55 protein-coding genes (2 of these 55 cut by a window edge) are annotated in these 57,671 nt (G+C 41.2%); 33 read left to right on the forward strand and 22 right to left on the reverse strand.

The genetic code is table 11. From position 1 onward, the window contains the following. Both Q8M62_RS20655 and Q8M62_RS20660 read right to left on the reverse strand, forming a co-directional pair. Positions 1-314: the beginning of an acyl-CoA dehydrogenase family protein gene (locus Q8M62_RS20655; RefSeq protein ID WP_304901867.1), read on the reverse strand. It extends 898 nt beyond the left edge of the window; only the first 314 of its 1,212 coding nucleotides appear in the window; the start codon lies at positions 312-314; its stop codon lies beyond the left edge, outside the window. Positions 315-323: 9 nt separating this feature from the next. After that, positions 324-1,091, reverse strand: coding sequence for an SDR family NAD(P)-dependent oxidoreductase (locus Q8M62_RS20660; RefSeq protein WP_304901868.1), 768 nt, complete (start codon positions 1,089-1,091; stop codon positions 324-326). Between the two features lie 109 nt (positions 1,092-1,200). Here Q8M62_RS20660 and Q8M62_RS20665 point away from each other — a divergent pair, with 109 nt between their 5' ends. After that, on the forward strand, positions 1,201-2,169 hold the full coding sequence (locus tag Q8M62_RS20665) for a zinc-dependent alcohol dehydrogenase family protein (protein ID WP_304901869.1): 969 nt from the start codon (positions 1,201-1,203) through the stop codon (positions 2,167-2,169). Between the two features lie 71 nt (positions 2,170-2,240). After that, positions 2,241-2,663 carry a hypothetical protein gene (locus Q8M62_RS20670; protein ID WP_304901870.1) on the forward strand — a complete coding sequence of 141 codons (423 nt, stop codon included), beginning with the start codon at positions 2,241-2,243 and terminating at the stop codon, positions 2,661-2,663. A 275-nt stretch (positions 2,664-2,938) separates the two neighbouring features. On the opposite strand, the gene Q8M62_RS20675 is transcribed toward Q8M62_RS20670, so the two are convergent. Further along, positions 2,939-3,634, reverse strand: a complete 696-nt coding sequence (locus tag Q8M62_RS20675; RefSeq protein WP_304901871.1) for a TetR/AcrR family transcriptional regulator — start codon at positions 3,632-3,634, stop codon at positions 2,939-2,941. A gap of 136 nt (positions 3,635-3,770) precedes the next feature. Further along, positions 3,771-5,063 carry a tyrosine--tRNA ligase gene (tyrS, locus tag Q8M62_RS20680; RefSeq protein ID WP_304901872.1) on the reverse strand — a complete coding sequence of 431 codons (1,293 nt, stop codon included), beginning with the start codon at positions 5,061-5,063 and terminating at the stop codon, positions 3,771-3,773. Positions 5,064-5,299: 236 nt separating this feature from the next. On the opposite strand from tyrS, the gene Q8M62_RS20685 reads away from it, so the two are divergent. Next, positions 5,300-8,527 carry a S41 family peptidase gene (locus Q8M62_RS20685; protein ID WP_304901873.1) on the forward strand — a complete coding sequence of 1,076 codons (3,228 nt, stop codon included), beginning with the start codon at positions 5,300-5,302 and terminating at the stop codon, positions 8,525-8,527. Positions 8,528-8,594: 67 nt separating this feature from the next. Here Q8M62_RS20685 and Q8M62_RS20690 read toward each other — a convergent pair whose 3' ends face one another. Both Q8M62_RS20690 and Q8M62_RS20695 read right to left on the reverse strand, forming a co-directional pair. After that, positions 8,595-8,924 (reverse strand): BlaI/MecI/CopY family transcriptional regulator, encoded by a 330-nt coding sequence (locus tag Q8M62_RS20690; protein WP_304901874.1) that lies wholly within the window; start codon positions 8,922-8,924, stop codon positions 8,595-8,597. 174 nt (positions 8,925-9,098) lie between these two features. Beyond that, on the reverse strand, positions 9,099-9,848 hold the full coding sequence (locus Q8M62_RS20695) for an acyl-CoA desaturase (protein ID WP_304901875.1): 750 nt from the start codon (positions 9,846-9,848) through the stop codon (positions 9,099-9,101). Between the two features lie 241 nt (positions 9,849-10,089). On the opposite strand from Q8M62_RS20695, the gene Q8M62_RS20700 reads away from it, so the two are divergent. After that, positions 10,090-10,446, forward strand: a complete 357-nt coding sequence (locus Q8M62_RS20700; protein ID WP_304901876.1) for a phage holin family protein — start codon at positions 10,090-10,092, stop codon at positions 10,444-10,446. Here Q8M62_RS20700 and Q8M62_RS20705 read toward each other — a convergent pair. Continuing rightward, the gene (locus tag Q8M62_RS20705) at positions 10,438-10,887 is read right to left on the reverse strand and encodes a helix-turn-helix domain-containing protein (RefSeq protein WP_304901877.1); all 450 of its coding nucleotides are present in this window, start codon (positions 10,885-10,887) and stop codon (positions 10,438-10,440) included. The two genes, Q8M62_RS20700 and Q8M62_RS20705, sit on opposite strands and share 9 nt — an antisense overlap. A gap of 87 nt (positions 10,888-10,974) precedes the next feature. Between Q8M62_RS20705 and Q8M62_RS20710 the strand changes: the two genes are divergently transcribed. The 5 genes from Q8M62_RS20710 (at position 10,975) to Q8M62_RS20730 (ending at position 15,945) form a co-directional block, all read left to right on the forward strand. Then, the gene (locus Q8M62_RS20710; protein ID WP_304901878.1) at positions 10,975-11,532 is read left to right on the forward strand and encodes a hypothetical protein; all 558 of its coding nucleotides are present in this window, start codon (positions 10,975-10,977) and stop codon (positions 11,530-11,532) included. 61 nt (positions 11,533-11,593) lie between these two features. Continuing rightward, entirely contained in the window at positions 11,594-12,496 is a 903-nt protein-coding gene (locus Q8M62_RS20715) for a histone deacetylase (RefSeq protein WP_304901879.1), read from the forward strand. A gap of 96 nt (positions 12,497-12,592) precedes the next feature. After that, a complete protein-coding gene (locus Q8M62_RS20720) occupies positions 12,593-13,219 on the forward strand; it encodes an OmpH family outer membrane protein (RefSeq protein ID WP_304901880.1) in 627 nt (208 codons plus the stop codon). 99 nt (positions 13,220-13,318) lie between these two features. Continuing rightward, positions 13,319-14,290: a deoxyhypusine synthase family protein gene (locus Q8M62_RS20725; protein ID WP_092731504.1), complete on the forward strand. Its 972-nt coding sequence runs from the start codon at positions 13,319-13,321 to the stop codon at positions 14,288-14,290. Positions 14,291-14,292: 2 nt separating this feature from the next. Beyond that, positions 14,293-15,945 (forward strand): OmpA family protein, encoded by a 1,653-nt coding sequence (locus tag Q8M62_RS20730; RefSeq protein ID WP_304901881.1) that lies wholly within the window; start codon positions 14,293-14,295, stop codon positions 15,943-15,945. A 62-nt stretch (positions 15,946-16,007) separates the two neighbouring features. Here the strand turns inward: Q8M62_RS20730 and Q8M62_RS20735 are convergent, their stop codons facing one another. Further along, positions 16,008-17,468, reverse strand: a complete 1,461-nt coding sequence (locus tag Q8M62_RS20735; protein WP_304901882.1) for a Gfo/Idh/MocA family protein — start codon at positions 17,466-17,468, stop codon at positions 16,008-16,010. 222 nt (positions 17,469-17,690) lie between these two features. Between Q8M62_RS20735 and Q8M62_RS20740 the strand changes: the two genes are divergently transcribed. From Q8M62_RS20740 to Q8M62_RS20750, 3 genes are all read left to right on the forward strand, one after another. Then, a complete protein-coding gene (locus Q8M62_RS20740; RefSeq protein WP_304901883.1) occupies positions 17,691-19,283 on the forward strand; it encodes a beta-N-acetylhexosaminidase in 1,593 nt (530 codons plus the stop codon). A gap of 140 nt (positions 19,284-19,423) precedes the next feature. Further along, positions 19,424-20,779 carry a sodium:alanine symporter family protein gene (locus tag Q8M62_RS20745; protein ID WP_304901884.1) on the forward strand — a complete coding sequence of 452 codons (1,356 nt, stop codon included), beginning with the start codon at positions 19,424-19,426 and terminating at the stop codon, positions 20,777-20,779. Continuing rightward, positions 20,776-21,882 (forward strand): glycerate kinase, encoded by a 1,107-nt coding sequence (locus Q8M62_RS20750; protein ID WP_304901885.1) that lies wholly within the window; start codon positions 20,776-20,778, stop codon positions 21,880-21,882. Before Q8M62_RS20745 ends, Q8M62_RS20750 begins: the two co-directional genes overlap by 4 nt. Here the strand turns inward: Q8M62_RS20750 and Q8M62_RS20755 are convergent. The 6 genes from Q8M62_RS20755 to Q8M62_RS20780 all read right to left on the reverse strand — a co-directional run bounded on the left by Q8M62_RS20755 (position 21,879) and on the right by Q8M62_RS20780 (position 24,876). Continuing rightward, a complete protein-coding gene (locus tag Q8M62_RS20755) occupies positions 21,879-22,316 on the reverse strand; it encodes a DUF6526 family protein (RefSeq protein WP_304901886.1) in 438 nt (145 codons plus the stop codon). The two genes, Q8M62_RS20750 and Q8M62_RS20755, sit on opposite strands and share 4 nt — an antisense overlap. A 385-nt stretch (positions 22,317-22,701) precedes the next feature. After that, entirely contained in the window at positions 22,702-22,905 is a 204-nt protein-coding gene (locus tag Q8M62_RS20760; protein ID WP_304901887.1) for a hypothetical protein, read from the reverse strand. 57 nt (positions 22,906-22,962) lie between these two features. After that, complete coding sequence (locus Q8M62_RS20765; protein WP_304901888.1) at positions 22,963-23,448, reverse strand: hypothetical protein; 486 nt, start codon at positions 23,446-23,448, stop codon at positions 22,963-22,965. An 84-nt stretch (positions 23,449-23,532) separates the two neighbouring features. After that, positions 23,533-23,889 carry a response regulator gene (locus Q8M62_RS20770; RefSeq protein WP_304901889.1) on the reverse strand — a complete coding sequence of 119 codons (357 nt, stop codon included), beginning with the start codon at positions 23,887-23,889 and terminating at the stop codon, positions 23,533-23,535. Between the two features lie 98 nt (positions 23,890-23,987). Beyond that, positions 23,988-24,314: a DUF962 domain-containing protein gene (locus Q8M62_RS20775; RefSeq protein WP_304901890.1), complete on the reverse strand. Its 327-nt coding sequence runs from the start codon at positions 24,312-24,314 to the stop codon at positions 23,988-23,990. Position 24,315: 1 nt separating this feature from the next. Further along, positions 24,316-24,876, reverse strand: coding sequence for a DUF4136 domain-containing protein (locus Q8M62_RS20780; protein ID WP_304901891.1), 561 nt, complete (start codon positions 24,874-24,876; stop codon positions 24,316-24,318). A 137-nt stretch (positions 24,877-25,013) separates the two neighbouring features. Between Q8M62_RS20780 and Q8M62_RS20785 the strand changes: the two genes are divergently transcribed. Then, positions 25,014-25,496: a dCMP deaminase family protein gene (locus Q8M62_RS20785; RefSeq protein ID WP_304901892.1), complete on the forward strand. Its 483-nt coding sequence runs from the start codon at positions 25,014-25,016 to the stop codon at positions 25,494-25,496. A 97-nt stretch (positions 25,497-25,593) separates the two neighbouring features. Here Q8M62_RS20785 and murB read toward each other — a convergent pair whose 3' ends face one another. Next, positions 25,594-26,607 (reverse strand): UDP-N-acetylmuramate dehydrogenase, encoded by a 1,014-nt coding sequence (murB, locus tag Q8M62_RS20790; protein ID WP_304901893.1) that lies wholly within the window; start codon positions 26,605-26,607, stop codon positions 25,594-25,596. A 77-nt stretch (positions 26,608-26,684) separates the two neighbouring features. Between murB and Q8M62_RS20795 the strand changes: the two genes are divergently transcribed. Further along, positions 26,685-27,629: a succinylglutamate desuccinylase/aspartoacylase family protein gene (locus tag Q8M62_RS20795; RefSeq protein WP_304901894.1), complete on the forward strand. Its 945-nt coding sequence runs from the start codon at positions 26,685-26,687 to the stop codon at positions 27,627-27,629. Positions 27,630-27,712: 83 nt separating this feature from the next. On the opposite strand, the gene Q8M62_RS20800 is transcribed toward Q8M62_RS20795, so the two are convergent. Genes Q8M62_RS20800 through sdaAB form a run of 3 tightly spaced genes read right to left on the reverse strand, consistent with a single transcriptional unit; the run spans position 27,713 to position 31,106 of the window. After that, the gene (locus tag Q8M62_RS20800) at positions 27,713-29,032 is read right to left on the reverse strand and encodes an efflux RND transporter periplasmic adaptor subunit (RefSeq protein ID WP_304901895.1); all 1,320 of its coding nucleotides are present in this window, start codon (positions 29,030-29,032) and stop codon (positions 27,713-27,715) included. A 3-nt stretch (positions 29,033-29,035) separates the two neighbouring features. Continuing rightward, positions 29,036-30,388, reverse strand: a complete 1,353-nt coding sequence (locus tag Q8M62_RS20805; protein ID WP_304901896.1) for a TolC family protein — start codon at positions 30,386-30,388, stop codon at positions 29,036-29,038. A 40-nt stretch (positions 30,389-30,428) separates the two neighbouring features. Continuing rightward, positions 30,429-31,106: an L-serine ammonia-lyase, iron-sulfur-dependent subunit beta gene (gene sdaAB, locus Q8M62_RS20810; protein ID WP_304901897.1), complete on the reverse strand. Its 678-nt coding sequence runs from the start codon at positions 31,104-31,106 to the stop codon at positions 30,429-30,431. A 165-nt stretch (positions 31,107-31,271) separates the two neighbouring features. On the opposite strand from sdaAB, the gene Q8M62_RS20815 reads away from it, so the two are divergent. The 6 genes from Q8M62_RS20815 to Q8M62_RS20840 all read left to right on the forward strand — a co-directional run bounded on the left by Q8M62_RS20815 (position 31,272) and on the right by Q8M62_RS20840 (position 40,594). Further along, complete coding sequence (locus Q8M62_RS20815; RefSeq protein ID WP_304901898.1) at positions 31,272-32,075, forward strand: aminotransferase class IV; 804 nt, start codon at positions 31,272-31,274, stop codon at positions 32,073-32,075. A 124-nt stretch (positions 32,076-32,199) separates the two neighbouring features. After that, on the forward strand, positions 32,200-33,843 hold the full coding sequence (locus Q8M62_RS20820; RefSeq protein WP_304901899.1) for a sodium/sugar symporter: 1,644 nt from the start codon (positions 32,200-32,202) through the stop codon (positions 33,841-33,843). A gap of 10 nt (positions 33,844-33,853) precedes the next feature. After that, positions 33,854-35,362: a xylulokinase gene (locus tag Q8M62_RS20825; protein ID WP_304901900.1), complete on the forward strand. Its 1,509-nt coding sequence runs from the start codon at positions 33,854-33,856 to the stop codon at positions 35,360-35,362. A gap of 34 nt (positions 35,363-35,396) precedes the next feature. Continuing rightward, on the forward strand, positions 35,397-36,710 hold the full coding sequence (gene xylA / locus Q8M62_RS20830; protein ID WP_092728342.1) for a xylose isomerase: 1,314 nt from the start codon (positions 35,397-35,399) through the stop codon (positions 36,708-36,710). 132 nt (positions 36,711-36,842) lie between these two features. Continuing rightward, the gene (locus Q8M62_RS20835; RefSeq protein WP_304901901.1) at positions 36,843-38,600 is read left to right on the forward strand and encodes a glycoside hydrolase family 9 protein; all 1,758 of its coding nucleotides are present in this window, start codon (positions 36,843-36,845) and stop codon (positions 38,598-38,600) included. An 89-nt stretch (positions 38,601-38,689) separates the two neighbouring features. Then, positions 38,690-40,594: a sialate O-acetylesterase gene (locus Q8M62_RS20840; protein WP_304901902.1), complete on the forward strand. Its 1,905-nt coding sequence runs from the start codon at positions 38,690-38,692 to the stop codon at positions 40,592-40,594. A gap of 548 nt (positions 40,595-41,142) precedes the next feature. On the opposite strand, the gene Q8M62_RS20845 is transcribed toward Q8M62_RS20840, so the two are convergent. Then, the gene (locus Q8M62_RS20845) at positions 41,143-42,213 is read right to left on the reverse strand and encodes a carboxylesterase (RefSeq protein ID WP_304901903.1); all 1,071 of its coding nucleotides are present in this window, start codon (positions 42,211-42,213) and stop codon (positions 41,143-41,145) included. A gap of 4 nt (positions 42,214-42,217) precedes the next feature. Continuing rightward, positions 42,218-42,823 carry a hypothetical protein gene (locus tag Q8M62_RS20850; protein ID WP_304901904.1) on the reverse strand — a complete coding sequence of 202 codons (606 nt, stop codon included), beginning with the start codon at positions 42,821-42,823 and terminating at the stop codon, positions 42,218-42,220. A 140-nt stretch (positions 42,824-42,963) separates the two neighbouring features. On the opposite strand from Q8M62_RS20850, the gene Q8M62_RS20855 reads away from it, so the two are divergent. The 8 genes from Q8M62_RS20855 to Q8M62_RS20890 all read left to right on the forward strand — a co-directional run bounded on the left by Q8M62_RS20855 (position 42,964) and on the right by Q8M62_RS20890 (position 53,061). Continuing rightward, positions 42,964-43,536, forward strand: coding sequence for a hypothetical protein (locus tag Q8M62_RS20855; protein WP_304901905.1), 573 nt, complete (start codon positions 42,964-42,966; stop codon positions 43,534-43,536). A gap of 380 nt (positions 43,537-43,916) precedes the next feature. Then, positions 43,917-44,504 carry a hypothetical protein gene (locus Q8M62_RS20860; RefSeq protein WP_304901906.1) on the forward strand — a complete coding sequence of 196 codons (588 nt, stop codon included), beginning with the start codon at positions 43,917-43,919 and terminating at the stop codon, positions 44,502-44,504. 253 nt (positions 44,505-44,757) lie between these two features. Continuing rightward, positions 44,758-45,915, forward strand: coding sequence for an acyl-CoA dehydrogenase family protein (locus Q8M62_RS20865; protein WP_304901907.1), 1,158 nt, complete (start codon positions 44,758-44,760; stop codon positions 45,913-45,915). 75 nt (positions 45,916-45,990) lie between these two features. Continuing rightward, complete coding sequence (locus tag Q8M62_RS20870) at positions 45,991-47,682, forward strand: AMP-binding protein (protein WP_305668245.1); 1,692 nt, start codon at positions 45,991-45,993, stop codon at positions 47,680-47,682. A 154-nt stretch (positions 47,683-47,836) separates the two neighbouring features. Beyond that, on the forward strand, positions 47,837-49,216 hold the full coding sequence (locus Q8M62_RS20875) for an MATE family efflux transporter (protein ID WP_304900157.1): 1,380 nt from the start codon (positions 47,837-47,839) through the stop codon (positions 49,214-49,216). Between the two features lie 288 nt (positions 49,217-49,504). Then, positions 49,505-50,254 carry an outer membrane beta-barrel protein gene (locus tag Q8M62_RS20880; RefSeq protein WP_304900158.1) on the forward strand — a complete coding sequence of 250 codons (750 nt, stop codon included), beginning with the start codon at positions 49,505-49,507 and terminating at the stop codon, positions 50,252-50,254. 1 nt (position 50,255) lies between these two features. Further along, complete coding sequence (locus Q8M62_RS20885; RefSeq protein WP_304900159.1) at positions 50,256-52,250, forward strand: hypothetical protein; 1,995 nt, start codon at positions 50,256-50,258, stop codon at positions 52,248-52,250. Between the two features lie 13 nt (positions 52,251-52,263). Beyond that, positions 52,264-53,061, forward strand: coding sequence for a DUF2490 domain-containing protein (locus Q8M62_RS20890; RefSeq protein WP_304900160.1), 798 nt, complete (start codon positions 52,264-52,266; stop codon positions 53,059-53,061). 24 nt (positions 53,062-53,085) lie between these two features. On the opposite strand, the gene Q8M62_RS20895 is transcribed toward Q8M62_RS20890, so the two are convergent. After that, on the reverse strand, positions 53,086-53,397 hold the full coding sequence (locus tag Q8M62_RS20895) for a hypothetical protein (RefSeq protein WP_304900161.1): 312 nt from the start codon (positions 53,395-53,397) through the stop codon (positions 53,086-53,088). A 256-nt stretch (positions 53,398-53,653) separates the two neighbouring features. Between Q8M62_RS20895 and Q8M62_RS20900 the strand changes: the two genes are divergently transcribed. From Q8M62_RS20900 to Q8M62_RS20910, 3 genes are all read left to right on the forward strand, one after another. After that, a complete protein-coding gene (locus tag Q8M62_RS20900) occupies positions 53,654-54,073 on the forward strand; it encodes a helix-turn-helix transcriptional regulator (protein WP_304900162.1) in 420 nt (139 codons plus the stop codon). Between the two features lie 64 nt (positions 54,074-54,137). Then, positions 54,138-55,298 carry an ImmA/IrrE family metallo-endopeptidase gene (locus tag Q8M62_RS20905; RefSeq protein WP_304900163.1) on the forward strand — a complete coding sequence of 387 codons (1,161 nt, stop codon included), beginning with the start codon at positions 54,138-54,140 and terminating at the stop codon, positions 55,296-55,298. Positions 55,299-55,330: 32 nt separating this feature from the next. Then, positions 55,331-55,873 carry a DUF4411 family protein gene (locus Q8M62_RS20910; protein ID WP_370690541.1) on the forward strand — a complete coding sequence of 181 codons (543 nt, stop codon included), beginning with the start codon at positions 55,331-55,333 and terminating at the stop codon, positions 55,871-55,873. A gap of 25 nt (positions 55,874-55,898) precedes the next feature. Here the strand turns inward: Q8M62_RS20910 and Q8M62_RS20915 are convergent, their stop codons facing one another. Further along, on the reverse strand, positions 55,899-56,954 hold the full coding sequence (locus tag Q8M62_RS20915; protein ID WP_304900165.1) for an XRE family transcriptional regulator: 1,056 nt from the start codon (positions 56,952-56,954) through the stop codon (positions 55,899-55,901). Positions 56,955-57,128: 174 nt separating this feature from the next. On the opposite strand from Q8M62_RS20915, the gene Q8M62_RS20920 reads away from it, so the two are divergent. Both Q8M62_RS20920 and Q8M62_RS20925 read left to right on the forward strand, forming a co-directional pair. Further along, positions 57,129-57,485: a helix-turn-helix domain-containing protein gene (locus Q8M62_RS20920; protein WP_304900166.1), complete on the forward strand. Its 357-nt coding sequence runs from the start codon at positions 57,129-57,131 to the stop codon at positions 57,483-57,485. Further along, positions 57,466-57,671, forward strand: partial view of an ImmA/IrrE family metallo-endopeptidase gene (locus Q8M62_RS20925; protein ID WP_304900167.1) — the 5' portion only. 529 nt of this gene lie beyond the right edge of the window; only the first 206 of its 735 coding nucleotides appear in the window; its start codon is at positions 57,466-57,468; the stop codon falls past the right edge of the window. The genes Q8M62_RS20920 and Q8M62_RS20925 overlap by 20 nt, the downstream gene beginning before the upstream one ends.

Raw genomic sequence — 57,671 nt, forward strand, 5'->3', positions numbered from 1 at the left:
TCCATGTTTCCGATATCGGGTGCATTACAATTAAACACATAATGTCCGATTGGGCTTTGTCCCAGAATTTCCGATACCTGAGCAAATTGAACTAAGTTTAAGCCAAGTCCTCCTTCTTCTTTTGGGAGGTGAGGGGCAAAAAGCCCGAGATTTTTCGCCTCTTTTCTTAGCGCCTGAAGTTGGGGTAAATAAGATCGGAAAGGACCTATGACCACACTCAAATCGATGGGGAAAAGTTCTTTTTTCACAAAAGCGCGGTAGCGCTCAAGAAGCACATTTAGCGTTTCCTGTGGGGGATTTTGGGTAGGGTTCATGGGTGGATCTTAAATAGTGAAACCTCCGTCAGCTGTGAAAACACCACCTGTGGTGTAGGATGAAGCAGATGAGGCCAGGAAAAGTGCCATTGTTCCAATTTCCTCAGAAGTTCCAGCTCTTTTGATCGCCAATTGCTTGATGATCATGTTCATAATTTTTTCATTGGACCATAGCGCTTCCGAAAATTTGGTTTGGATCAAGCCAGGACAAATTACATTTACCCTAATCTTGGCTTCACCCCATTCCTTTGCAAAGACTTTAGTCAATGAAATCAATGCCGCTTTGGAAACCGAATAAATCCCTAATCCATGCTCAGGAGAAAGGCCCCCGATTGAGCTGATATTGATGACAGAGGCGCCCGATGACTTTCTTAAATAAGGGAAGCAAAGTCTGCAAAGCTCAAATGCGGCTTTGACATTAACATTCATAATTTTGTCAAATGCTTCCAGACTAGTTTCATGGACGGGCCCAAAGACAGGGTTGACTGCCGCATTATTTACCAAGATGTCAATTGTCCCATATTTTTCGACGGTTTTTTCTACCAAAAGAGGAAGTTCTTCCATGTTTCCAACGTTACAGGCAATTCCTGTAGCTTCATATCCTTTGGTTTTTAGCTTATTAGCCATTTCGTCGAGCACATCTTGTTTGCGACTGCTGATGACGACCTTTGCGCCTGCGGCAGCAAAAATTTCGGCAATGCAAAAGCCAATTCCTTTACTCGCACCTGTGATTAATGCGACTTTTCCATTCAGAGAAAAAACAGTGGACAAATCCATACATTTTGGTTTATATTGACTCTTAAGATATGAAAATTTACCTGAGTCAAAGCTTTCTTTAGGCTTTCTCCTTAATTAATCTGATATAAATCATTATTCTAATTCTCAAATGAAAGAACTCCTATTTGAACAAACTGGCCAACCTCTAGAAGTACTTCAACTTAAGGAAAGTCCCATTCCAACTCCAAAGTCCCATGAAGTTTTGATTCGTGTAACTGCCAGAAATATCAATCCCTCGGATATCATGTTTGTCCGCGGAATGTACGGCATCACGCCAAAGCTGCCAAGCAGTGCTGGTTTTGAAGCGAGTGGTGTGGTGGAAAAGGGAGATGAAGCAGGTAAAGTGAAAACCGGTTCTCGTGTGATGTTTACGGCGATTGGTACTTGGAGAGAGTATTTGTGCTTGCCAGCCGCGATGGTTATTCCGGTACCGGATGCTATGCCTGATGAGGTAGCCTGTCAAGCTTTCGTGAATCCGATGACTGCTTTTGCCATGGTGGAAAAGTCTGGATTAAAAAAAGGAGAGTGGCTTCTGATTACTGCCGGAGCTTCAGCTTTTGGGAAGTTTGCAATTCAACTCGCAAAAGCCAAAGGAATTAAAGTTGCCGCTACTGTACGTCACGATTCTCAAAGGGAAGTGCTTGATAAGCTTGGTGTAGACCTCGTCATCAACACTGAAACTGAAAAGATCCAGAAGTTGGTTCCTGAAAAAACGGATGGAGGTGTTCATGTGATTTTTGATGCAGTAGGAGGGATGCTTGGAGCAAAGGCTTTGTCCTGTCTTCGCCCGAAAGGTAGAATGATGGTCTTTGGAGCTTTGGCACTGGATAATATGCCAATCAACAGTGGGCTACTGATATTTAAAGATTTGAAAATTGAAGGTTTTTGGCTTTCGACCTGGATGGAAGAACAAAACGATGGTGAGCGGGCTAAAGCTTTTAGATCGGTATTTGGATTTTTGATGAATGACAATTCTCAAATTGATATAGCCGGAAAATTTAAGTTGGAGGATTTCCGGGATGCCCTGAAGGCATATGCCGAGCCTGGGCGAAATGGAAAAATCCTGCTCATCAGTTAATTTTTCCGAGAATCTTCGGGTAAAAAAGAAGTATTGGTCATCTTTGCACTTTAAATCAAAAAGATTATTTCATGAATTGGGAACAGCTGGACAAGCAACTCACAGAAATTGTAAGTAAGAGAAATCAACTCAGTCAGATGGATTACGCTGACGAAAGCTATGATGACTTGGAGGAGGAATTGCATGATTTGGAGGATGACTTCAATGAAGCCTATGAGGAAGTGCTTGAGCCTCAATTGGAAAAGATTTATTCCAAGCTCAAATCAGACACAGATATTTTACTTCCATCTGCCTATTTGGCCAATGCCTACAAGGAAATGCTTCCGGATGCAAATGGAATTGTGACGTATGAGGTTGAGGGAAAAGTGGGAGTTCCGATCGAATCAGACCAATTTGATAAACTTGACGTTCGGATCGTTTTGATTCCAAATCCTGCACGTTTTGTCTTAGTCATGAATGGCAAACAGATGAAGGATCTGTGGAAAAGTAGATAATTTTCTAGTATCAAGTAGCTAGATATAAGTATCAAGATGCTTAGTATAGACTAAAAGAACAGAGACAAGTTCCAAGAAGCAAGAGCCAAGAAATTGAAAAAATCAGTGTCTTGGCTCTTGATTTTTACTTCTTTGTAAGGCGTAAGCGGTAAAAAGTGAGTTGTTTGATGCTCTAACCACTAACCACTAACGTCTTACTTTTTACTGCAATTTACCTCTTGCTTCTTGTGTTTAAAGTCGTTCTTCTTGATACTTCAATCTAATATCTTGATACATCAAAAAAGGCTTGTTTGTACGATCGCCGGTCGGCTAGCCTGGATCGTACCTCGTAGCATATCCTGCATTAATTTAGTAAAGCCCAATTGCCAGGCTTCCGCGCTGACTTTTGTTTCTTTTCTTTCGAAATTTACAGGTCCTGCCATTTTTTCAAAACCAATAATCATCCCCCAAACGGTGTAAAAAGTAATTTCAGGCTGAAGTTCGGGACGAATGCTACCATCTTTGATTCCAAGTGAGACCATCTGAATTCCGAGTTTTATAGGCTCATGGTGGATTTCCAGCAGCTTGTGGAAATGCACTGATTCTAAAATCAAGGGATCAATTTCCGATCTAAGCAAAGGTTCGTTGTACTTTTTTAACACATCCAAAAAATTCAAGACAGCAAAATAATAGACCGGATGTTCTTTCGAAAAGTTGATAATCTTACCCATCAAATCAGTGAGCATTTCCAGTCCGTTTTTTCCTTTGGACCGAAGTACCTCTCTAAATTCCTCCTTAAACTGATCAAAGGCTTTTTTGGTCAAAGCCATGAAAAGGTCTTCCTTATTTTTATAGTAAAAGTAAGTGAGGCCTTTGCTGATTCCCACGCGCTTTGAGATGTCTTCCATTCGAGTGGCCTGATATCCTTTGCTTGTGAAAAGTGCCACTGCTGAGTCTAGAATGAGTTTTTCTTTATTTTTTTCGCCTGCCATGATTAGATAATCCAGATTTAAAAGTGAGGCACAAAGATATTAAATCAGGGTCAAAAATTTGGATTTAACTCAAAGTAAGGACAAGAAAAAAGCCTCAAAATTACTTCTGAGGCCTTTAAGATTGGTGGTCAGGGACTTATTTTACCTCCAGTATATAGTAATTTTTCTTTCCTTTCTGAATCAGTAGGTATTTGTTTTGAAGCAGACTGAAAGTAAGTGGAGCATTTGGATCCCCAAGTTTTTCTTTGTTGATGCTTACTCCACCGCCTTGGATCATTTTGCGTGCTTCTCCTTTAGAAGGGAAGATTTGAGCCTGAGTCTTTTCTCCGAATAGATCCAGCACATTTTCGATTTCTCCAAATTCAGCCTTACTTAGCTGTACCTGTGGAACTCCCTCGAAAACAGCCAAAAATGTACGCTCATCCAGTGAAGCCAAATCTTCTGTGGATGACTTTCCGAATAGGATTTCAGAGGCTTTCACTGCCATTTCATAATCTTCCTCGGAATGAACCATGGTTGTGACTTGTTTGGCGATTTCCTTTTGGAGTGTCCTCAAATGGGGTGCTCGCGCATGCTCAGTTTCCAGATTTTCAATGGTCGCCTGATCCAATACCGTGAAAATACGGATGTATTTGGAAGCGTCTTCGTCAGATACATTCAACCAGAATTGGTAAAAGGCATAAGGTGAAGTTTTCTCAGGATCTAGCCAGACAGACCCACCTTCGGTTTTACCAAACTTGGTTCCGTCTGCTTTGGTGATCAGCGGTACAGTTAAGGCATAAGCGCTTCCTCCGCCCATTCTTCGGATCAGTTCAGTACCGGTTACGATATTTCCCCACTGATCCGAACCCCCAAGCTGAATGGAGCAATTGTTATGTTTCCAAAGGTGAAAGAAATCGTACCCCTGTATCAGTTGGTATGTGAATTCGGTGAAGGAAAGCCCATTTCCATCCTCCAGACGTCTTTTTACACTGTCTTTGGACATCATGTAATTGACCGTGATGTGCTTCCCAACGTCGCGGATAAACTCCAAAAATGAAAATTGGGACATCCAGTCAAAGTTGTTTACGAGCTCGGCTTTATTTCCACTTGCTCCCGAAAAGTCTAAAAACTTGGAAAGTTGGCTTTGGATGCATGCCACATTGTGATCCAAAGTTGGCTTATCCAGGAGGTTTCTTTCGGCAGATTTGAAGGATGGATCACCGATCATTCCGGTAGCTCCACCGACCAAAGCAAAAGGCTTGTGTCCTGCGCGCTGAAAATGGAGCAAAGTCATCACGCCTACCAAGTGTCCAATATGCAGGGAATCAGCTGTAGGATCGAAGCCCAGATAGGCCGAAGCCATGCCTTTTTTCAGGTGTTCTTCGATTTCCGGAGTCATGTCTTGCAACATTCCTCTCCACTTCAGCTCTTCTATAAATGAATTCATTGAAAAAGGGTCTTTAAATAAGCGTGCAAATATAGGTTCTAGGGGGGTAGTATGAAAACCAAGGAAAAGTTTCCTATGATTATAATTTGTTTTGTAAAGCCCAAGCCTGTCTGACACAAGAAGGCTCGATGTTCATCTCAAAATAAATTATGCAATCATGTTGCATTAGTATTCCATTAGTGGCTAATAGTGGCACATATTTTTTCATTACTTTCGACCAAATCTTTTCACACCCTATGAAAAAACGACTATTCACTCTATTGCTGAGCTTTGGACTGACATTAAGTTCCTTTGTTTTGGCACAAACAGCACCTAACTGGCTTCGCTATCCTGCCATTTCTCCGGATGGAAGCCAAATTGCTTTTACTTATAAGGGAGACCTTTACCTCGTGTCAAGTTTAGGAGGTAAAGCCACCCAACTTACTTTTCATGAAGCGCATGACTTCAAGCCTGTTTGGAGTTCAGATGGAAAGCAAATCGCTTTTGCATCTGATCGATACGGTAATTTTGACGTGTTTATCATGAATTCCGCCGGTGGAGAGGCTACACGTCTTACTTATCACTCTACGGATGAGCTGCCATTTGACTTCAGTTCAGATGACCAAAAGGTGATTTTCGGAGCGGCACGAATGGATATTGCGTCACACCGTCAATATCCTACTGGCTCCCAGCCTGAATTATACCAAGTTTCGAAATCAGGTGGCCGGATCGATCAGATTTGGACGATTCCTGCAGAGTATGTGCAAACGAGCAAGGACGGATCAAAAATGATTTACCATGACAAAAAAGGGGGTGAAAACGAATGGAGAAAGCATCACCAATCCGGAATTGCGCGTGACATCTGGATCTATGATGCTGCCAAGAACCAACACACCATGCTTACCAAATTTTATGGTGAAGACCGAAATCCGGTATTTTCTCCGGATGAGTCCGAGATATTCTATTTAAGTGAAGCTAATGGAAGTTTTAATGTTCACAGCATGTCTCTGGCGAATCCTTCACAAGCTAAAGCCTTGACAAGCTTCTCTGGTTTTCCTGTACGATTTCTTTCGATTTCTGACAAAGGATTAATGAGTTTCAGTTATGATGGGGAGCTTTACACCTTGAGAGCAGGAGAGCAGCCCAAAAAACTGGAAGTGTCAATCGCAACTCAATCGATCTCCAATCCTGATAATTACATTGCCATCAACGGTGGAGTACGGGAAATGGCCATCTCTCCTGACGGAAAAGAAATCGCATTTATCGCGCGTGGAGAGGTGTTTGTAACTTCTGTGGATGGGTCCTTGACCAAGAGAATTACCAATACACCGGAACAGGAGCGTTTTGTTGAGTTTGCACCGGATGGTAAATCAGTCATTTATTCCTCGGAGCGAAACGGGAAGTGGCAGATTTTTCAAAGCTCCAAAGTGAGAACAGAAGAGCCTTTCTTTTTTGCAGCTACCCTGATTAAAGAAGAGCCGTTAGTCAGTGTTGAGCAGGATGCCTATTTGCCGAAATTCTCTCCTGACGGAAAAAAGCTTGCCTATATCGAAGGTCGTCGTAGTCTGAAGATATTGGATATTGCCAGCAAAACTTCTGTGACCCTGATGGGGCCTGATTTGCTGTTTCACATGAGCGATGGGGATCAATATTTCACTTGGAGTCCGGATAGTAAGTGGCTTCTGGCCAGCTATAGACCCACTATGACCAATTCTGAAGTGGTACTTTTGGATGCTTCCGGAAAAGAAAAAATGCGATTGTTGACCCAGAGTGGCTATTCGGATAATAATGCAAAATGGATCAATGATGGGAAGCAGATGATATGGTTTTCCAATCGAGATGGGCTGAGAAGCTATGCTACCAGTGGCCGGAATGAAAATGACGTTTATACGCTATTTTTTGAGCAAGCGGCTTGGGATAAATTCCGATTGAATAAAGATGAGTTTGAGCTTTTGAAGGAAATCGAAAAAGCTAAAAAACCAGCTGAATCAGATGACAAATCGAAAAAGCCGGAGAATAAAACCGTAAAACCTATTGTTTTCAACTGGGATGGGTTTGAAGAACGAAAGGCGAGACTGACAATTCATTCCTCTAGTATGGGCGATGCCTTGCTGTCAAAGGATGGAGAGAAGCTTTTCTATCTCGCGCGTTTTGAAAAAGGAATGAATCTCTGGAGTACAAATCTGCGGACAAAGGAAACCAAGCAGGAGATCTCGCTGGATGCCAGTTCTGGTAGATTGGAATGGGATAAGGACCAGAAAAGCTTATTCCTTTTATCGGATGGAAGCATTTCGAAAATCAACCCGGAGACTATGAAGCGGGAAACCATCAAAATTGCCGGAGAGATGACTTTCGACAAAAAGGCTGAGACCGCCCATCTTTTTGAACATGTTTGGCTTCGAACCAAGGGAATATTCTACACACCCGATATGCATGGAATCGATTGGAAGGGGATCAAACCTGAATACCAAAAGTACCTTCCTCATATTGGAAACAGTTATGAATTTGCGGAGATGATATCAGAAATGATCGGTGAATTAAATGTTTCTCATGCCGGAGCGAGGTATTCGCGCAGCGTACCGATGGAAGATGCGACGAGTGCCTTGGGTATTTTCTTTGATTATTCTCATACTGGTAACGGAGTCAAAATTACAGAAGTAATCAAAGGTGGCCCTTTGGATAAAGCTGACATTGATGTAAAAGCTGGGATGATCATCGAAAGGATTGATGGTGAACTGATCGCTGCGGATCTGGATTTTGCGAAGCTCCTGAATAGAAAAGCCGACAAATTTACGCTTGTTGAAGTGCTGGATCCTGTGAATAATAGCCGAAAGCAATATACGGTGAAGCCAATATCGCTAGGTGCTGAAAATCAATTGCTCTACAAGCGATGGGTGAAAAAGAATCAGGAGGAAGTGGAAAAATTAAGTGGGGGCAAACTTGGCTATGTACATATTCCTGGAATGAGTGACGGTCCGTATCGAAATGTCTATGAAGACATGATGGGCAAATACTTTGAAAAAGAGGGGGTAGTTGTCGATACGCGATTCAATGGCGGCGGAGACTTAGTCGCTGATTTGGCGATGTTTTTTACCGGAGATCCATTTTTGACCTATGCCACAGCAGATAAAGTAGTGGGGGGTGAACCAACTGCAAGATGGACAAAACCCACATTGGCAATGTTCAATGAAGCTAATTACTCTGACGGGCATTGTTTCGCCTGTGGTTACACGGATTTGAAGATTGGAAAAACTGTAGGTATGCCTACACCAGGAACCTGTTCGTTTGCAGGATGGGAAAGTCTGCCTGACGGAACGCGATGGGGTGCAGTCCCTATTTCAGCCAAAAATAAAGCAGGGGAATGGCTGGAAAATAATGAAACCAAACCTCAGTTTGAAGTGAAAAATATGCCTGGAAAAATTGATATCGGTATTGATCAGCAACTCGAAAAAGCTGTTGAGGAACTTCTTAAGGATATTCGATAAGAGAAATCAAATAAAAAAAACCGATCATTTGATCGGTTTTTTTTATACATAGTTTACGCAAAACAGCTTATTGATACTGTTTGGTATTCAGTGATTCATCATTTTTGAAAAACTGAGAAAGCTTTGCAAATGAGCTTTCAAAATAGCCTTCCAACATTCTCTTAATAATGAATGTTCTGTATTCATCTTTGGATACAATTGGGAAATATTCGTGGCTTTTTCCGTAAGATTTGTGACTTACGAATCCTTTTCGCTCAAGAATTCTCACGATGGTGGAAACTGTGTTGTAGGCCGGCTTTTGCTCGGGCATAGGGGTTAGGATATCTTTCACGAAGCCTCGCTCAATATCCCAGAGGATTTGCATGATTTCCTCTTCTGCTCTGGTTAATGGTTTCATAAGATGTTAAGTTTTAAATCGATAGAAAATTATTCGTTTAGTTTCTTAAATCCAAAGAAAAATATAAAATATTTTTACTATTTAGTTGGTGAAAGTGCTAAAAAACTGAATTATAATGAGATAGGAATAAAAAAAAGACCTCAATTTGAGGTCTTAATATTTTTGAATGCAAATTCAGACAGCTTTCAACCGTATGATTCCAGTTGAGTGCAGCAATTTAACAATTGGATAAGTGGGGTCAAACTCATACCATTTGACAGCAAAATTTGGACGATTAGGAAGTTTGTGGTGATTGTTTTGAAAAAGCTCACCTAGCATCAAGACATCCAACAAAAGCGAGTTTTTTGATTTATCGTTGTTGTCAAAATTTGCATAACCATATTTGTGTCCACTCCAATTTACAATTGCACCATGGACCGGTCCCATTAGAAAATGAATGGGTAGAAGGAAATACATCCACCAATGAGTTCCGGCTAATTCAAAAACAGAAATACTAAGTACATAAATCAATACATACAACAGGAGCCATCCCACTCTTACCGCCATGTTATCGGCAAATCTGTCAAACTTATTCCAGTCGGGAATATCCTTTGAAAACCGATCTTCTGGCTTGAGTTTGAAGCTAAAATAGTCGTTGTAAATGTTTTTTGTTTTCCACATCATTGTGAACAGATTCTCTGTATGATGGGGGCTATGGGGATCCTTGGGGGTATCAGAGTAAGCATGATGCATTCTGTGGAGGATTGCATAGGCTCTTGGAGACAGGTATGAACTTCCTTGCCACAACCAAGTGAAGAAGTAGAAGAATTTTTCCCAGTACTTGTTCATTACAAACATTTGATGGGCTGCATAGCGATGCAGGAAGAAACTCTGGCAAAACAGTGAGAAATACCAGTGAAGGAGGAAGAAGATTATTAAAATCACTTAGGTAATAATTAAAGTACTGTTGCAAATATAAGACTAGATTGAGAACTTAGATTTCATATGAAAGGTTTGTCTTTCTTTTTATCGATGATAAAAGTCAGTTTTTACCTCATTGTAAACGAAATCCAGCCTGCATGCCTGAGGCAGAAAGGATGATCCCTGGTTACTGGATCATAATCTGGATTATTCCGCATCTACCTTCCGGTAAGCTTTATGGCTTTTTAAAACAAATAACAATCTTATGAATTCAAGAAATCAAGCTGGACAAATACTTACGAAAATTCTTTTGGGTGGGATTTCTATTTTGATTGCAGACTATTTGCTCCGAGGGGTTAGCATTGATACTTGGACTACAGGGTTTATTTTGGCAGCCGTTATTATTTTGATCAATTTGACGCTTAAGCCAATTATGATATTCCTTACTTTCCCAATTACGCTGATCACCTTGGGTCTTTTTTTACTGGTCATTAATGCCTGTGTGATTCTCTTGGCGGCTTACTTTATACCAGGATTTGTTGTGGAGAGCTTTTGGTGGGCATTAGGTTTTTCTCTGGTAGTCAGTTTGATTAATGGCGTTTTCGGGAATAGTCTAGATTGACATTGCCACAGTTCGATCATTGATGCGCTTATAAGCTTTCATTTCACCGATTTTATTTTTGCAAAAAATTACGGTCGAAGGAGATTTTTTCACTTCAACAATTAGCAGTGATGTTTCACTTTCTAGTTCTGTAGACGGAAATTTTTCGTGGAAGACTTTTATTTCGTCAATTATTAATGATGCACTTGGTATACAATATTCCTCATTTGAGGCTTCGATCATGTAGCGCTCTTCTTCTGGATCAATGCCGATTATTTTTTTTTGGTCGGACATTCCGACCACAATAAACCCTCCCTGTGAATTACTAAGGGCTGAGAGTGTTTTAGCGATTTTTTCTTTTGAAGTAATTTTCAGCTTAAAATCTAGTTTTTCTCCTTCTTTTTGTTTTAATAGGTTTTTGATAAATTCTTCATCAAATTTTGCCGATTTCATTTTATTCATTTACTTTCTTATCTGATTTTAGATTCGGTTTTCGAATCAACTTCATTACCCTATATAAACCAAATTAACTACTTGAATTTTTGAGCTATGTCAGTTGCCAATCCGGGTTTTGACCCCAAAAACATTGAAAATTTAAAATCTGACTTACAGAAGTCTGGAAAGAACTTTAAGATTATTCCAGATGAGGAGAATTCAGATGAATTTGTAAATTTTTATTTTCTAGGAATGCATGAAGGAAAAGAAGCGATTTATGACGCGGCGCTTTATACACTTCGACTTCATCATGCCAGTGAAGTGTACGAACTGGCCGAGCACGAGGCTGCCAAGAAATTTCCCAACTTCAAGGGAATCAACTACGAAGAAGATGAGAATGGGAATATGAAACCTCTTTCAAGTGAAGAAGAAGAAATTGGTTGGTTTATTACTGAGATGATTATGGAAATGGAAGAGGAAGAAACTGTCAAAGTACAGGAGTTTATTGATATCGATACCAACCATGATTATGGAATAGGTCTTGATGCTGCACTTAACTTGGAAGAAATTAACGAAGATGCAATTTCAAAATTTGTGAAAGAATTTAATGACGACACTATCGTCTTGGATGATACCATGTATTCGTTTCAAACTGAAGACGATGAAGTTTGAAATGAATTAAAATTCTGAACATACCCTTAAAGCGCTGGTTATACATTCAGCGTTTTTTTTTATGCTTAAAGTTGCCTTCTCACCATCTTATGCTCATTCCTTGCCTCAAGGACATCGTTTTCCGATGGAAAAGTATAGCCTACTACCAGAACAGTTGCTATATGAAGGAACATTATCCAAAGAAAATTTTTTTATCCCCGATTTTTTAGAAGAAAAATGGATTTTAAATACGCATGATAGGGATTATTACCATCGTCTCAAAAATCTTGATTTAACACGATCCGAAATCCGAGCAACTGGCTTTCCGCTTTCCGCAGCCTTGGTTCAGCGAGAAATACAAATTGCTACAGGATCTGTTCAGGCAGCACTTTACGCTTTGGATCATGGGATCGGTATGAACATAGCCGGCGGTACACATCATGCATTTACGAATCGGGGAGAGGGCTTTTGCCTATTGAATGATATTGCGATCACGGCCAATTATCTGCTAGATAATAAGAAAGTTAATCGGGTCTTAGTTGTGGATTTGGATGTCCATCAGGGTAACGGAACCGCAGAAATATTCAAGAATCGTTCAGATGTTTTTACATTCAGCATGCATGGAGAAAAAAATTATCCTCATCGCAAAGAGCAATCGAATTTAGACATTGGGCTAGCTGATGGTATAGCGGACGAAGAATATTTAGAGAAATTGGAACTCAATCTTCCTGTTCTTCTGAAACAGTTTTCCCCAGATTTTATCATTTATCAATGTGGTGTTGATGTGCTCTCCACAGATCAGTTGGGACGATTAAATTTGAGTCAAAATGGAGTTAGAAAACGAGATAATATGGTACTCTCCCTGGCTAAGAATCATGAAATTCCCATCACCTGTTGTATGGGGGGTGGATATTCCAAACAGATCAAGGTAATTATTGAGGCCCACGCTCATGTTTTCCGTATAGCTCAAGAGCTTTATAGCTAGGAAGTTAACTGATTTTAACTTTCTGTTAACCATTCAATTCTTGCAAAATCAATACTTTCTATATATTTGCGCCCTGCGAACCATAACAAATTAAAAGTGAAAAAAGGATTGAAAATCTTCGGAGTACTGGCACTTGCTTCTGTGCTGTTTTATTCATGTGATAAAAAAACTGCTACTACGGCGGAAGTTGAAATTTCAGGAGAAGGAATTGCTGCTAAAGACTTGAAGGTAGCTTACGTTTACACTGACTCAGTGATCAACAAGTATGATTACTTCAAAAAAATGTCTGAGGAAATCACTTCAAAAGGTAAAAGGTTTGATTCCGATCTCCAGTCCAGAGCAAGAGGTTTTGAGCAGGAAGTAGCTACTTTCCAACAAACAGGAGGAAATATGACGCCAAATCAGGCTCGAGCAAAACAAGACGAATTGGTGCAGAAGGAACAAAATCTGATGACCTACAGAAATAACCTAATGCAGGAATTATCTGCTGATGAGGCCAAAATGATGAATGACATCTACGAGCAGGTTCAGAAATATATTAAAGAATATGCTTCCGAAAATGACATTGACCTCATCTTGAGCTACACCCGGGGCGGGGCGATGTGGTATGCAAGTGATGCCATGGATGTAACGGCCTCTGTCGTGGAAGGATTGAATAAAAAATATTTGGCTAACCCATCAGGATCGACTCCTGCGGCTACCGATACGACTAAAAAGAAATAAGAGGATTTTGGAATCCCAATCGAAAACCCGGATTTTGTCCGGGTTTTTTTGTGGGTAAAAATTGGGTAATTTTGCAACTCTATTGAAAATACTGACAAAATGAAAATCACTGAATTTTTAAAACACAACTACCGCCACTTCAATGCGGCTGCTTTGATTGATGCAGCTGAGGGTTATAAAACTCATTTAGATAATGGCGGTAAAATGATGGTAACCTTGGCAGGTGCAATGTCTACAGCCGAATTGGGTATTTCCCTGGCTGAGATGATCCGCCAAGATAAAGTGCAAATCATATCCTGTACGGGAGCAAATCTCGAAGAGGATGTTTTTAACCTAGTGGCGCATGATTATTACGAACGTGTACCCAATTACCGTGAGTTGACGCCCGCACAGGAACAAGAACTTCTTGAACGTCACATGAACCGTGTGACTGATACTTGTATTCCTGAAATGGAAGCCATGCGTCGTATCGAAAATGTAATCCTCGAAGAATGGATGAAGGCAGATCAAGCCGGAGAAGCTTATTTCCCGCATGAGTTTTTCTACAAAATCCTGTTGTCAGGTAAGTTGGACGCTTCTTTTCAAATTGATCCTAAAGACAGTTGGCTATTGGAAGCGGCAAAAAGAAACCTCCCAATCATTGTTCCGGGATGGGAAGATTCAACGCTTGGAAACATGTTTGCAGGACATGTGATCGCCGGTGATGTCAAAAAGGTACATACCGTAAGGACTGGCATTGAATACATGATGTTCCTTGCTGAATGGTATACTCAAAATGCTACGGATGAAAGCACTGTTGGATTTTTCCAAATTGGCGGGGGAATTGCAGGTGATTTCCCAATCTGTGTGGTACCGATGTTGCATCAGGACTTACAGCGTACCAATGTTCCGCTTTGGGGATATTTCTGTCAAGTTTCCGATTCGACCACTTCTTATGGGTCTTACTCGGGAGCTGTTCCAAATGAAAAAATTACTTGGGGAAAGCTTGGACAAGACACTCCAAAGTTTATCATTGAATCTGATGCAACCATCGTGGCGCCCTTGATATTCGCCATTGTGTTGGATCAATAATTATGAAAAAAAATAAGCAGTTCATTCTCAAAGCAAGTGGCCTAGTGCTGCTTGCTTTTTGTTTGCAATTAAGTACCAAGGCCCAGGAACTACGTTCGCTTTCTGGTGCTAACAGTCCAAATGACGACACTAATCCGGTTTGGATCGGAAACAACACACTTCTTTTTACACGAGCATTTCATCCCCAGAATCTGGGAGGAGTGTCTGATTCCGGAGATATCTGGGAAACAAGAAAGGATGAATCAGGAGAATGGGGAAAAGCCACTCACAGACCTGATTTAAGTACTGCCGGTTATGATTTGGTACTTGGCCTGGAAGATGTATTGACACTTTTGGTTCTGCGAAAAGAAGGAGATCAAACCTCAGTTCATCAATTCTCAAAATTTGGTGCAGACTGGAATTATCTCCGAAAAGTTAATTTTCCAGACTTGAATTCATTTGAGGGTCCGGTTACCGGAAGAGTAGCAGAAGGCGGAAAGGTGATTTTTTTGGCAGGTAAAAGACAGGGAGGATTTGGCAATGAGGATATTTATTTAAGCGAAAAAACAGGAATTGTGGAATGGTCTGAACTTAAAAATCTCGGATCGGCCATCAATGGATTTGGACAGGAAGTGGGCCCGTTTTATGATCCTGTGTCAAAAAAACTTTATTTTTCCTCCAATTCTTACCCTGGAGCAAATGGGAAAGATATTCTTATTTCGAAACGTCTTGGAGAATCTTGGGATAGTTGGAGCAAACCTGAAATTTGGCAACAAATCAGTTCTCGAGGTTCCGAAGCTTCGATTACATTTATAAGCAAAGATGAAGTAGTTTGGACAAGTACTCAAAACAGCGATGGATACGCTGACCTGATGACATTTTCCACTCCGGTTCCTTTGGTAATTCCAACTGAGTTTTCGGCACCGATCACTGTTTCCGCTGAACCCGAAAACCCAAAACCAACGAGGAGGCCCATTCGAGTCAATGAATCCGCGTCGCGCACTGTTGTCCTTCCACTTTCAGACTCCACCGAAGTTTCTCTTAAACTCCCCCCAATTACTCCCATAGCAAATGAAATTCCTGAGGTGGAATCTCCCGTAACTTGGCTGGTGATTGATGGGAAAAATAAGGAAGAATTGCCCTATACACTTACTTTCATTAAAGGGACTGAAATTGTTGATTATCAGGAAGCACAGTTGGTTTCAGAATTAAAAAAAAGAAGTATTAATCTGATTAAAATATCCTCGGCGGGTTATTTTCCGAAACAGGTTTTGGTTGAAAACCTGGATTTTAAAACCAAAACAATAGTCTTGTTGACCAAGGCCGAGCAGGGGAGTACTGTCCTGTTGGAAGATGTGAAATTCAAACGAGGAACCGCAGAATTAGAAGGGGAAAACACTGAAGCCAGCTTATCGGATTTGGCTATTTTTCTGAAAGAAAATCCCCAGATAAAAATCAGAATCAATGGGCATACTGACAACGCCGGAGATCCTGGATTAAATAAACAACTCTCATTAGAACGGGCAGGAAGTGTCAGGAATTTCTTGATTGATAAGGGAGTTAATTTCGAAAATTTGAGAATATCTGGTTGGGGAGGAACTCGACCAGTCGCCTCCAATGCTACTGAAGCCGGAAGGGTAAAAAACCGAAGAGTTGAATTAGCTGTCGAACAATAAAAACTTAAAGGGCTTCCAATTTTTTGGAAGCCCTTTAAGTTAAGTATTGTCAGATGAGAATATTAAAGTGAGTAAGCTCCTCGATATTCTCTTTTTACAAACTGATTGGCAGGTTCGAAATTTGTGATTTTCATAGTTGGACCATCCCAGATTAATTTGATCCCTCTTCCCGGATAATCAAACTGGCTTGTTGATCCAGCTTTTGGGATTCGGTAATCATAGCTTCGAATAGCAAGATTTCCCATCAATACAGACTCAGTCAATGGACCAGCTACAGCGAATGGAGAACTTAGTCTTTTGAATTCATTAGAACCATAGCCTCCGATACAGGCCTCTACCCAATTGTTGTAATGGCCTCGGTCTCCTTCGGGAACCCTGAATTCTGTTTGAGGTACGCTTACTTCAGCAGTTCTACTGGTAGGTAGAAGTTTTGGATTTGCTCCGTAGGTCGAACACATCATTTTTCCTTTTGTTCCCTCGATAATTACGCCATTTCCGCCATCACCCATCATTTCATTCGGTTCAAGTTCTTCGGGCCTAGTAGGCTGGATTCCTCCATCCATCCAATGGAATTCCAAATCAGGTTTTCCCGGTTGGTCAAAGCGTAGTGTGATATGTGAAGAAGGAGGGCAGCTTTCTGGAAAATATCCTCTGGTGAATTCCCCGACATAAACTGAACCAACAGAGCATTCAGCTGATTTAGGATAGCCAAGTCCCAAAACACGGAAGGGAGGCTCCATGATATGACAAGCCATATCTCCCAAAGCACCTGTACCATAATCCCACCAGCCTCTCCAGTTGAAGGGCACCAAGTTCCCCACATAGTCTTTGTAGGGAGCAGTTCCCAGCCACAAATCCCAGTCTAGGTCAGCAGGAGGAGTGATAGGCGTTTTTGGCCACTCGATCCCTTGCGGCCAAACAGGGCGATTGGTCCATGAATAGACTTTTGTTGCTTCTCCGATTAATCCGGCATTGTACCATTCGACCATTTGACGTACTCCATCACCGGAGGAACCCTGGTTTCCCATTTGAGTGACTACTTTATACTTTTCCGCGGCTTCAGTTAGCATTCTTGCCTCATAAATGTCATGAGACATTGGTTTTTGAACATAGACATGTTTGCCCATTTTCATTGCCATCATAGCCTGAACTGCATGCATGTGGTCAGGAGAAGAAACGGTTACTGCATCAATATTCTTTTCCTCCTTTTCCAGCATTGTACGGAAATCCTTGTAGTAGCCTGCTTTAGGATGATCCTCCCGGCTTTTTTTCGCGCGTGTATCATCAACATCACAAAGGGCAATCATGTCAACTTTTCCACTGCGGAAAACACCACTGACATCACCTGCCCCCATCCCTCCAACACCAATGCTTGCCACTCTTAAACGATCGCTTGGAGCAACAAATCCAACACCTCCCAATACATGTCGGGGCACAATGTAAAACCCAGCCAGCGCTAAGGTTGAGCCTTTGATAAAACTTCTCCTGCTATTCTTCTCCGGATTGGAATCTTTATTCTCCATATAATCTGTGATTGAGTTATTGTTAAATAGGATGGGAAAATATTAAAAAGGAGTCAGAATTCAGTCCCGATTGTCAAAAATTGAGATTGAATTTAAAGGACTTAGATCTTTTGGCCCTTCAAATCATCCGATTGTGTAAACGATGGCTGTTTTTGAAATTAATTGAATTTAGAAAAATAGATTTGCAAAAATTTCAAGTAAGTTTAGGCAAAATCATTGACTATGAAAAAAACACTTTGGACCCTTATGTTTGGTGGCTTACTTGCATTGGGGGCTTGTAAAAAACAAGCAAGCCTTTCTGACGCTGCAATCATCCCATTCCCTCAAGAAATCAACAATGGCTCCGGAATCTTTCAATTGACCGCTGAGACCGGTATCAAATTAGTAGGTACAAGCGATCATTTGACCAGAATAGGAGAACATCTCGCAGAAAAACTCAGACCTTCCACGGGTTACGATATTCCTGTTTCCTTTGATACAGGTCAGATCGTATTGGAATTGACCGGCAATGAAAATTCAGAAGCCTATGAAATTCAGATTTCTGCAGAAGAACTAAAGGTGACTGCTGCGGGAGAAGCGGGCTTGTTTTACGGAGTGCAGACTTTGCTACAGCTTTTCCCTCCGCAAATCATGTATAAGACCGTCCAATCTGCAGAATGGTCAATTCCGGGAGGAACAATCAAGGACGCTCCTGCATTTGAATACCGCGGATCAATGCTTGATGTAGCGAGGCACTTCATCTCAGTGGAGGATGTCAAATACTACATCGATCAGATGGCTGTTTATAAACTAAACCATCTTCACCTGCACCTTACAGACGACCAAGGATGGAGAATTGAAATTAAGTCATGGCCGAAACTTACTGAAATCGGGGGAAGTACCGAAGTAGGTGGCGGTAAAGGGGGCTTTTATACCCAAGAACAATACAAAGATATCGTGGCTTATGCTGCAGATCGTTTTATCACTATCGTACCGGAAGTGGATATGCCTGGTCACACGAATTCTGCTTTGGCTTCCTATGCGGAGTTAAATCCAGGTGTAAATTTACCCAATGGAAAGTTAGACTCGGTCAATAAAGCTCCTTTGGATTATGAAATGCCCTCGAAAAATCCTCAGGCATCTGAGTTATACACCGGTATTGAAGTAGGCTGGAGTACGTTTGCTCCCAAATTAGAGTTGACTTACGCTTTTGTTGATAGTGTAGTTCGGGAGCTTTCTGAAATTACGCCTGGTCCTTATTTTCACATCGGTGGAGATGAGTCACATGTCACGGAAAAAGATGACTATGTGTACTTTATCGAACGTGTCCAGGACATCGTTTCCAAATATGGAAAGACTAGTATTGGTTGGGATGAAGTAGCAACAGCTAAACTTCTTCCTGGAAACGTGGCGCAATTCTGGGCCTTGGAGGCAAATGCAAAGCTTGCGAAGGACCAAGGAAACAAAGTATTGATGTCTCCTGCCAAGAAAGTTTACTTGGATATGCAATATGATAGCTTGTCAAGAATTGGGTTACATTGGGCAGCCTACGTGGAATTGGACTCAGCATATCTGTGGGAACCCTCAGAATATGTATCAGGAATAACTGCAGAAAATATTTTGGGAGTAGAAGCGCCTCTTTGGACCGAAACGGTAACCAATAGAGCGGATATCGATTACTTGGTTTTTCCTAGACTTTCAGCTATTGCCGAAGTCGCTTGGACAAAAAAGGACCGAAGAAGCTGGGAAGGTTACAGTAGAAGAGTTCCCGTTCATGGTAAAAGATGGGATATCCAAGGAGTTGGATTCTACAAATCGCCAAAAATCACCTGGTAAAACTTAATCAAGCAAGGGCCCGAAGTTTAAATACTTCGGGTTTTTTTATACCTCTTATCCAAACTTTTTGATTTTGCTGAAATTGGACCTATTATCGAATCAGTTTTGCTGACAGACATCTTAAGTAATAGGAATTATCCATGGGAGACATCATTATTGAATTTAGTAACTGGATTTGGGGACCTCCAATTTTAGTTTTGCTTTTAGGCGGAGGGCTCTTTTTTTTGATTCATTCCGGTTTTGTTCCTTTTTTAAAAATGGTACATGCGATCAAGTTATTAAGTGGAAAATACGATGATAATTTAGCCCCTGGACAAATTTCTTCAGCACAGGCGCTATCATCGGCTATTGCTGCGACAGTCGGTTTGGGAAATATTTCAGGGGTGGCAATTGCTATAAATATGGGGGGGCCAGGGGCACTGTTTTGGATGTGGATGGCGGCATTTGTTGGGATGGCCACCAAATTCTACACCTGTAGTTTGGCAATTATGTATCGAGGCAAAGATAGTGCAGGCGAAATTCAGGGAGGACCGATGTATTTCATTGAAGAGGGGATGGGTAAAAAGTGGAAATTTCTTTCCGTGATTTTTTGTGTGGCAGGAGTGATCGGCTTACTCGCAATTTTTCAGGCAAATCAACTTACAGCCGTCATTCAGGCTGTTTTGATTCAGCCGGAAACGATGGAAGAAACTGTTCGTAATCGATGGATTATTGGGTTTGTGATGATGGGATTGACGGCAATTGTAATTTTGGGTGGTATACAGCGAATTGCTTCGGTAGCTTCGAAAATGGTTCCTTTTATGGTTGGAATTTACATGATCACTGTGTTGATCATTATTTACCAATACTTGGGTCAAGTTCCTGAAATGCTAAAATTGATTGTAGTGGATGCGTTTACCGGAAACGCTGTAATGGGCGGGGCTGTAGGATCGGTGATTGTCGTCGGGGCTAGAAGAGCTGCATTTTCCAATGAGGCAGGCATTGGTACTGCCCCAATGGTCCATGGCGCTTCCAAAAACAATGAACCTATCAGAGAGGGCTTGATCGCTATGCTCGGTCCATTTGTGGATACGATAGTTGTCTGTACGCTGACAGCTTTAGTAATATTACTTACGGGAGTGTGGGAAAATTCAGAAAATGATGGTGTCAGATTAACCTTGGAAGCATTCGAAATCGGGATTCCCGTGTATGGGAAATATCTGTTGATGCTTTCAGTACTTGTCTTTGCACTTTCTACGATGTTTACCTATTCCTATTATGGACACAAATGCACCAATTACCTTTTTGGAGCTGGCAAAGCGAATTATTACAATTACTTCTACTTAGCTACAATCGTGGTTGGAGCTGTGGCGTCTTTGGAAGTTGTAGTGAGCTTGGTTGATGGAATGTATGCTGTGATGGCATTTCCAAATATGATTGCTGCCCTTTACTTAGCTCCTAAAGTTAGAGCGGCATCCAAAAGCTATTTTGCAAGAATGAAGGCCAATGGAATATGAAGTTTTTGATTGTCCCCAATGCCTTTAAAGGAACGATATCAGCAGAAGAAGCGGCAAAGATCATTGCCCAGAAGGTAGAGGCGCGATCAGGTTTGGAGTGTATAATCCAGCCTGTTGCAGATGGTGGGGATGGGACCTGCAGCTTATTGATTGATTCTTTGCTCTTGGAGAAAATTCCCGTTTTGACGCTGAATGCCATTGGTCTGCCCGCCATGGGTTATTTTGGCTGGGACTCTGAGCACAAGAAAGCTTATTTGGATGTTTCTACAGCATCGGGAATTGGCTCGCTTGAACTTCGGCAAAGAGATCCATATTCGACATCGACGTTCGGCACGGGACAAGTAATCCTAAAAGCAATCCAAATGGGTGCGGAGGAAGTAATTCTTGGTCTCGGGGGAAGTGCCACCATAGATATGGGATTGGGTATATTGAATGCCCTGGGAATCTTGTTTTTGGATGAAAACGGAAGAGAAATTCCTGCCTATACTCCGCATTTTTTGGAGAAAATTAAACACATCCAAAAGACCCTCGAAATCGCGAAGATTAGATTCACCTGCCTTTGCGATGTAAAAAACTCATTTTTTGGAGAAAATGGAGCAGTTAAGGTGTATGGACCACAAAAGGGATTGGCATTGAAACATGTTCCTGACTTTGAAAAAACATGCTTGGATGTACTTGGTCTTTTAATTAAAAAATCAAAAGGTGAATGGGCTGATCAGGCAGGTTTTGGAGCTGCAGGAGGAATAGCTTTGGGTCTTGGTTTCTTTTTTCCCATCGATATAAAAATTGGAGCTGATTATTTCTTTGAGCTTGTAGCGATTGAAGAAAAAGTAATTCAGTCGGATTGGATAGTCACAGGGGAAGGACAATATGATTCCCAAAGTGATCAAGGAAAAGCAAGCTTTGCCTTGTTACAATTGGCAAGATCACATAAAAAAAAGATTGCCTTGATCACCTCAGGTTCGGGAGGTCGAAAAGCCGGGTTTGATTTGATTTTGGAGCTTCCCAGTTTGGATTTTTCAACAAAGGATTTCAAAGAAAAAGCCCGCCAAAATCTTAGCGAGCTTATTGACAAGGCGGTTTTGGGAGAAAGATTTGATTAAACTCTTCTATAATCCCCCTGCCAGTTTTTTACCTGTTTTTTGATGTCCTTAGGGCTCAGTTTCTCTTGGATTGCTTTTTCCATTAAAGGCAATAATTCTTCATCTCCAGCAAATCTCAAGGCGATGATTTGTGACAGTTTCAATTGGTTTTCTACAGAATAAAAGGGAGCACCCGTTAAATGAAAGTAGCGTTGACGCATTTCCGTCAAGATAATTCTATTTTGGGTTTTGAGTGCGTAAATTCTGGCTAAAAGCGGAAGGAGCGTAAGTATCATTGCCCCCAATAGAGAATAAATGCCTGAATTCAGACTTTCGGATGAGCTGAAATCCATCTTGTAAACGGTCCATCCTAAATAGATCAAAGTCATTGGAGTTACCACGAAATGGTGAAATGGAAAATACCTTGCGTGGTTTTGATAGTTTTGCGTTTTCATGTTTTTATAATTTGTTTTTCAGTGGTCAGACCTGACTGCCTTGAGCCAAGTAGTCTGTCCCGATTCTTCATCGGGAGAATGACCTATTGGATAAAAAAAAAAGGAGGCAAAGCCTCCTTCTGTTGGTTATAGAATGATCAATGATCAGTTTTCTTCTTTTTGCTGAATGTACTTCGAACATCCATAGCTGAAAGTCCCGCGCCCAAACCTATGAGTATGCAAACGATAAGAATGAAAAGCTGCGCGCCAGGCATTATCGGAGAACTGAAAATATCAAGTAGTATCATTTGATTTTGGTTGAAATTCGTATTGATATGCGAAGATAAAGCCCTAAGCTGATTTTACAAAGGCAAATTCTTGTTTCTCAAATTGAGTTCAGGATAATCTAATCCAAGTCGTCCTCAAAGTCATCATCCTCGATGATTTCTTCGTCTTCGAAATCATCATCTTCTTCACCAAAATCTAAAATACTATCGTCGAGAAGTTCAGTTTCTTCATCCAGATCGTATTCATCTTCAAAATCGTCTCCGAAATCATCTTCTTCTTCAAAGTCGTCGATTGCATCGAATTCTTCTTCAGGATCTTCCATAGCAGTGTTGAAAAGGGGGTTAATTGAATATGTTTACGAAATAAGACAAAAAATTAATTAGACCAATACTGGTAACTTTAATTTTTTTTCAAGAGCCAATTCGAGTGAAATTTCATTTTCATTGATCCAATTTTCTCTTAATATTTTTGCCCAAGTTTCCATGTAAAATACGACATCTTCTCTTGAGTTTTTATTGATTTTATCTCTTCTTTCTTTAGGAATTTGTGATAGAATGCTAAGATCAGATAACCTTTCCAAATGAGCCAAGTCATCTAAAGTTAAGCCGAAATCCAGCATTTTCGAAATCATCAAATCGATCGGATAGCCACTTGTGGGACAGTAATCGAGTAGTTGTTCATTCCAGTCACCATGTTTTTGCATGGCATACTGATGGATTTCCGATTTCGTGAATTGTGTTAGTTCTTGAGCGAGATTGCCACAATTACAAGCACCCATGTGCCCCCATTGGTATGCAGCGCCGTTTGAGAGTTTAGCTACTGTTCTTTCGATAGCATCAATTAGCTTTGGATTCGCTTTAGCCATAATCTTGATTTTTTGAATATAACCAATTTATGGAATGTAGGTTTCGAAAAAATGGTGGCGCAAAAAAAAACTGATCAATTTTGATCAGTTAAATATTAGGTTGATATACTTTTTTATCAGAGGTTTTGATAGATAATCTTTTACAAACTGATACTGACTGGCTTTGTTAATGTCTCTTTGATCAACTGAGCTGCTTAAGATGTAAATCTGTGCATCATTGTTTTTTGGATGAAAATGATCCAGAAAATCCCATCCATTCATTCCTGGCATATTAAGATCCAGAAACAGATAATTTGGACTGATATCACCAATCTCGTCGAGTGCAGTTTGGGCACTATGATACTTATAGAACTGACAAGGCTCTTTGACATTCTTTGTGATCAGCTTTTCAGTCACGAATGTGCTGATTGGATCATCGTCTATAAGTACGATAGTTAGCATTAAGTACAGAAATATGATTTTGAAATACATTAATAACTATACAAAAGTACAGTCTTTTTGTTACTTAGCAAATTATCGGCCAGAAAACCTTCATTAAATTAATGAGATTTTCCATATTTATGGAACTTTTCCTTTCCCCTGAGAAGATCAAAAAACAAAATAAAGTCTGAAGCGAGACTGAACATCGGATATTTGAATGTGGCAGGTTTATTTTTCTCAAAGAAAAAATGCCCTACCCAAGCAAAGCCGTACCCAATAAAAGGAATGGCTATCAGCCAAAGATAATTTTCGGAAAAAATGGCGATACCCAATGGGACGAAAAGTAGACCTGTCCCAATAAAATGAAGTTTGCGGCAGGTAGGGTTTTGGTGTTCCTTCAAATAGTAGGGGTAAAAATCTTTTAGCGTTTTATATTCCTTTTCCATTTCAATTTAAGTTTTGATTTAAGAATGATTTAAGAACTGCTTCGAGGGTTTTCTCCACTTTTTTCTGTTTGTACTTCGGGTTGCTCACTTCGGTCACTCCGGTCAAGGTCATCAGGAATTTGTCCTGAACGGGATCTATAAAATCCACAATAACCTGCAAAAGCTCATAATTACTTGATGAAACTCTGTTGTTGTTGTAGGGATTGAAAACCCAAGGATTATACACTCGATACCCCCAGAAGGGGTAAGGATTTTGATTTAAAACTACTTCTCGTTGTCTTACATCCTCATTGGAATTATATCTGATGACCACATCCGGTTGTTTTGCATCATATTTCATTCCTGCTTCTTCAAATGTTTCCTGCAATTGTATTTGCACGAGTTCGTCAAGAAATTGAGAATTAAAGCCCCGCATTCCCACTTCTTTATTTATAATGACAAATGTTCGATAAGGACGGGCAACCGGGATCTCTGTGTTCTCTTTGAATATTTCTATAGACTTACAAGAAGAAAAGGCGATAAGAGACAGATTGATAAAGATAATTTGAATTTTCCGCTTCATGATGGGTGATTTATGCTTTGGAAACGCTCAATAATGTTGAAAGTTAGGTTTTCTTCTCAAACGAAAAAACAAAAGTCTTTATTCGAGAATCTTTCTCAAGATTGGGCAGGTTTACTATTTTTGCGAAACGAATTTTCATGATTAAGCCTGATTTTGACGATATTTTTATGGAATTGGCAGTTAACCTCGCCAAAAGGTCTCACTGCATTAAAAAGCACGTAGGAGCAGTTTTGACAAAAGAAACCAGGATTATTTCAATTGGATACAATGGTCCTCCGGCAGGTACTCATAACTGTGACGTGGAATTTCCGGAGCATGGCTGCGCCAGAGACAGTAAGGGGAGTTGTTCATTAGCGCTTCATGCTGAGCAAAATGCAATCCTTTATGCTGTTAAAAATAACACCTCGGTAGAAGGGTCCACGCTCTATGTAACCTTGTCACCATGCCTGGCCTGCGCAAGAATTATATTCTCAATGGGAATTGCCAAGGTGGTTTACCTTTTTTCTTATGCAGAGTACAAAGGAATCGGATCTGATGAAGGGGTGGATTTTCTTAAAAAATTTGGGGTTGAGGTAGCCCGTTATCCGAAAAGTTTTGAAGTCAATGATCAGTTGATTTAAATGTACTGTCCTGGAGAAAAGCTTCTCACCCAAGGATATGATTATCCATGGTATTCCTGCCGATAGCTCGGGACGACCTCCAAAAAACAATTTATAATCATATGAAATTGACTTCAGGCTGAAGTTGTACTTTAAATTTTTCCATAACTGATTGACCCACTTTTTCGGATAGTGCTTTGATATCACTGCCCTCTCCATTGCCATAATTGACCAAAACTAAGGCTTGCTTGGCATGTACACCGACCTCTCCAATTCTTTTACCTTTCCAGCCTGCTTGCTCAATCAGCCAGCCTGCGGGGACTTTTACTCCATCAGGAGTAGGGTATCCTGGCATTTCCGGAAAAATTGACCTAAGTTCAGTGAATTGTTTTTGGCTGATTGTTGGGTTTTTGAAGAATGAGCCTGCATTTCCGATTTTTTTTGGATCGGGAAGTTTTGACATCCTTATTTCAGATACCGCATCGCTGACAGCTTTTATGCTGAGCTCTGTAATCCCTTTTCCTTTTAATACATCCTGAATTGCACCATATTCAATACGAAAATCGGGATTTTTCTTTAGTCTGAAAACTACCGTGCAAATGACATATTGATCTTTGAGTTCATGCTTGAAGACACTTTCGCGGTAGCCAAATTTGCATGCTTCCGCGGAAAAAGTTTCCATCTGCACACTTGATCGATTTAGAGCATCTAGACTTTCAAATACTTCTTTGATCTCTACGCCATAAGCTCCGATATTTTGCATAGGTGAGGCACCTACAGTTCCGGGGATCAATGAGAGATTTTCTATTCCAGCCCAGTTTTTATCGATGGCGTACCTTACTAAATCGTGCCATCCCTCACCAGCCCCAACCTTTACATAGATATAATTTTCATCTTCCCTGATCAGATTTATTCCCTTTATTTCAATTTTAATCACCAAACCATCGAAATCTTTCGTCAGAAGAATATTACTTCCACCGCCCAGAATAAGCACATTTTGATTCTGATTTTTAGCCCAAACCAGCGCCTGCTTAAGTTGCATTTCTGAATCGACGGCAATAAAAAATCTTGCGTTTTTGGCGATACCAAATGTATTAAGTGGTTTCAGGGAAATGTTTTCTTGTATATTCATGTACTCTATCTTGAGCTGCGAAATAAGCAAGATTTTGAGCCAAAGTGAAATGAAACCCCAATCTGCTATCCCATTTGATGAAAGAAGTTCTAATCAATGGAGTCCGAATTAGACCCGGACAATCTGTAAATATCGAATTGCCTATTGCCAAACTTCCCACACATACCCTGATTGACCTTCCGATTTTTATCAGATCTGCTAAGGAAGAAGGTCCCACAGTGTTGGTTAGTGGGGGAATTCATGGAGATGAAATTAATGGAATTTTTACTGCCAAGCGGATTTTGGAAGAGATTGACGCTGGTTTGGAAATCCTTAAAGGAACTTTGATCATAATTCCTCTGGTCAATATTTATGGGTTTCTATCGAATAGCCGGACTTTTCCGGATGGGCGTGACCTCAATCGTAGTTTCCCAGGCAGTAATAAAGGTTCTCTTGCATCCCGGATTGCATATATTCTTAATGAAGAAATTATTCCTCAGATCGATTATGGAATAGATTTCCATACCGGTGGACGGATGCTGTCAAATGAACCCCAAGTGCGTGTTGATTTTAAAGATAAAGTAGCTTTGGAATTGGCAAAAGCCTTTGGGACAAATTTTGTGGTCAATTCCAAACATATTGAAAAGTCCTTTCGAAAGACGGCATTTAATGCCAGAAAGCATCTTTTGGTATATGAGGGAGGGGAAAGTATGCGCCTTGATCACCATGCCATAGCTGAGGGGATAATAGGTACTAAACGATTGCTTCATCATCTTCAAATGATCAATTCACCTCAACCGTCTCCCCATACCTTGATCTTAAAAGAAAGTGAATGGACAAGAGGAAAAGCCTCGGGGATTTTTTTCGCAACAGTCAAATTAGGTGAATCGATAAAAAAGGGCCAGTTAATAGCAAATATATCCGATCCTTATGGTCAAGTGATTGTGCCGGTGAAGGCGAATACAAATGGCTATGTGATCGGTCTTAACAATAATCCTGTGGTCAATGTCGGGGATGCCTTGATTCACATTGGGAAGGAGTAAATTATCTTGGCCTTCTTAAGTCGTATATTAAAAAAGCCAGTACTGATTTTATTCAACACGGGCCTTTAGAATATCAAAAATAGTTACTTCGCAGCCGTTGCCCCAGGTTTGGTAGGGGAGGCCATCTTTTTAACAGGATCTCCTTCTTTCAATTCCTTGCTTACAATGAAGTATGGACCAGAAATAACTTCATCACCCTCTTTCAGACCTTCCAGAATTTCAATGTTTTCATAATCTGAAATTCCGGTTTTGACGGTCCTGATTTTTGCTACTCCATTTTCACTGACAAATACCAATTCCTTTGCTTTGGTTGTGCCTCCAGCCAAGGTGTCCATTTGGGTTTCTCGAGTGGTAACCGAACTGAGCGGAATGGCAAGTGCATTGGTTTTTGAGGTGGTGATGATTTCCACTGAGGCTGTCATGCCGGGACGGAAAGGATATTTTTTTCCTTCTTTGACCAAGTCCACATAAGAGCTGTTTAGAATTCTGATTTTTACTTTGAATTCTGTCACAGCGTCTGATGAGTTTTTGGTGTTAGCGGTATTGGCGATACTGGTTACAATACCCTTGAATTTTTTTCCTGTAGAGGAGTAAGAATCTACATCAATGATGGTAGTATCTCCGAGACTTAATCTCACAATATCATTTTCGTTGACATCTACTCTTACTTCCATTCTGGAAAGATCCGCGATAGTCATCATTTGTGTACCTGCCATCTGCTGCGTACCTACGACACGTTCACCTTGCTCTACCAGTAAGCTAGAAACAATTCCGGAAACCGGTGAATTGACATTTGTCAATCGCAGATTTTCGGAAGCTTCGTTGACAGAGGCTTGGGAACTCTTAATGACAAACTCTGATGCGATTACATTTTGCTTTGCAGCTTCCAGGTCTTTTTCAGCGCCTATGTAATTTGCCCTTGCCGTTTCATAGTCTGAATCAGAAATGGCTTTTTGCTCCCACAGGCTTTTTTGTCTGTTGAAATTGAGTTGAGCTTGAGTGAATTGGGCCTCAGAGCGCTGAAGTGTCGCTCTCGTCTGTGCCAAATTTGCCATTTGTTGATTGAGATTAGCTCTGCTTCGTTCCAAGGCTGAGACGAAGTTGTCAGGGCGAATTTTCACCAGGAGTTTTCCTACTTCTACAGAGTCACCCTCTGCTACGTTAAGTTCGATAATCTCACCGGCTACGTCCGGGGAAAGTTTTACTTCAATTTCGGGTTGGATTTCTCCGGAAGCACTGACCTTTTCGATAATGGTAGTTTTCTTTGCGGTGGAAAATTCCACTTCAGTTTCCTTCAATCCGCCTATCCAGCCTGCAGATCTTCCGATTACAGCAAGGATAATAATGAGACCGACTGCACCCAGAAGGTAATACAATAGTTTATTGGACTTTTTAGTAGCCATGGTTTAGTTTAAGTTGATGGGGTTACCGAGATAAAAATCGAGAACTTTTATTCTGAAGATGTAAGTATATTTTGCGTTGAGTAGGTCTGCCTGTGCATTAAACAAGTTGGCCTGTGCCACTTGAAAGTCTACAGAATTGATCGCACCAAGGTCAAAGCGCTGCTGCGAAACGCGGAAAGATTCCTGAAGACTCTTGACGCGGACCAAAGAAGCTTCATAGGACAATTTGGACGCAACAGCATCGGTATAGGCACTTTCAATATTTTGACGAAGCTGGTTTTTTGCTTCCTGAACAGTGACTTCGCTGATCGCTTTTTGCGCCCGGGCTCTTTGAACTGCTGATTTGTTATTGAAATTAGAAAAAATCGGGATGTTCAGTTGAAGGTTGGCCGACTGGGAAATGTTGTTTTGAATTTGTTCTCCAAATGGAGTGATTTCACGCTGATTAAATCCGGGTTGATCTACATAGTTGGAGAATAAATTTGCTCCGATTCCAAGTGTTGGGAGAAAAGCTCCTTTGGCAATCTTTACCTGGTATTCTGCACTTTCAACTCCAGCTTCTGCTGCCTTGATTTCAGGCATCAATTCAACAGCGACCTCATAGATTGCATTCGGATCTTCGGATACCATCGTTGAATTTTCGACATTAAACTCAGGCTCGATTACATCAAAATCATCTGTAAAAGGGATCTGCATCGCCTGAGCCAGATTTAGTTTGGCGATTCTGTAGTTGTTTTGCGCTCTGATTACTTCAAGTTGATTGCTTGAATTTTGAGATTGGAGATCCAGCTGATCGGATATGGGTAAAGATCCCGCAGCCACGAGTTTGCTTGTTCGCTCAAATTGTTCTGTTGTTGTTTTTAGCTGATTGGCAGCAATTTTAACTTGCTCCCGGTTGAATACCACATTGATGAAGAGGTTAATAATATTCAATGTGATGTCGTTTCGGGTTGCTTCCAAATTGAATACACCAGCCTCAAGATCCTTACGAGCTTGCGATATGGTATTATTGATTTGGTTCCCTCTAAAAATCGGTGCACTTGAATTTGCAAATAAGTTGATGTTTCCAATCCGATTGTTTTCAAACAAGTTGGTCACTGGGTTGATCGAACGACCCCATCTATAGCCCGAACTTGCTCCTGTGCTAAAAGATGGAATTCGCTGTCCTTGGCTTTGGAGGAGATTCGCTTCCGTGATTTGTTGGTTAAGCTCGGTCCTTTTTAATGTTAGGTTATTTTCCAACGCAATATCGACGCAAGTTTGAAGGTCAAAGGGCCCCACAGGTTGGTTGTTTTGGGCAAACGAGAAGAAAGAGATCCCAATAGTGAGAATGACTCCCAGAAAAATTTTTGGCATAGTTTGTTAGTTGGTTTGGTTATAATAAGGTCAAAATAGTTTATAAATCGATATCAGGAATATAAATCAACTCAGAAACCCATGGTAATGATTTAAGATATTGAGCAGTAATTTCTCTGATGCCTGAGTCCATTTCAATAACATGACAAGCCACGTCGTTTTTTCCCTTACGGGAAACTGACATCGTCGCGATATTGGTTTTTTCCTGAGCAATTACTCCGGAAATAAATGCGATCGCGCCGGAGATATCACCTGCCTTAATGATGAGGGTATGATTCTGCGCCGAAAAATTAGCCACAAAACCATCCAATTCTGCAATATTGATCACTCCACCCCCTAAGCTTTCCCCAACAACCTCCATCTCAATTTCTCCCTTTTTTAGGTTTAACTTGATGGTATTAGGATGATGAACAGAGGAATTCCCGATCGATTTGAATTTATAAATCAGGCCTTTTTCTGCAGCTATCTCCAAAGCGTCTTTGATTCTGGGGTCATCAGTTTTGAAATCCATCAGACCTCCCAAGATCGCCCTGTCGCTTCCGTGTCCTTCGTATGTTCTGGCGAAAGAATTATAAAAAGTAATGTTTGCCTCGTCGGGCATACCTCCCAAAAGTCGTATGGCAGCACGGGCTATTCTGACCACACCCGCAGTATGCGAAGACGATGGTCCAATCATCACTGGTCCGATCATATCGAATACACTACTTTTGTTTGCCATAAGCCGCTTTCGTTCAATATTAATGCTAACACGTTTGCTGACTCAAGATTAAGTTATTTTTTACTTTCTTGCCGCATCTAAAGACGTTAAAGGTGGTTTTGTTTACTACTTTTAACAAGAGCTTAATTGAACAAACATTATTTCTGATCGAATACGGACACTTTTATGAGCGAAATTGATACAGTTTATGTATTCCTGTCAAAAGAACAAGCCTGGCGAAAGATGACCGACTTTCCAGTACCAAATCGGGCGATGAACTTTGGCGATGGTTTATTTGAAACGATGGTATTTGATGGAGAAAAAATCAGATTTTTCAGCTTTCACTTAGATCGATTGATTCGAGGAATGAAAATATTGAAACTGGAGGCTGATAAATCCGGTTTTGAGAAATTGGAATCTTGGATTGCAGATAAATATGCAGGCAAAAAGCTGAGGATTCGTTGGAATCTATTCAGAAGTGGATCAGGAAGATATACTCCTGAAACCAACCAATCTTTTCAAACCTTACATTTTCAGGAATTAACCTTTGCACCAGCGGTCAAATCCCTTGCTTCTTTTGCTGAAAGTATTTCCCTTTACCCTTTTCCATGGAGTAGGTTTAAAACGCTCAACGCTCTTCCCTATGTCATGGCAGCACAGGAACGGGAAAACAGGAAGCTTGATGAACTGATTTTGCTGGACCATACCGGAAAAGTTGCCGAAGCGAGTGCCTCGAATATTTTCTGGAGAAAGGGGAAAAAAGTCTATACACCTGCATTGATTAGTGGGTGCATCGAAGGAGTGGGAAGACAGGCGATTATTTCTAAAATCCCCCGTCTGATCACTGAAGGAGTTTTCGGTCCCAATGATCTTCTGAAGGCAGATCAGGTATGGGTGTCAAATGTGACCGGAGTAAGTTATTTGGAAAAAATCGATTCATTAGAATTTTCTACCGAAAAATGGGAGCCCCTCACTGAAATTTTCCAATAAATATGAGCTTCCCTATTTTTTTGTGCAGACGTTTGCATCAAACCATTATCTTTAACGACCTTAATTTGTAAATTTTAAACTACAAGCACTTAACATTACCCAAAACCTCAATCAACCAACCTCCATGCTATTAGAACCAATTGATTTAATAGTCTTCTTCGGCTATTGTTTCCTTATCATAGGAATGGGCATATATGTCTCCCGTGAGAAAAAAGGACATATTAAAAACTCCTCTGATTACTTCCTTGCATCAAAGGCACTTCCCTGGTGGGCTGTTGGTGCCTCGCTGATTGCTTCTAATATTTCCGCGGAGCAGTTTATCGGAATGTCGGGTTCTGGCTTTGCACTTGGACTTGCAATCTCCACTTATGAATGGATGGCAGCCGCTACGCTATTAGTAGTAGCGATCTTTTTCCTTCCTGTGTATATGAAGAAGGGGATTTATACCATGCCGGGATTCTTACTGGATCGATACGATACACGGGTTCGCACGACGATGGCGGTATTTTGGCTGTTATTATATGTTTTTGTAAACCTGACCTCGGTACTTTACCTCGGTGCATTGAGTCTTAATACAATACTTAATGTTCCCCTGACGTATGGAATTGTGGGATTGGCACTATTTGCAATGATCTATTCCATTTATGGAGGATTAAAAGCAGTAGCATGGACTGATGTGATTCAGGTGGTTTTTCTTATCGCAGGTGGATTGGCGACCACGTACATCGCGCTACAAATGGTCGGAAGTGGTGATGCCTGGGATGGAATAGGTATTTTGAGAAAAGCAGCTCCGAAACACTTTTCTATGATTTTAAGTGAAGGGGAAATGATGATTCCTGACGGAAAAGGCGGGACACGAGATGCCTACGGTGATCTCCCCGGACTTTCTGTTTTGATTGGTGGAATGTGGATTACCAATTTGAGCTATTGGGGCTTCAACCAATACATCACACAGCGTGCCTTGGCAGCAAAGAGTTTGGATGAGGCCCAAAAAGGGATGATTTTCGCCGGATTCTTAAAGCTTTTGATGCCATTGATCGTGGTTGTACCTGGGATAGCAGCATATGTCATAGTCAAAGACGGAATTGATATCAGCTTTATCGAGTCAATGAAAGATCCGACCACAGGAATAATCAAATCTGATCGTGCTTATCCGACTTTGCTTCAGATTTTACCTACCGGTTTGAAAGGTTTGGCCTTTGCAGCTCTTACAGCAGCGATTGTTTCCTCCTTGGCTTCCATGGCAAACAGTACTTCGACCATCTTTACGATGGACATTTACAGTAAATATTTTGGAAAAGGCGCCTCTGAAACCAATCAGGTAAGAGTTGGAAGGATTACGGCAGTTGTGGCTTTTGTCATTGCTGCAATTGTGGCCCCTGCGCTGGGTCAATTGGATCAGGCATTCCAGTTTATCCAGGAATATACCGGATTCATCAGCCCTGGTGTTTTTGCGATTTTCTTCTTTGGCGTATTCTGGAAAAAAACTACGTCAAATGCGGCCTTGGTTGGTGCGGCTTTGAGTATTCCCTTATCAGTCGTATTGAAAATAGTTTTCCCTGCCTTGCCGTTCCTCGATAGAATGGGGGTTGTGTTCCTAGTATTGGCAGCCTTGATGATCACCATCAGTTTGGTAGAAGGTAAAGGAAAAGACCATCCAAACAGCATTGACATCAATGCTGACCTTTTCAGTACGAGCACAGGTTTCAAAATCGGTGCGATATTAATTGCGGGAATTATTGCGGGCCTTTACACCATCTTCTGGTAAATAATTGATTATGAGAAAATTACTTTTAGGTATTGATATCGGAAGTTCCTCGGTGAAAGCCGCGCTTTTGGATGCTGGTACAGGCAAGTCGATTGTATCCAAAGCTTTTCCTGAAGAAGAAATGACAATCAATGCACCTCAAACAGGTTGGGCCGAACAGGATCCGGAGATGTGGTGGAAGTATGTCAAGGAGACTATTGCTTATGTCACCAATAAAGCTGAAGTCAAAAAAGGCGAGCTAAAAGGTATCGGCATTGCCTATCAAATGCATGGACTTGTATGCGTGGATAAGGATTTGAAAGTGCTCCGACCTTCGATCATCTGGTGCGACAGCCGGGCTGTTGAAATAGGGGAAAAGGCTTTTCAGTCACTAGGGAAAGATTATTGCCTTCCTCATTTGCTGAATTCTCCGGGAAATTTTACAGCCTCCAAACTTCGATGGGTAATCGAAAATGAACCGGAACTTGCTGCCAAAATTCATAAAATCATGCTTCCGGGAGATTTCATCGCGATGAAGTTGAGCGGAGAAATTCTTACCTCCGAGACAGGTCTTTCCGAAGGGATTTTCTGGGATTTCATTGAGAATGGATTGAGTAAAAAGCTCCTTAAGCAAATGGATATCCCAAAAGAATGGATTCCTGAAGCTGTTCCTTCTTTTTCCGTTCAGGGAAAAGTCAGTAAAGAAGCGGCAAAAGAGACAGGTTTGGAGTCAGGTGTTCCCATTTCCTATCGGGCAGGTGACCAACCCAACAATGCATTTTCCCTTCAAGTATTAAAACCCGGAGAATTGGCAACCACAGCGGGTACTTCGGGAACAGTCTATGGCGTGTGTGACACACCCCTTTACGATCCATTATCACGCGTCAACACCTTCGTTCATGTCAACCATTCAAAGAAAAAGCCTTCTTACGGAGTATTACTTTGTGTAAATGGCACTGGCATTTTGAATTCCTGGCTTAAAAAAGTCATGGGAGGTAAGTGGATTGCCTATGAAGAGATGAACGCAATGGGAAGCGGTGCGCCAATTGGATCAGAGGGTTTGACTTTCTTGCCCTTTGGAAATGGAGTGGAGCGGATTATGCAAAACAAAGCGGTAGGAGCACACTTACTTGGTTTGGATCTCTTAAAGCATGATAAAAAGCATGTGGTCAGAGCGGCACAGGAAGGAATAGTTTCTTCACTGACGTATGGATTTCGGATAATGAAAGACATGGGGATGAACCTGAAAACAGTGAAAGCCGGAAAGGCGAATATGTTCTTGAGTCCATTGTTCAGAAAGACTTTTGTCCAAATGAATGAAGTTAATCTGGAGCTTTATGACACAGATGGCGCTCAGGGAGCTGCAAGAGGTGCCGGAATCGGCGCAGGAGTGTTTGCCTCAGAAAGTGAGGCTTTTAAAGGATTGAGTTTACTGGAGACATTGGAGCCCAATCCCAACTTTAGTCAGCCCTACCTTGATGCTTATTCAGCTTGGGAAGGCAAATTAAATGAATTACTAAAATCCGGTTTGGCCGGCTAAGAATAACCTATTTACCTAAATAACCCAGAAAATCATGGCTAAGACCTATTTTCCAAACATCGGAAAAATCCCATTTGAGGGAAAAGAAAGTGACAATCCGATGGCTTTCCGCTTTTATGATGAAAACCGGATCATCGCCGGTAAAACCATGAAAGAGCATTTCAAATTTTCGATTGCCTATTGGCATTCCTTCTGTGGCACCGGTGGGGATCCATTTGGGCCGGGAACCATTGTTCATCCCTGGGATGCCAGTCCGGATCCGATTCAGCGCGCCAAAGACAAGATGGATGCAGCGTTTGAATTTATTTCCAAAATCGGGGCAGAGTATTACTGCTTTCACGATATCGACCTAATCGATGAGGGTTCAAGTTTAGCCGAATATGAGAAGCATTTGCAAATCATTTCTGACTATGCCTTGGAGCATCAGAAAGCCTCAGGAATAAAATTGCTCTGGGGAACTGCCAATGTATTCAGCAATCCCCGGTACATGAATGGGGCTTCGACCAACCCGAATTTTGACGTTTTGGCTTTTGCAGGCACCCAGGTTAAAAATGCCCTGGATGCTACGATCAAACTTGGCGGTGAAAATTATGTGTTTTGGGGTGGTAGAGAAGGCTACATGTCCTTGCTCAACACTGATATGAAGCGGGAGACGGAACACTTGGCGAAGTTTCTGACGATGGCTCGAGATTATGGGCGCAAGAATGGTTTCAAAGGAACTTTCTTTATCGAGCCAAAACCAATGGAACCAACCAAACATCAATATGATTTCGATGCTGCGACGGTTGTTGGATTTCTAAGACATCACGGCTTGGACAAAGATTTCAAATTGAATCTGGAAGTAAATCATGCCACCCTTGCAGGGCATACCTTCCAGCATGAGTTGCAAGTTGCAGCCGATGCAGACATGCTGGGAAGTATCGATGCCAACAGAGGTGACTACCAAAATGGCTGGGATACGGATCAGTTTGCGCTAAACCTTCAGGAGCTTGCAGAATCCATGCTGGTCATCTTGACTTCCGGAGGCATCAAAGGTGGCGGAGTCAATTTTGATGCAAAAATCCGAAGAAATTCTACCGATCCTGATGACCTGTTCCTTGCCCATATCGGTTCAATGGATGCTTTTGCCAGAGGGATGCTGATCGCAAGCGATATTTTGGAGAAGTCTGATTATCTCGAAAGAAGAAAGAACCGCTATGCGAGCTTTGATTCCGGAAAAGGAAAAGCATTTGAGGATGGTAAACTCACTTTGGAGGACTTGAGAAGCTATGCTTTCGAAGTGGGCGAACCTGCTCAAATCAGCGGCAAACAAGAATATTTCGAAAACTTGATCAACCGTTTTATTTAATAAACTCGAATACATTTTGTAAGTCCGGCTTAGGTTTCCTTTGCCGGATTTTTTTTAAAACTTAAGTTGGAAATTGGCATCTTTCCCGATCTGGTCAAAATACAGTTTCATTCAAAATCAGCCTGCATTATTATGTACATTAAGTCGCTACTCATTTTTATCATTGGTTCACTTTGGACTGGATGTGCCGTGAGTCAGAACCTAGCCTCTCTGGAGGTAAATGAATCAATTCGGCTAAACCAGATAGGATACTTACCTGAGCAACATAAAGTAGCCATAGTGCTTTCAGAAAGCCCTGTCACAAGGTTTTTTATCTTGGACACAACGAGTGATAAGGTTGTATTTGAAGGTGTCTCTGTAAAAAACCAAACCAAAACGCTTTCTGGGAAGACAGCTTGGAAACTTGATTTTACGGCTTTTACAGCCGAAGGCAAGTATGAAATCGGAATCCCGGATTTTGGAAAATCACATCCTTTTAAAATAGATGATCAGGTTTACAGTGAGTTGGGAAAAGCTTCATTGAAAGCCTTTTATTTCCAGCGTGCATCTGTTGACTTACCCGAAGAATATGCCGGAATTTGGGCGAGAAAAGGAGGACATCCAGATAACTTGGTGAAAATCCATCCCTCAGCGGCAAGTCAAAGCAGACCGGAGGGTATGACCCTTTCTTCCGCCAAAGGCTGGTACGATGCAGGTGACTATAATAAATACATCGTCAATGGCGGAATCACAGTGGGTACCCTGCTGTCACTGTATGAGAACTATCCCAAGTATTTTGCAGAACTGAATCTGACAATTCCGGAGTCTCAAAACTCAATCCCTGATATTCTGGATGAGGTGCTTTGGAATCTGGATTGGATGCTGACTATGCAAGATCCGGCAGATGGAGGCGTTTACCATAAATTGACTACAGCGAAGTTTGAAGGAATGGTAGAGCCACATCTGGCTGTCAATCAGCGTTATTTTGTCCAAAAAAGCACAGCAGCTACACTGGATTTTGCCGCAGTGATGGCCCAAGCCTACCGGATTTATAAACCCTTCACTCCTGAAAATGCCGAAGTTTACCTGAAGGCAGCCAAAAAAGCATGGAAATGGGCATCGGAAAATCCAGAGCTGTATTATCGGCAGAATGAAATGAATGAAACGTTTGATCCCGATGTGGTCACAGGTGCCTATGGCGATCAGAATCTGAGTGATGAATGGATTTGGGCAGCCGCCGAGATGTACATTAGTATCCAAGACTTGGAATATTGGGAAATTTTGAAAGAGGCAGATTTGAAATACCAACTCCCTTCTTGGTCCCAAGTGAAGTGGTTGGGATTTTATTCGCTAATCCGAAACGAAAAATCTATTCCCCAAATTCCTGAAGCATGGATGTCAACGCTCAAAAACAACCTGATCGCAATGGCAGATTCTTATGATCTGGCAGGTCAAAAACAGGTTTTTTTAGCACCCATGGGAGCTGATCCCAAGGATTTTATTTGGGGTAGCAATGCTGTGGCCTCCAATCAGGGAATTTTGCTTTTGGAAGCATTTAAGCTATCTGGTAAAGCGGAATACCTCCAAAGTGCTAAGGGTAACTTGGATTATATTTTGGGAAGAAATGCAACTGGATTTAGCTACGTCACAGGCTTCGGTAACAAGACCCCCATGTATCCACACCATCGACTTGCCACCTCGAGACCTGATTTGCCTCCCTTGCCCGGCTTCATGGTGGGAGGCCCCAATCCTTCACAGCAAGATAAGTGTGATTATCCGAGTGATTTTCCGGATGAATCCTACACTGACCTGTCCTGCAGTTATGCCTCCAATGAAATCGCAATTAATTGGAGCGCAGCTTTCGCCTTTTTAGTCAATGCAATTCTGGCAAATCAAACAAAAATCCCATAAATGGATCTTTTTGAAATGCTTCCGAATTTGGATTGTTAAGAAATCAGTTTTTTTCAGGAAATTACCCAATTAAATTACTGACCCTTCCCTTGAAAAAACAGCTATTTGTCCTGCTCTTATTCCCCTTGGTTTTCGCCTGTGGATTTGATAAGCCTGATTCAGAAGTCCAGTTTCCAAAACTGATTTCGCAGGGAATGGTCTTGCAGCGAGATGCGCCGATCAAAATCTGGGGTCGTGGAATTCCCGATGAAAAAATCCGTGCAAGTCTTGCAGGGGCTATTGGAAGTGCGAAAGTGCTGCCGGATAGTACTTGGACTGTTCTTTTGCCTCCATTAGTTGCAGGGGGGCCCTACGAGCTTCAAGTCAATCTCCAACTAGTCAAAGACATCTACATTGGAGATGTTTGGCTGGCAGGTGGTCAGTCTAATATGGAGTGGCCATTGAAGCAGGGAGTCATTGGCGCGGAAGAAGAGATCGCAAATGCTGATTTTCCTATGATTCGATTTTTTAAGGTAGAAAAAGATTACAGTGCTGAGGAGAAAAAAGATGTTTCCGGTGGAGAATGGAAAGTGGCAAATGCTGATAACCTTTCGAATTTCTCGGCTGTGGCCTGGTTCTTTGCTAAGCAAAATCACCGGGAGAAAAAAGTTCCTGTAGGAATCATTGAATCCAATTGGGGAGGGACTCCTGCCGAAGGATGGACGGAGGCTAAAATTCTGTCAGCAATTGAGGATCGATCTTATACCAAAGAATCAAAGGAGCTTATTGAAAATTCGCAAAAATGGACTGAAATCCTCGCTGAAAATGAAAAACGCAGGGTGCTGAGAGATTCAATGGTGAAACAACCGGATGCCGCAATTGCAGGTGAAGTCTCTTCCACCAACTACAACGATGGCAACTGGAGATCTATCAACCTTCCTTCAGCCAATCCGCTCGAGCACATTGCGTGGGTAAGAAAAAAATTCAACTTAACGGCTACCGGTGAAGCTTTTCTTACTTTTCCTTCCATCGAGCAGATGGCTTACATCTACGTCAATGGTGTCCAAATTCATTATAAAAACTGGGGAGAACCTGTACCAGAACTCAAAATCCCCGCAGAAATCCTTAAAAAAGGTCAAAATGTGTTGACCATCCGTGCAATAAACACATGGAATAACAAGCCTGTAATTGGAGCGAAAGACCGGATGTTTTTAACCCAAAACGGAAAAGTTGTCAAGTTGGAAGGTGCTTGGACATATTCCAATTCGATCGTTGAACCGCTTCTTCCAGTGGTGGAATATCACAATTGGAAACCCGGTTTTATGTTCAATGCCATGATTGCCCCATTGACCAAGTTTGCGATAAAAGGGGTAATCTGGTATCAGGGTGAAAGCAATGCCGGTAAGCATGCCGAATATCGTGAACTGTTTGGTACGATGATTACCAATTGGCGAACACGCTGGGAGATCGGAGATTTCCCGTTTCTCTTTGTTCAGTTGGCCAATTATATGGAAAGAAAAGAACTTCAGCCAGAAAGCAATTGGGCACATTTAAGGGAAGCGCAAAGGGCGACTTTGGAACTCCCATTCACCGGGATGGTGACGACCATTGATTTAGGAGATGAAAAAGATATTCATCCCCGCAATAAAAAAGATGTGGGTGAGCGACTTTGGCTTCAGGCTAGAAAAGTAGCTTTTGGAGAAAAAGTGCTTGCCTCAGGTCCAGTTTTCCAGGATGCAAAAATTGAAGGTAAAGACCTGGTGTTGACTTTTTCGGAAGTTGGAAAAGGGCTGAAGCTTAGTAGAGGAGAAGAAGTCAAAGGCTTTATTCTCGAGGATGCAAAAGGTAAATTTCATCTATTGAAAGGGATAATCTTGGGTAAGGATCAATTGAAACTCAGTATTCCCGAAGGAGTAGAAGCTGCAGGTATTCGCTATGCTTGGGCCGACAATCCGGAGGTGAATTTGGTCAATGAGCTGAATCTCCCTGCGGGGCCTTTTAAGGCTGATTTGTAAGAAATAAGATCCAGGAAACAACAAGCAAGAGCGGAGTATCATGTATCTGGTATCAAGTACCAAGAGGGAAGACTGGAGTGGTGACCAACTCCCCCTTGGACTACCGATTTTGCCTTGAAAACGAAACTCAATTAAAGGGGGCAAGGGGGATTTTGGTAGAAACAAGAAGCAAGAAACAAGACTGATTCGCCAGTAAATTGTGAATAGTAAATAGTAAGTAGGATTAAAAGTGGGAAGACCGGAGACAGAAGACCGGAGTGGTGACCAACTCCCCCCGCCGAGTGTAGTTTAAGGTTGATTTTTTAGAGGGACGTTGCCTAGGCTTAATTTGCAATTACGCCTTCATATAAATACAAATTTGTAATTTGATTTTGTTTATGATTAGAGGTTTTATTGGTAAAGGCCAATTGCATATTGGAAAGAATATTAGGGTAGGACAAAGGGTGAAGAAATCATTTTGTGAATGATTTTAGCCTTGGGCCAGCTTGCAGGGTAGGGAAACTTCACCCAGCGTCCAGTTGAACCTCAAGGGGCGGGATAGATCCTAATCATCGCTGAATTCCCTCCATCACTCCCTTGGCTTCTATCAGTTCATCAATCTGGTTTTTATACTGCGCCTTCGCAGGCACCTTGGCTACTTTTTCCAGAAAATCGATTGTAGCAAACAATACGCCTTGCCAGTCTTGAGAGGTGATGGATGATGCGATGACATGATCGCCTGTTTTGGGAAATGCCTGCTCTTTCTTTAGATTTTCCGGCGTTCCGAGCTGACTGTACATCTCCAACATTTTAGGCACGGAGACGACAAAATCCTGTTCTTCCGCACTTTTATAATAATATCCCAGGAAGAGCGGCTGCTTGATTTTGGAAAAAGTTTCAGGCTTCATCTCACTGTAGATGAGTGTCGCCAAGCTTTCATAGCCATTGATATGATAATCCTCTGACCAGTACGCTTTCTTTTCGCCTACTCGATCCTGATGGATCACCTTGTTTTTCATCGCTGTCTTTTCCATCAGAAACTTCATCCATGGTTTGAAAAACCCCTCCAGTCGCTCTCCACCATCCCGGATTGCGGGGGAGTAAATCACCACTGCTTTAATCTCAGGTTGCTGGCTCGCAAGTAAAAGTGATAAAGCTCCACCCATCGAAGTACCGACCACGATCACAGAATCGCCAAGGCTTTTCCCGATTTGATAGGCTTCTCCCGCAGCATCGGCGAGCTTCTGTGCGGTCATGTATTCCATTCCGTTTGCCCGATTGATTCCATGCTCGGGAAGTCGTGTTACGAAAAGATTGGCTCCAAAGTGAGATGCTAAGAAACGATGAACCGGATCGCCTTCCATCGGGCTAGCGCCAAATCCATGGATGTAGATGATCGAATAAGGTGTCTTGGCTTTGTTGCTGCTGTCTGCCCATTGGATATAGGCTTCATTTCCTGATTTTAAGCCGATGACAGAATCTTCCCTGTTTTTGACATATCGGCTAAGTTCGCTGAGCCGGGTAGGCACCTCCGGAAATTGAATGTTCAATTCCGCTCTTTCAACTTTTGGACCAAGCATATACACAATTACAAGCACCATGGCTGTGGCAAAAATCCCAAGGAAAATTTTTCGAAGCATTTAATTAGTTGGTTTTGAGAAAAGGTGAGGTAGAGTCAACAAACTTTTGGGTTCCGTTTTTTAGAAAAAGAAAGGTCCGGGTTTTTAATTGAGAGTAATTAGGAGGTTTTAATTCCAAGCTTGTACCAAAAAAAACAGACACATTTCCAAAATCTCTGAGTTCTGAAATCCGTTTTTTATCGGGGGTGAAAAGTAAATACGAAATATCTGTTCCGATAGGTAATCCGGCAAAAGGCGCCGTAAGGATCACCGAAATATTCGAAATGTTTTGCAAGCTAAAGGTTTGGATACAGTCAAATTTTTCGGAATGTAATAGGAGGGAGCTTGAATTCTGATTCTCTTTTATCAGAATTTCCAATTCAAAATTGAACCGGAATTCCGATAATAGCACGGTGTCTAAAGCTGTCGCGTAGCGTTGAGCTTTGTAAGGACTAAAGAAAACCTGTTTAATTCCAGTAGCATCCGCCTGAGTTGGTCTGGGGCATCCTTCGCTATTTCTAGTATCTTCGCTCTCGATGCATGCGCCGGTCATGAAAAGTAAAAGGTAGGCTACACCAAGCCCAAGGGGCACTAGGACCTTTTTAAATGATTCTTCACGGAAGAAACTCATCGATTTCATAGTTAAAAGTAATCATTCTGGAGTTTTTTTTCTGATGCTGAATTAAAAACCGGATCAATCTTATTCATGACAGTAACATTCTCGTCCCAAGTTTCCGTTAGAGCACTAAGTTTCATCTTCATTACTCATTTATGAAAAAATTAATAACAATTGTTTTTCTTATGGTTTGTTCAAGCTATGCCAAGGCCCAAAACCTGATTCCTACCCGTTCAGTTTTTTTGGAACTTGGGGGTGCAGGACTTCCCTATAGTTTCAATTATGATTTTCGTTTTGATAAAACCAAAATGGATTCCTGGGGGATGCGTGTTGGAGTAGGCGGTTATGCAACCGAGAATGAGTCGTTCTTTTCCTTACCCGTGATGGTCAATAAGCTTTATGGCAAAGGTCCCCATTATTTTGAAATGGGTTTCGGCTTGACCTTCTTTGCCTTTGACGAAAACAGGTATAATTATTCTTATTGTGCCGATGGATTTTTTGATTCCAATGGAAATTATATCTGCAATAGAGTAGTGAATGAGCAGAATAAATATGAGTTTATTTTGCCGGTGGACGGGTCACCGAGTGTGATGGGTACAATGAACTTTGGCTATCGGAGAGTTCCTGTAGACGGAGGTTTTACCTGGAGATTGAATCTGACTCCGATATTCAATAATAATGGCTTTTGGCCACTTTTTGCCGGAGTGGGATTTGGATATGCTTTCTAGAAATTGATTTTTGTCCCTATTTCCGTTTCCAAACGGACAAAACCTGTACGCTTCCGTACAGGTTTTTTGTTTTCAAATAATTTGTTTTCAGTCACTTATATTTTTTAAAAATTAAATTTTCGTAATAGTTAACAATACGGTGTAACCTGAATTTTTCCTGAATCCCCTGAATTCTGTCCGCTATTGTGACAGAAAAACGCCGAAATCCCAAATTCGATCAAAGTTTGAGTCTCAAACCATGGATAAAACAAAAAAATATTTGGCGGAAATTCTTAATTAAGGTTAATGCCAAATCCCGGATTCGCTTGAGTTTGTATGAGTCCAAATGGGTTGGTATGTGCTTCGCATAAGGATTAGCACAACACTAAACCAACACATTTATGAAAACCTTATTCACATTAGCACTTGCAGGCGCATTATCTTTTAGCAGCCTTGCAGCATCAGCAGCCGAGGATTTGATGGCCATGTCAAACGTTCAGGCAAAATTCAAAAAAGTAAACGTCTTACTTAAAGGCGGCTTGGGAGAAGCAAAGATCTCTCTTTACAATGAGGCTGGAAAAAAACTTCATCAAAAGAAAGTTAAGGTAGGAGAAGGCGATATCATCATTCCTTATGATCTAAATGGGCTACCTTGTGGAGATTATCAAGTGAAGATCGCCAATGCCGATGAGGAGGTAGTCTACACTGTGGCTACTTTTGAAAAACCAGCCCCTGCGGCCGAACTCCCACTTATGGCTTACGGCAAGGTTATGGACGATCAAACTTTAAATCTTACTGTAATAGGTCTGGAAGAGCCTGGAGTAGATGTCGAAATCCGTCATGAAGTGACTAATAAATTGCTACACAAAGAAAAAATTTCTCAAGCAGAAGGCTTCCGAAAAAACTACAAGTTGAGAGGAGTTTCGCCCGAAGATGTTTACCTTAATGTAACTGATACAAAAGGCAGAAGCAAATCCATCTACTTTTAATAATCAAAACCAGCCTGTTGTAGAAAAGCTCCGGATCGTAAGGTCCGGAGCTTTTGTTTTTTACATTACTCTATAACCCGGTACTGACGGTGTTTGCCTCCATCCCGCATTTCATACAAAATGAATCAAATCAACCTCAGTTTGAAATCGTAATACAAGAAAAACTAAGCTACTTTGGTTTTTGTCTGATAGGTGGCAAAATACAAACCAATCAAATTCCCTAATTTTGAGGGAATACATAAAAAACCCAAATATGTTCGGATTATACAGATCACTTTTTAATGAGGAGCATGACCTCTTCCGTGAGAGTGTCAGAGCTTTTATTGCCAAAGAGATTTCTCCTTTCAATGCCGAATGGGAGAAGCAAAAGATGGTTTCCCGTGATGCTTGGCTGAAACTTGGAGAAAATGGTTTTTTGGGGATTCAGGCCCCCGAAAATCTTGGAGGAATGAATATCAAGGATTTCAGATACAATGCGATTCTTATCGAAGAGTTGGGCTTGAGCGGTTGTTCTGGTCCTGCCATCGGTTTTCCGCTACACTCAGACATTGTGATGCCCTACATCTTGCATTATGCGACTGAGGAGGCGAAAATGAAATATGTTCCCAAAATGGTCACCGGGGAATATATTGGAGCCATTGCCATGACTGAACCAGGCGCAGGTTCCGATCTTCAGGGAATGCGAACTACCGCGATTGATGCTGGAGATCATTACCTCGTCAATGGATCCAAGACATTTATTACCAATGGATGGCTTTCAGATGTTGTTGTAGTGGCAGTTAAAACTGATCCCGGCAAGGGTGCCAAAGGAATCAGTCTGCTGGTTCTTGATAAAGACATGCCGGGTTTTACCAAAGGGATTCCCTTTGAAAAAGTAGGGCTCCATGCCCAGGACACCTGCGAACTTTTCTTTGAAGATGTCATAGTGCCGAAAGAAAATCTACTTGGAAAAGTAGGAGAGGGCTTCAAATACCTGATGACAGAACTTGCCCAAGAACGATTGGTAGTATCTCTGGCAGCTGTTGCTTTGGGTGAATACATGCTACAGGCTACCATTGACTACGTGAAGGAGCGGAAAGCATTTGGGAAAAGTATTTCTGATTTTCAAAATACCCGATTCAAACTGGCCGAAATGACCGCCGCTTTGGAGCAAGGAAGAATTTACTGTGATTATTTGGTTTTGCTCCACAATGACGGAAAGCTTGACCCTGCGATGGCTTCAGCTGCAAAGTATAACATGACCGAACTTCAATGTAAAGTAGCAGACGAATGTGTGCAGCTACATGGAGGATACGGTTACATGTGGGAATATGGGGTAGCCCGGGCCTATGCCGATGCGCGGGTTCAGCGAATCTATGCAGGTACGAATGAAATTATGAAGGAATTGATCGCTCGGAAGATTCTGAAGTGAAAAGAAATTTTTGGCTAAGCCCAAATAATTTAAGTAATTGTAGGACTTAGAAAATCACCCAAAATAACCACCGATATGACCAACTTCCCATGGCATAAGCATTATCCGGCATCTGTAGATCAAGAAGTCAATTACGAAGCGTATTCCAGCATCGTAGATCTCTTTGATGAAAGCGTAAAAAAATTTGGTGGCTCCGTGGCCTTTGAATGCATGGGGAAAACCATGACTTTCTCCGAATTAGATGCGCTCAGTATTCAATTTGCCAATTACCTCACGCATGTATTGAAATTGGAAAAGGGATCACGTGTTGCGATCCAGATGCCCAATATCCTTCAATATCCTGTCGCGATGTTTGGAGCTTTGCGTGCTGGAATGGTCGTGGTCAACACCAATCCGCTTTACACGCCTGCTGAGATGAAGCATCAGTTTAATGATTCCGGTGCAGATGTGATTGTCATAGTGGAGAATTTTGCTTCAAACTTGGAGAAAATCCGATCTGAAATTCAGGCTAAGCACATCATCACCACAGAATTGGGCGATTTGCTGGGAGGCCTCAAAGGCTTTATTGTCAATGTGGTGGTGAAGCATTTGAAAAAAATGGTTCCTGCATTCTCTCTTCCGGGCTCCGTTTCTTTTAAATCGACCTTGTCCAAAGGAGCTTCGTTTTCCTTTAAGCCCGCAAAAATGAGCCTATCAGATCCGGCCTTCCTTCAATACACCGGTGGGACTACGGGCGTATCCAAGGGTGCGGAGCTGACTCATGGAAATATCGTAGCCAACATGCAGCAGATTTCCGCCTGGATGAAGCCAAAGTTGAAAGAAAGTGAAGAGATCGTCATCACGGCATTGCCGCTATATCACATTTTTGCTCTGACGGTTAATTGCCTTGCAATGCTAAAAATAGGGGCTCATAACGTTTTGATTACCAATCCAAGAGACATGAAAGCCTTTATTGGTGATTTAGCCAAAAAGAAATTCACAGTAATGACTGGAGTCAATACCCTCTTCAATGGATTGCTCAATCAGGAAGCCTTTAAGGCACTTGATTTTTCAGCTTTGAAAATTGCCGTAGGAGGCGGTATGGCTGTGCAGAAAGCAACCGCTGAAAAATGGAAAGCAGTTACCGGAGTTCCATTGGCTGAAGGGTACGGATTGACAGAAACTTCCCCCGTGGCTTCATGCAATCCTATCGATGGTACAGAGCGGATCGGGACGATCGGTGTTCCGCTGCCAAATACAGAAATAATGATTGCTGATGACGCAGGAAATCCGCTTCCGATAGGAGAGCGGGGAGAAATATTCATCAAAGGTCCGCAGGTGATGAAGGGGTATTGGAATAGACCTGAGGAAACCGCCAATGTCATGCAGGGAGATTGGTTTAAGTCGGGTGACATCGGAGTAATGGATGAAGATGGATTTGTGAAAATCGTTGACCGCAAAAAAGAGATGATCTTGGTATCCGGCTTCAATGTCTATCCCAACGAAGTAGAAGACGCCGTCGCATCCTGTCCGGGAGTGCTCGAGGTCGGAGTTATCGGGATGCCGGATCCGAAATCCACAGAAAAAGTTGTGGCTTATGTGGTTAAAAAAGATGATGCTGTAACGGCAGAAAAAATAATTCAGCATTGCAAGAATTCCATCACCAATTACAAAGTGCCCAAAGAAGTCTACTTCATAGATGAACTTCCCAAATCAAATGTGGGCAAAATCCTTCGTCGAAAAATCAAGGAAGCGCACATGGAAAAAATGGGAATAAAGCCTGAATAGCATATTTAAAGACAAAAAATCATAATGCTCAAAAAACCGCAAATCGCGGTTTTTTTTGTTTTTTTGCATCCTGATTTCCAACGCAATTACTATGTGTTTTAAGTTCGATTGAGGTAAATTTTCCAATGTTTCAATTTTGTAATTTTTCAATTAAATGACCTGGCAACTTATCAAAGACGCAATTCTGGGCAAAGAACAGGATTTTACCAGTCTTCCTTTAAAGACAGCCATTTTCGTATTGGCGATTCCCATGATCCTGGAGATGATGATGGAATCTGCTTTTGCCGTGGTTGATATATTTTTTGTAGCCAAACTGGGAGAGCATGCCATTGCTACTGTCGGCTTGACCGAGTCGGTGATCGTATTGACCTATGCGATTGGATTCGGCATCAGCATGGCCGGCACTGCATTGATTTCGAGGCGATTTGGAGAAAAAGAATACGAGGAAGCGGGTACAGCTACTTTTCAGCTTTTAGTCGTGGGGATGATTATTTCCATTTTTTTGGGTGTTGGTGGGTGGTTTTTTGCCGAAGACTTACTTCGGGTGATGGGCGCAGAGGAATCCGTAATCCGGTCAGGAACGAATTATGCCAGAATCGTTTTTGCAGGAAATACAGCGATTATGTTGCTTTTTCTGATCAATGGTGCTTTTCGCGGAGCAGGTCAGGCACATTTGGCTATGCGGGCCCTTTGGATAGCCAATGGACTCAATATTATTCTTGACCCACTTTTAATTTTCGGTATTGGAAGCTGGGCAGGCTTTGGATTGGATGGAGCGGCGATAGCGACGACTTTTGGAAGAAGTATCGGGGTGTTGTATCAGTTTTACCACTTGTTCAACGGCAAGCATAAACTTAAAATTCTACGCCAAAACTTGCTCATAAAATGGGAGACTATTCGAAAAATCATCGATCTCTCAATTGGAGGAATGGGGCAATTTCTCATTGATTCCATTTCATGGGTAGCATTGACCCGGATGAATGCAGAGTTTGGTTCTGCTGCATTGGCGGGTTATACGATTGCATTTCGGGTATTAATCTTTACGATTTTACCCGCTTGGGGACTCTCCGGGGCAGCAGCCACACTTGTCGGACAAAATCTGGGAGCAAAAGAAGTGGACCGTGCCGAAAAGGCAGTTTGGCTGACTACACGCTACAATGTGATCTTTATGGCTTCGGTCACGGGTATTTACTTGTTTTTCAACCAACAGCTGGCAGGATTCTTCACGGATATTCCCGAAGTCCGGGAGATTGCCGCACAGGGACTTTGGGTGATATCGATCGGGTATGTCTTCTTTGCCGTTGGGATGGTCTTGACTCAGGCTTTTAACGGGGCAGGGGACACCAAAACTCCGGCTTGGATCAATACCGGTGTGCTTTTGGCGATGGAGGTACCTTTAGCCTATTTTCTTGCATTTCCGATGGGCCTAAAGTACCTGGGGATCTTTATAGCCATCTCTTTTTGCCATTCATTCCATGCATTGGTTTCCCTTTACTTTTTCAAAAGAGGAAAGTGGAAGACTATGAAGGTTTAGCTTAATTTTGAATGAAAAAATGATTTAGGAGTTTTAATATTGAAATCATGCTAGTACCCAATCGGAAATTAACTTTTATGAGGAATTTACACATCGCATGCTTTTTTTAAAGCGGGCTAGATGGATTTTTATTTCTTTTTGGAAATTAACACTTCAAGTTATTTTATGTTGATTTTTTGAAAAAAAAAGAGCTAGATTTTTGCGAATAACATTGAAAAATCGGTTTTAAATGCATTATTTATACCGGCCAAATTTTATTTGGTCAATTTTTTAATTTAAATTTGAGGTATGAAAAGCATTTTTGCTCTGGTAATCTTTTGGATTTGTACATGCAGTTACGCCTCGGCTGACAATTTTCAGTTAAATGATGACGGTTTTTCTAGTTTCGTTGCCAAATCAGTTTATAATAATGGGTTTTTATTTAGCGCTGATACAATAATTTTGGAAAGTCAGAAACAAATCTATTCAAAAAACAAAAGCACCTTGGCAAGGTCTTACTTTCTCAAGGATTTGTCATTTTATGCGGGTGCGAATTCGAGTGGTCTTTTATTTAGTAATTATCATCGAGATCTGGAATACAAGGGAGGGTTTCAATTTGGTGTACAGGAAATTTATCCACTTGGAAAAAAGACTTTCCTGAACTTTGGCTTACAGTACAGTAAAAGAGGTTTAAGACACAGTAAATATCAAGTGGAGTTTGATAATTCATATTTTGATGTCCCTGTCTCAGTATCTTTTGAGCTACCGGAATTAAGAAGTCTGGATTTTAGATTTTATCTAGGCGGGCAATTCTCGACTTTAGTAAATGCTAAGCAAAGGGGAATTTATCCAGACAATACGCTGGTTGCATTTAATGGGAGTAAATTTAGCCCGACGGATGGTGGGTTTATTTTTGGGATCACTATTGAGAGATTCGATTTCTTTCTAAGAGCTGGATCCTATATCGGATTTAGAAAACTGGTTCCTTGGGATACCGGTGCTCCAAATAGTTTCGGAGTAGATCTTGGTTATTATTTATTCAGATCATTAAGAAAATAGCATGAAAATTTTGGTTTTTTTAGCGATTTTCTTGGTGAGTAGTTTAGTTGGACTCGCTCAAGTTTCCCCAAAAGTACAGGACACGCTATACCTGAATCTTTACCAGGGTGAAGAAACCTATTCGCTGATCAAAGGAGACGATGAGGCAGTGAAGCATGGGAAGTATAGTTTCGAAAGTACTCCAGCATTTAACTTAGACTATACCGGTATCAATCACCTGATTGTGTCAGGGCGCTATGAAAAAGGAAGATATCAGGGGATTTGGGAATATAAGGTAGGAGAATACAACATTCATCTAAAAGGCATCCAAGATTCCCGGCAACTGAACATGGATGTGGCATTGAATGGAGTGGAGAGATCGATCCAGTTGAATTATCAAAATGGCATACCTCAAGGTATATGGAAAATCATTAACACTCCGATAGCTGAGAATAGGAGGCAAAAAGAAGTTCAGGCTGGTTCATTTCTGTTTGAAAATGGATTAGCCATTGGTGAATTTTATTTCAGAGGGTATTATCAGGATCTATTGATTAAAGGAAATCTCAATAAAGAGGGTTTCTTAGATGGTATTTTGATTTTGGAATATGTAGCTGATGAAGAGAAAATCAGAGAGGTAAGAACTTATCAAAATGGATTTTTGATTGAGATAGTAAGATATGGAGGTAGTAATTTTGAAGATTTGATAGAGCGAGTTTCCTATGAGGAAGTGAGCGATCGACTGAAAAATGGTGAGGGCGAAGTAGCGAATGGAGTTAAATATTCAATTGGGGAGAAGGGTTTTGGTTTACTTTTTCAAAATGGCTATTCATCTGACCATAGAAAACTAACCATTCAAACTCAAGGAAATTTATTTCTTGAAGATTTTATCGGCCGATTTCAACGGTTCGGACGGAATAATAGCACTGAAAGAGCAGAGCCAATATTTAACTTTACACGAAGGTTCAAATATCAATACCCAGCCGAAGAGGTATTGGTATTAAAAGAATTGTATTCCCTTCTTATAGGAATAAATAATGAACTGTCTGAGGTTTTGGCTGACCCAAGAGTGCTGTTGTACAAGGATAATGATGACGAATTATCCTATTCTACAGGCTATCTTACTCATGCCAACCGGAAAGTCACGATTTTGATAGAGATCATAGAACTTTTAAACAGCGATTTTTTCGAGTTTGCCAACAGAGAAAATTATTTCAAGGAAGGAATATTGGGGCTGCAATCAGCGGATACCTTTCAATACGAAGCGAATAAAATAGTAAAAGAAGCAGATTTTAATTTGGGAGTGAAGATCAAATCTTCGGAAAATTTAATTGGACAAATCGAGTCCTACATCGAAATACTGAAGGAGGAAGTTAGGAACCAACTACAAGTTATTGGAAGTAAAACTAGAATTTATGATAATCAATCCCAGATTGATAGTATTGAGAGTGGGGTTTATCTAAAAGAAAATAAGGTGGACGCTCTTTATGGATATTTTCAGCGCCTGCCTGATGAAGTGGACAAAAAGAATCTTCCCCTTCATTATAGAATATATAAAAGCTTTAAAGATGGCTTGCTTAAAGATTTAAGAGCTGAGTATATTGCTGAAGAAGGAGACGAAAAGAAAATTACTCTTGGCAACAGTTATATTAAGTGGCTTGATGAATTCGAAACGTCTTTTTTGAGGATGAAAAAACTGGATGGTTTTGAGCCGAGAGTGGATGGGTATTTTACCAGAACCAGTCCGAACCCATTTTTTGATCGTGATATTGAAACAAAAATATTCCCTCAAATCTATGGAAAGTCAGTAACTATTCTCCTGCCGGCATACTTGAGAAGCTTGGTGTCATCGAAAAGGCCCGAGGACATGATCTATAATTTAGAAAAGATTGAGAAACTAGAAAATCGCCTGATTCAACTCAGTGAAATGACAGATGATCCTGAAGTTGTCGGGATCGACCGTGCACTGAGGAGAGAGAATTATGATCAGCGGATCGAACGAATCCTACAACTACAGTAAAGCCTATCCAAGCATGAAGTTAAAATATCTGTTTTTTGTACTATTCTCTTTCTCGGCTCTTATGGATTCCTTTGCCCAAAATGAAAGGGAGTTTCTGGATAACCGAATCATGTATACCAAGTATTACTTGGCGGATTTTTTCAATGATTCTACAAAGTGGTCATGGGAGCTGGATGTAGTTTATAGAAGACAAAGTGAATTGGGGGAAGGCAATTTTTGGAGTGAGCCCTTAAGATTAAGTGTGCGCCCCTGGATTGCATATCAATTCACTAAAATGACCCGAGTGAGTTTTAATCCAGTTGGGATGTTTTTCTCAGCACCTAGATACCCGCTCGAAAGTGATTTGGAAAGGCCTTTTGAACGCGAACTTAGAACCACACTTCAGATAAATAACTACGCTTATTATGGCAGAGTTAACTTCACCCATAGACTTCGATTTGAGTCGAGGTGGAGGGGTATAGACAATCCTGATGGCCCAAACCATAACTTTCGAGTGAGGTATCGTCTGAGGACGAGAATTCCAATTAACACCGACTATTTTTACACCAATAATTCTCTTTATGTATCCCAGTATTCAGAGATTCATGTAGAGTTTGGGAAGGATTACGGGACAAATTACTTCTCTCAAAACCGAAACTACCTTGGTTTGGGCTATCGATTCTGGGAATGGACACGTTTGGAATTAGGTTACATTGCACAGTTTAATACGAGAGGAAATAATTATCAAATTGATTTTTCCCGTGGGCCGATGTTCTATATTTTCATGGATATCGTGAGTAGGAATCAGCGTAGGTTTAATTATAGTTTTTAGGATCTGTGTAATCTATTTTGTGAATTAGTGTTTACCAAGGCTCAAGGCTTCATGACATTCCTTCGCAAGTTGCTTTAATTCAGCGCCATTTGGAGCTACTGAAAAAGAAGTACTTTTTTCCATAAAGGATTGATAGATTTCGTAAAACACATCCAATTCCTGATCGGTTTTAAAGCCCATTTCACGCGCAATAAGATTGCTCAAACCCAAGAAATGATTGTCAAGAGGGGATAGACCCAAAGCCTCCAGTCCGAAAATCAGTTGACAATGCCTCAGATCTGCCAGGATCAATTCCTTGATCAAAGTATTTAGCGGAAGGTGTGCTTGGGTTTCCATAAGATTCGGTTTAGTGGAGCTTAGAGATGAGCAACTCCCGGATTTGTATGAAAGGGAGCGTAGGACGAATATTCCCAAATCATTAGAACTATGCTATTCCAAAAAGGGATAAAATATCCCTTCCAAATCCCTATTTTACCTAAGAATTAAATACTCTTTAGTACCTCCGATTGGCGATTTTTTTTAAATTTGGTATAGGGACAACATACAGGCCTCGGTCTGTGTCCCCGCAGACCGGAATTTAATTATAAATGAAATGACCGAATCCCCATCCAAATCCATCCATCAAGGCAGAAACGTGAAGCGCTTCCGGGAAATGCTCGGCATCAAGCAGGAAGCCTTGGCCTACGAACTCGGAGAAGACTGGAACCAAAAGAAAATCTCCCTACTCGAACAAAAAGAAGAAATCGAAGCCAGTCTACTCGCCCAAATCGCAGAAGTACTCAAACTGCCCGTAGAGGCTTTCCAGAATTTTGACGAGGAACAGGCGGTGAATATTATTTCAAACACTTTTGGGGATCGTGCATTCGATAATTCCTTTAACAGAGGAACTATTAACTACAATCCAGTTGAAAAAATCATCCAGCTCCACGAGGAGAAAATTGAGCTGTATGAGCGAATGCTGAAGGAGAAGGATGAGATGATGGCAAGGTTGGAGAAGTTGATAGGGGGGTAGATAGAACCTAATCGGATTTAAATATTCTATTTTTGTGTTGCTATTTTAAAATAAGTCCAAAGCATTGACTACTACTCCGTACAATATTGCCCGAATTGAACAGCTCATTCGTCAGTTTAGACTGGAGAAGAATGAGTTTTTGGACTTAGTGAGCGAAGGATTAAAGGATAAGTTGGATTGGAAGAAAATTTTCCAACCGGAAATTCAGATCAATCACCTGAAAAGAATCGATAAGATTTTCAGTAAAGGGTTGTCTTATTATTTGGACCCAGCCCCTCCAATCCAATCCAAGGAATCCAGTATTTTTTTTAGAAAGGAAAAGTTTGGAGCAAATCTTAATCTCGCTTCGAAAAAGATTGTCACTCAATTCGAGGAGATGAAACTCTCCTTGTCTGGTTTGGCTAAGATGTCAGATTTGAAGATGGACCGGATACTCCCCATTTATTCCATAGATCAGGAAGCTATGGAGGTAGCCAAGACCGTTCGCGAAACCCTCTACCCGAAGGTACCAAAAGACTCAAAAAAATTCTTGGAGGCGCTGATTGACAAATTTGCAGCCGCCAATATTTTGGTCTTCGAGTTTGTAGAAAGTCCTAACTTGAAGCAAAAAGTCAATATTGATGGCTTCTACTTGCAGCCAAACGTCATCGTTCTTCGGAGAAATCAGGATTATTTCAAGCGGGAAATTTTTACGTTGGCACATGAACTTGGACACTACTTGCTCAATCAGGAGGAAGTCGAGTCTATGGATTACGATCGCTTGGCTACAGGATCTATTTCCAAAGTAGAGACTTGGTGCAATACGTTCGCCTTTGCCTTTCTGGCAGGGGATAAGCTGAATGAACTGGATCAACTACCGGAGATTGGAAAGTTCAAAAATTATTCATTCGAAGAAATCAAAACCATTTCCGATGCCACCCATCTGAGCTTTACAGCAATTCTCACCTATCTCGTCAAAAAGGGTAAAATGAGTGGTGCTGTTTATGGGAAAATGAGAAAAGAACAAGAGGATACGATCCAGGCAAGGAAAGATCTTGAAAAAAAGAAAAGAGAACTTGAGAAGGAAATGGGTAAGCCTAGTATGGGAGCCCAGGCAAAGCCCATCCAGTCCCCTTTGTTTGTCTCTGCTATCCAGACCGCATTTTTTGATGGAGTGATCAATGAATATGAACTCTGCAAAACACTTCACCTCAAGCCGGAGCAACTCGAAAAATACCTGAGATGAGGGTCCTTATCGATACCAGTTCATTATTGAGTTTGGTTCGGAACTACCTGCCGTTAGATAAGAGTGGATTTTTATTTGAAGAAATCAGGAATAAAATTTCAACTGGAGAATTTATATTGCTTGATGCTGTATATGAGGAAATCAAATACCAATCAAAAGGGATCATTCTCAAAAAACTCGATTACTTGTCAGACAAAGGCTTTTTAAAGGAGTACAAGATCATCGTCAAAACTGATGAATTGCTGCCACTAGCCCCAGGAAAGTTTATGAATATGCTCGGCAACCAATTTGCCATTCAAGGACAGCTAAAGAGGCTAAATGAAGCAGAATTTGAAGTCAAGAAAAAGGAATTTATGGAATCTGCTGATGCAAAGCTGATTTTGTATTGCCAACATCTGATAATGGACCATCCCGATGAAGAAACTTACCTTGTTACGGAAGAAACCGCCGCAGCAAATGACTTAAAACTTTTCAAAAAGATCCCAGCTATCTGTGAAATCCTGGGTATTCCCGTCATAACTCTTCCTGAACTCTTATTAAAAAAGTATCCAAACATAAATTTAGGCTTTGGTTAAAAACCAATAGTGGGAGCAAACCTTATCAAATCACCATATTTTCCTTTCTGAATTCAGCCAGTTTCTGATTTTTAAGTGCAGCGGCCTTGCTCATGGAGATAAAGTCCTCCGCCAAGGCCCGAAATAACAATTGTGAAAAACGGTTGGAATGCTCCGAACCTTCATAGGCTACGGGCTCGTTTTTTCGGTAACCGAGTTGGTTGAAAATGGCATAAAACTGCCTGAAGTAATTATCGGATATCAGGCCTACATTCTTGGCACGAAAGACGAAGGCTTGCATAGAAATTCCATATTGTTGCTTGATAGCGCCCAGCTCGTTAAAAGAAAGTTTGCTTCTTTTTCCCCCCAATTCATTTTTTAAAGTATCTGCAGGAATCAGCATGGCAGTCGCAAAGGCATGGCAAAACTTCTCCTTCTCTTTTTCAGGATGATGATTTACTTCCAAAAGCAAATGCGCTAACTCATGTAAAGCGGTAAATCGCTTTCGATCCGGGGCTTCATTAAGCTTTGCCTTATTGAGTACGATCAAAGGAATGTTTTTGCCATTCACCCAAGTGGAAAAGCCGTCAAATTCCTCAGTGGATTCGATCTCCAAGACCTTCACATGATGGTCTTCCAGAAGCTCAATCAAGTTGGAAAGCGGTCCGGTGCCTAATCCCCAATGATTCCTTAAAGTCTGCGCCGCCTCTTCTATGTCCTGCTGAGAGCTGATGGAAATATGGGAAATCGGATTTTCAAACCGAGTCTCTATCCCCAGAATCTGCTCGAGTTCCAAGTATCTGCCCAGTTCATCTTTTGCGATTTCCACGATTCGTGTTCGCTCCTTTGCTGGGAACAAGTTCATTTTGGAATGTTCTTCAACATTTATTTCCAAAACTTTTGTAGAAAAGAAATAATCAGGCCTCACACCAAGAGCTTTGGATAGAATTCCAATCTTCTCACTATCCGGAACCATCTGGCCATGCTCGTATTTACTTAGTGACTGTTTAGTAACACGGTTATCAATTTTGTCAGCCAAGGCTTGTAAGGAAATTCCATTCATCAGGCGTGCTGATTTGAGGCGTTCGGCAAAGTATTTCACCTTTCTTATTTTTAAGAATTTATTAACAAAAGTATTTTCGGTTGACAAACATATTTAAAATAATGGATCATGTCAACCAATTTTAACAACTCAAAACGTGTTATCTGTTACAATTATTTTTATTATTTCTGTAACTCTGTAACTTTGTAACAATATTTTTTAACCAAACCCATTATGAATCAGGACAACATCATCGGGAAAAATTTACAAAACCTTCGAAAAAAGCTTGGCTTCACCCAAGAGCAAGTGGCTGAATACCTCCAAATCAACCGGGAGGAATTGAGCTATTATGAGACAGGGATTAGGTCAATTCCTTCTACTCTCATGTCGCCTTTGGCAAATCTTTATGGTGTAGATGAATATGATTTTTATGAAGAGAATCTTGATTTGGCAAAAGTGAATCTAGCACTCGCGTTTAGGGCTGAAAACATCAAACCTTCGGATCTGGAACAAATAGCTAAATTCAAAAAGATCGTCCGGAATTATATCAGCATGAAATCTCTTTTGGAAAATGAACCAGCTAGTTCTTGAAAAATATGCAGCAGAGTTTCGAACTAAAAATGGGTATAGCAATAAAGAAAGCATTCATTTAAAAAGTCTGTTGCGCAAACTCGGAGTATTGGCCGTCTTTAGGCCTTTAGAGATGGATATTTCCGGCATGGCGATTAAGGTAGGCGATAACAATCGTTTTATGCTGATCAATACGGCCAGAACACT

The organism is Algoriphagus sp. (genome assembly GCF_030694375.1).
In the GTDB taxonomy this organism is placed as follows: Bacteria; Bacteroidota; Bacteroidia; order Cytophagales; family Cyclobacteriaceae; genus Algoriphagus.

What these genes read in the sequence shown, in the direction of transcription:
- Q8M62_RS20865 (WP_304901907.1), top strand. Translation starts at nt 44,758, where the DNA reads ATGTTCGGATTATACAGATCACTTTTTAATGAGGAGCATGACCTCTTC.
- Q8M62_RS20745 (WP_304901884.1), top strand. Translation starts at nt 19,424, where the DNA reads ATGGGAGACATCATTATTGAATTTAGTAACTGGATTTGGGGACCTCCA.
- Q8M62_RS20740 (WP_304901883.1), top strand. Translation starts at nt 17,691, where the DNA reads ATGAAAAAAACACTTTGGACCCTTATGTTTGGTGGCTTACTTGCATTG.
- Q8M62_RS20665 (WP_304901869.1), top strand. Translation starts at nt 1,201, where the DNA reads ATGAAAGAACTCCTATTTGAACAAACTGGCCAACCTCTAGAAGTACTT.
- Q8M62_RS20735 (WP_304901882.1), bottom strand. Translation starts at nt 17,468, where the DNA reads ATGGAGAATAAAGATTCCAATCCGGAGAAGAATAGCAGGAGAAGTTTT.
- Q8M62_RS20705 (WP_304901877.1), bottom strand. Translation starts at nt 10,887, where the DNA reads ATGAATAAAATGAAATCGGCAAAATTTGATGAAGAATTTATCAAAAAC.
- Q8M62_RS20800 (WP_304901895.1), bottom strand. Translation starts at nt 29,032, where the DNA reads ATGGCTACTAAAAAGTCCAATAAACTATTGTATTACCTTCTGGGTGCA.
- Q8M62_RS20845 (WP_304901903.1), bottom strand. Translation starts at nt 42,213, where the DNA reads ATGCTTCGAAAAATTTTCCTTGGGATTTTTGCCACAGCCATGGTGCTT.
- Q8M62_RS20765 (WP_304901888.1), bottom strand. Translation starts at nt 23,448, where the DNA reads ATGGCTAAAGCGAATCCAAAGCTAATTGATGCTATCGAAAGAACAGTA.
- Q8M62_RS20775 (WP_304901890.1), bottom strand. Translation starts at nt 24,314, where the DNA reads ATGGAAAAGGAATATAAAACGCTAAAAGATTTTTACCCCTACTATTTG.
- Q8M62_RS20670 (WP_304901870.1), top strand. Translation starts at nt 2,241, where the DNA reads ATGAATTGGGAACAGCTGGACAAGCAACTCACAGAAATTGTAAGTAAG.
- Q8M62_RS20685 (WP_304901873.1), top strand. Translation starts at nt 5,300, where the DNA reads ATGAAAAAACGACTATTCACTCTATTGCTGAGCTTTGGACTGACATTA.
- Q8M62_RS20920 (WP_304900166.1), top strand. Translation starts at nt 57,129, where the DNA reads ATGAATCAGGACAACATCATCGGGAAAAATTTACAAAACCTTCGAAAA.
- sdaAB (WP_304901897.1), bottom strand. Translation starts at nt 31,106, where the DNA reads ATGGCAAACAAAAGTAGTGTATTCGATATGATCGGACCAGTGATGATT.
- Q8M62_RS20805 (WP_304901896.1), bottom strand. Translation starts at nt 30,388, where the DNA reads ATGCCAAAAATTTTTCTGGGAGTCATTCTCACTATTGGGATCTCTTTC.
- Q8M62_RS20770 (WP_304901889.1), bottom strand. Translation starts at nt 23,889, where the DNA reads ATGCTAACTATCGTACTTATAGACGATGATCCAATCAGCACATTCGTG.
- Q8M62_RS20875 (WP_304900157.1), top strand. Translation starts at nt 47,837, where the DNA reads ATGACCTGGCAACTTATCAAAGACGCAATTCTGGGCAAAGAACAGGAT.
- Q8M62_RS20825 (WP_304901900.1), top strand. Translation starts at nt 33,854, where the DNA reads ATGAGAAAATTACTTTTAGGTATTGATATCGGAAGTTCCTCGGTGAAA.
- Q8M62_RS20820 (WP_304901899.1), top strand. Translation starts at nt 32,200, where the DNA reads ATGCTATTAGAACCAATTGATTTAATAGTCTTCTTCGGCTATTGTTTC.
- Q8M62_RS20890 (WP_304900160.1), top strand. Translation starts at nt 52,264, where the DNA reads ATGAAGTTAAAATATCTGTTTTTTGTACTATTCTCTTTCTCGGCTCTT.
- Q8M62_RS20730 (WP_304901881.1), top strand. Translation starts at nt 14,293, where the DNA reads ATGAAAAAAAATAAGCAGTTCATTCTCAAAGCAAGTGGCCTAGTGCTG.
- Q8M62_RS20750 (WP_304901885.1), top strand. Translation starts at nt 20,776, where the DNA reads ATGAAGTTTTTGATTGTCCCCAATGCCTTTAAAGGAACGATATCAGCA.
- Q8M62_RS20860 (WP_304901906.1), top strand. Translation starts at nt 43,917, where the DNA reads ATGAAAACCTTATTCACATTAGCACTTGCAGGCGCATTATCTTTTAGC.
- Q8M62_RS20880 (WP_304900158.1), top strand. Translation starts at nt 49,505, where the DNA reads ATGAAAAGCATTTTTGCTCTGGTAATCTTTTGGATTTGTACATGCAGT.
- Q8M62_RS20760 (WP_304901887.1), bottom strand. Translation starts at nt 22,905, where the DNA reads ATGGAAGATCCTGAAGAAGAATTCGATGCAATCGACGACTTTGAAGAA.
- Q8M62_RS20895 (WP_304900161.1), bottom strand. Translation starts at nt 53,397, where the DNA reads ATGGAAACCCAAGCACACCTTCCGCTAAATACTTTGATCAAGGAATTG.
- xylA (WP_092728342.1), top strand. Translation starts at nt 35,397, where the DNA reads ATGGCTAAGACCTATTTTCCAAACATCGGAAAAATCCCATTTGAGGGA.
- Q8M62_RS20900 (WP_304900162.1), top strand. Translation starts at nt 53,654, where the DNA reads ATGACCGAATCCCCATCCAAATCCATCCATCAAGGCAGAAACGTGAAG.
- Q8M62_RS20675 (WP_304901871.1), bottom strand. Translation starts at nt 3,634, where the DNA reads ATGGCAGGCGAAAAAAATAAAGAAAAACTCATTCTAGACTCAGCAGTG.
- Q8M62_RS20795 (WP_304901894.1), top strand. Translation starts at nt 26,685, where the DNA reads ATGAAAGAAGTTCTAATCAATGGAGTCCGAATTAGACCCGGACAATCT.
- Q8M62_RS20885 (WP_304900159.1), top strand. Translation starts at nt 50,256, where the DNA reads ATGAAAATTTTGGTTTTTTTAGCGATTTTCTTGGTGAGTAGTTTAGTT.
- Q8M62_RS20835 (WP_304901901.1), top strand. Translation starts at nt 36,843, where the DNA reads ATGTACATTAAGTCGCTACTCATTTTTATCATTGGTTCACTTTGGACT.
- tyrS (WP_304901872.1), bottom strand. Translation starts at nt 5,063, where the DNA reads ATGAATTCATTTATAGAAGAGCTGAAGTGGAGAGGAATGTTGCAAGAC.
- Q8M62_RS20715 (WP_304901879.1), top strand. Translation starts at nt 11,594, where the DNA reads ATGCTTAAAGTTGCCTTCTCACCATCTTATGCTCATTCCTTGCCTCAA.
- Q8M62_RS20785 (WP_304901892.1), top strand. Translation starts at nt 25,014, where the DNA reads ATGATTAAGCCTGATTTTGACGATATTTTTATGGAATTGGCAGTTAAC.
- Q8M62_RS20870 (WP_305668245.1), top strand. Translation starts at nt 45,991, where the DNA reads ATGACCAACTTCCCATGGCATAAGCATTATCCGGCATCTGTAGATCAA.
- Q8M62_RS20780 (WP_304901891.1), bottom strand. Translation starts at nt 24,876, where the DNA reads ATGAAGCGGAAAATTCAAATTATCTTTATCAATCTGTCTCTTATCGCC.
- Q8M62_RS20660 (WP_304901868.1), bottom strand. Translation starts at nt 1,091, where the DNA reads ATGGATTTGTCCACTGTTTTTTCTCTGAATGGAAAAGTCGCATTAATC.
- Q8M62_RS20710 (WP_304901878.1), top strand. Translation starts at nt 10,975, where the DNA reads ATGTCAGTTGCCAATCCGGGTTTTGACCCCAAAAACATTGAAAATTTA.
- Q8M62_RS20690 (WP_304901874.1), bottom strand. Translation starts at nt 8,924, where the DNA reads ATGAAACCATTAACCAGAGCAGAAGAGGAAATCATGCAAATCCTCTGG.
- Q8M62_RS20855 (WP_304901905.1), top strand. Translation starts at nt 42,964, where the DNA reads ATGAAAAAATTAATAACAATTGTTTTTCTTATGGTTTGTTCAAGCTAT.
- Q8M62_RS20725 (WP_092731504.1), top strand. Translation starts at nt 13,319, where the DNA reads ATGAAAATCACTGAATTTTTAAAACACAACTACCGCCACTTCAATGCG.
- Q8M62_RS20700 (WP_304901876.1), top strand. Translation starts at nt 10,090, where the DNA reads ATGAATTCAAGAAATCAAGCTGGACAAATACTTACGAAAATTCTTTTG.
- Q8M62_RS20850 (WP_304901904.1), bottom strand. Translation starts at nt 42,823, where the DNA reads ATGAGTTTCTTCCGTGAAGAATCATTTAAAAAGGTCCTAGTGCCCCTT.
- murB (WP_304901893.1), bottom strand. Translation starts at nt 26,607, where the DNA reads ATGAATATACAAGAAAACATTTCCCTGAAACCACTTAATACATTTGGT.
- Q8M62_RS20815 (WP_304901898.1), top strand. Translation starts at nt 31,272, where the DNA reads ATGAGCGAAATTGATACAGTTTATGTATTCCTGTCAAAAGAACAAGCC.
- Q8M62_RS20755 (WP_304901886.1), bottom strand. Translation starts at nt 22,316, where the DNA reads ATGAAAACGCAAAACTATCAAAACCACGCAAGGTATTTTCCATTTCAC.